The 57,671-nt window shown below is 58.8% G+C and carries 43 protein-coding genes and 4 pseudogenes (1 of these 47 running past the window's edge); 24 read left to right on the top strand and 23 right to left on the bottom strand.

Annotated features, from left to right (window positions below):
• The first annotated feature begins 100 nt into the window (after positions 1-100).
• From Q1A85_RS13740 to Q1A85_RS13725, 4 genes are read left to right on the top strand one after another with little or no spacing between them, the layout of a single operon-like run.
• Positions 101-1,210 carry an alkene reductase gene (locus Q1A85_RS13740; RefSeq protein ID WP_299690140.1) on the top strand — a complete coding sequence of 370 codons (1,110 nt, stop codon included), beginning with the start codon at positions 101-103 and terminating at the stop codon, positions 1,208-1,210.
• A gap of 27 nt (positions 1,211-1,237) precedes the next feature.
• Positions 1,238-1,831: a TetR/AcrR family transcriptional regulator gene (locus tag Q1A85_RS13735; RefSeq protein WP_299690137.1), complete on the top strand. Its 594-nt coding sequence runs from the start codon at positions 1,238-1,240 to the stop codon at positions 1,829-1,831.
• Position 1,832: 1 nt separating this feature from the next.
• Positions 1,833-2,129, top strand: coding sequence for a YciI family protein (locus Q1A85_RS13730; protein WP_299690134.1), 297 nt, complete (start codon positions 1,833-1,835; stop codon positions 2,127-2,129).
• Positions 2,126-2,728 (top strand): DNA-3-methyladenine glycosylase I, encoded by a 603-nt coding sequence (locus Q1A85_RS13725; protein ID WP_299690131.1) that lies wholly within the window; start codon positions 2,126-2,128, stop codon positions 2,726-2,728. Before Q1A85_RS13730 ends, Q1A85_RS13725 begins: the two co-directional genes overlap by 4 nt.
• A gap of 121 nt (positions 2,729-2,849) precedes the next feature.
• On the opposite strand, the pseudogene Q1A85_RS13720 reads toward Q1A85_RS13725, so the two are convergent.
• The 4 genes and pseudogenes from Q1A85_RS13720 to Q1A85_RS13705 form a co-directional block, all read right to left on the bottom strand.
• A pseudogene (locus tag Q1A85_RS13720) lies at positions 2,850-2,987 on the bottom strand (IS3 family transposase); the annotation flags it as partial.
• Positions 2,988-3,209, bottom strand: a pseudogene (locus Q1A85_RS13715) (transposase); the annotation flags it as partial. It lies immediately after the preceding pseudogene.
• A 260-nt stretch (positions 3,210-3,469) separates the two neighbouring features.
• Positions 3,470-3,874, bottom strand: a complete 405-nt coding sequence (locus Q1A85_RS13710) for a VOC family protein (RefSeq protein ID WP_299690245.1) — start codon at positions 3,872-3,874, stop codon at positions 3,470-3,472.
• A gap of 57 nt (positions 3,875-3,931) precedes the next feature.
• Positions 3,932-4,354, bottom strand: a complete 423-nt coding sequence (locus Q1A85_RS13705) for a RidA family protein (protein WP_299690128.1) — start codon at positions 4,352-4,354, stop codon at positions 3,932-3,934.
• Between the two features lie 139 nt (positions 4,355-4,493).
• On the opposite strand from Q1A85_RS13705, the pseudogene Q1A85_RS13700 reads away from it, so the two are divergent.
• A pseudogene (locus Q1A85_RS13700) lies at positions 4,494-4,682 on the top strand (LysR family transcriptional regulator); the annotation flags it as partial.
• 1,353 nt (positions 4,683-6,035) lie between these two features.
• Here Q1A85_RS13700 and Q1A85_RS13695 read toward each other — a convergent pair.
• The gene (locus Q1A85_RS13695) at positions 6,036-6,695 is read right to left on the bottom strand and encodes a GntR family transcriptional regulator (protein ID WP_299690125.1); all 660 of its coding nucleotides are present in this window, start codon (positions 6,693-6,695) and stop codon (positions 6,036-6,038) included.
• A gap of 9 nt (positions 6,696-6,704) precedes the next feature.
• A complete protein-coding gene (locus tag Q1A85_RS13690) occupies positions 6,705-9,521 on the bottom strand; it encodes an FAD-binding and (Fe-S)-binding domain-containing protein (protein ID WP_299690122.1) in 2,817 nt (938 codons plus the stop codon).
• Positions 9,522-9,718: 197 nt separating this feature from the next.
• Between Q1A85_RS13690 and Q1A85_RS13685 the strand changes: the two genes are divergently transcribed.
• The 5 genes from Q1A85_RS13685 (at position 9,719) to Q1A85_RS13665 (ending at position 14,334) form a co-directional block, all read left to right on the top strand.
• A complete protein-coding gene (locus Q1A85_RS13685) occupies positions 9,719-10,906 on the top strand; it encodes an aminotransferase class V-fold PLP-dependent enzyme (protein ID WP_299690118.1) in 1,188 nt (395 codons plus the stop codon).
• Positions 10,907-10,939: 33 nt separating this feature from the next.
• Positions 10,940-11,920, top strand: a complete 981-nt coding sequence (locus Q1A85_RS13680) for a TRAP transporter substrate-binding protein (protein WP_299690116.1) — start codon at positions 10,940-10,942, stop codon at positions 11,918-11,920.
• A 108-nt stretch (positions 11,921-12,028) separates the two neighbouring features.
• Positions 12,029-12,571 carry a TRAP transporter small permease subunit gene (locus Q1A85_RS13675; protein WP_299690113.1) on the top strand — a complete coding sequence of 181 codons (543 nt, stop codon included), beginning with the start codon at positions 12,029-12,031 and terminating at the stop codon, positions 12,569-12,571.
• Positions 12,571-13,851 carry a TRAP transporter large permease gene (locus Q1A85_RS13670; protein ID WP_299690109.1) on the top strand — a complete coding sequence of 427 codons (1,281 nt, stop codon included), beginning with the start codon at positions 12,571-12,573 and terminating at the stop codon, positions 13,849-13,851. Before Q1A85_RS13675 ends, Q1A85_RS13670 begins: the two co-directional genes overlap by 1 nt.
• Positions 13,852-13,911: 60 nt before the next feature.
• Positions 13,912-14,334: a heme-binding protein gene (locus Q1A85_RS13665; protein WP_299690106.1), complete on the top strand. Its 423-nt coding sequence runs from the start codon at positions 13,912-13,914 to the stop codon at positions 14,332-14,334.
• Positions 14,335-14,444: 110 nt separating this feature from the next.
• On the opposite strand, the gene mnhG is transcribed toward Q1A85_RS13665, so the two are convergent.
• From mnhG to Q1A85_RS13635, 6 genes are read right to left on the bottom strand one after another with little or no spacing between them, the layout of a single operon-like run.
• Complete coding sequence (mnhG, locus tag Q1A85_RS13660) at positions 14,445-14,822, bottom strand: monovalent cation/H(+) antiporter subunit G (protein ID WP_299690103.1); 378 nt, start codon at positions 14,820-14,822, stop codon at positions 14,445-14,447.
• Positions 14,819-15,103 carry a K+/H+ antiporter subunit F gene (locus Q1A85_RS13655; protein ID WP_299690100.1) on the bottom strand — a complete coding sequence of 95 codons (285 nt, stop codon included), beginning with the start codon at positions 15,101-15,103 and terminating at the stop codon, positions 14,819-14,821. The genes mnhG and Q1A85_RS13655 overlap by 4 nt, the downstream gene beginning before the upstream one ends.
• The gene (locus tag Q1A85_RS13650) at positions 15,100-15,600 is read right to left on the bottom strand and encodes a Na+/H+ antiporter subunit E (RefSeq protein ID WP_299690097.1); all 501 of its coding nucleotides are present in this window, start codon (positions 15,598-15,600) and stop codon (positions 15,100-15,102) included. The genes Q1A85_RS13655 and Q1A85_RS13650 overlap by 4 nt, the downstream gene beginning before the upstream one ends.
• Before the next feature lies 1 nt (position 15,601).
• A complete protein-coding gene (locus Q1A85_RS13645) occupies positions 15,602-17,146 on the bottom strand; it encodes a monovalent cation/H+ antiporter subunit D (RefSeq protein ID WP_299690094.1) in 1,545 nt (514 codons plus the stop codon).
• Positions 17,143-17,493 carry a Na+/H+ antiporter subunit C gene (locus tag Q1A85_RS13640; protein ID WP_299690091.1) on the bottom strand — a complete coding sequence of 117 codons (351 nt, stop codon included), beginning with the start codon at positions 17,491-17,493 and terminating at the stop codon, positions 17,143-17,145. Before Q1A85_RS13640 ends, Q1A85_RS13645 begins: the two co-directional genes overlap by 4 nt.
• Position 17,494: 1 nt before the next feature.
• Positions 17,495-20,368, bottom strand: coding sequence for a monovalent cation/H+ antiporter subunit A (locus Q1A85_RS13635; protein ID WP_299690242.1), 2,874 nt, complete (start codon positions 20,366-20,368; stop codon positions 17,495-17,497).
• Between the two features lie 470 nt (positions 20,369-20,838).
• Here Q1A85_RS13635 and Q1A85_RS13630 point away from each other — a divergent pair, with 470 nt between their 5' ends.
• The 4 genes from Q1A85_RS13630 (at position 20,839) to Q1A85_RS13615 (ending at position 24,175) form a co-directional block, all read left to right on the top strand.
• The gene (locus Q1A85_RS13630; protein ID WP_299690088.1) at positions 20,839-21,519 is read left to right on the top strand and encodes a GntR family transcriptional regulator; all 681 of its coding nucleotides are present in this window, start codon (positions 20,839-20,841) and stop codon (positions 21,517-21,519) included.
• A 20-nt stretch (positions 21,520-21,539) separates the two neighbouring features.
• Complete coding sequence (locus Q1A85_RS13625) at positions 21,540-22,553, top strand: ABC transporter substrate-binding protein (protein WP_299690085.1); 1,014 nt, start codon at positions 21,540-21,542, stop codon at positions 22,551-22,553.
• A 61-nt stretch (positions 22,554-22,614) separates the two neighbouring features.
• Entirely contained in the window at positions 22,615-23,382 is a 768-nt protein-coding gene (locus Q1A85_RS13620; RefSeq protein ID WP_299690082.1) for an ABC transporter ATP-binding protein, read from the top strand.
• Entirely contained in the window at positions 23,375-24,175 is an 801-nt protein-coding gene (locus Q1A85_RS13615; protein ID WP_299690079.1) for an ABC transporter permease, read from the top strand. The genes Q1A85_RS13620 and Q1A85_RS13615 overlap by 8 nt, the downstream gene beginning before the upstream one ends.
• 235 nt (positions 24,176-24,410) lie before the next feature.
• On the opposite strand, the gene Q1A85_RS13610 is transcribed toward Q1A85_RS13615, so the two are convergent.
• The 7 genes from Q1A85_RS13610 to Q1A85_RS13580 form a co-directional block, all read right to left on the bottom strand.
• Complete coding sequence (locus Q1A85_RS13610; RefSeq protein ID WP_299690076.1) at positions 24,411-25,115, bottom strand: ABC transporter ATP-binding protein; 705 nt, start codon at positions 25,113-25,115, stop codon at positions 24,411-24,413.
• Positions 25,112-25,861 (bottom strand): ABC transporter ATP-binding protein, encoded by a 750-nt coding sequence (locus tag Q1A85_RS13605; RefSeq protein WP_299690073.1) that lies wholly within the window; start codon positions 25,859-25,861, stop codon positions 25,112-25,114. The genes Q1A85_RS13610 and Q1A85_RS13605 overlap by 4 nt, the downstream gene beginning before the upstream one ends.
• Entirely contained in the window at positions 25,854-26,837 is a 984-nt protein-coding gene (locus Q1A85_RS13600; protein ID WP_299690070.1) for a branched-chain amino acid ABC transporter permease, read from the bottom strand. Before Q1A85_RS13600 ends, Q1A85_RS13605 begins: the two co-directional genes overlap by 8 nt.
• Positions 26,834-27,754: a branched-chain amino acid ABC transporter permease gene (locus tag Q1A85_RS13595; RefSeq protein ID WP_299690067.1), complete on the bottom strand. Its 921-nt coding sequence runs from the start codon at positions 27,752-27,754 to the stop codon at positions 26,834-26,836. The genes Q1A85_RS13600 and Q1A85_RS13595 overlap by 4 nt, the downstream gene beginning before the upstream one ends.
• A 56-nt stretch (positions 27,755-27,810) precedes the next feature.
• Positions 27,811-28,941 carry an ABC transporter substrate-binding protein gene (locus Q1A85_RS13590; RefSeq protein ID WP_299690065.1) on the bottom strand — a complete coding sequence of 377 codons (1,131 nt, stop codon included), beginning with the start codon at positions 28,939-28,941 and terminating at the stop codon, positions 27,811-27,813.
• A gap of 23 nt (positions 28,942-28,964) precedes the next feature.
• Positions 28,965-29,201, bottom strand: coding sequence for an Lrp/AsnC ligand binding domain-containing protein (locus Q1A85_RS13585; RefSeq protein WP_299690240.1), 237 nt, complete (start codon positions 29,199-29,201; stop codon positions 28,965-28,967).
• A gap of 131 nt (positions 29,202-29,332) precedes the next feature.
• Positions 29,333-29,467 (bottom strand): hypothetical protein, encoded by a 135-nt coding sequence (locus Q1A85_RS13580; protein WP_299690062.1) that lies wholly within the window; start codon positions 29,465-29,467, stop codon positions 29,333-29,335.
• A gap of 145 nt (positions 29,468-29,612) precedes the next feature.
• Here Q1A85_RS13580 and Q1A85_RS13575 point away from each other — a divergent pair, with 145 nt between their 5' ends.
• The 10 genes and pseudogenes from Q1A85_RS13575 to Q1A85_RS13530 all read left to right on the top strand — a co-directional run bounded on the left by Q1A85_RS13575 (position 29,613) and on the right by Q1A85_RS13530 (position 54,285).
• Positions 29,613-32,555, top strand: coding sequence for a hypothetical protein (locus Q1A85_RS13575; protein WP_299690059.1), 2,943 nt, complete (start codon positions 29,613-29,615; stop codon positions 32,553-32,555).
• Positions 32,556-33,046: 491 nt separating this feature from the next.
• Positions 33,047-34,171, top strand: a complete 1,125-nt coding sequence (locus tag Q1A85_RS13570) for a hypothetical protein (RefSeq protein WP_299690056.1) — start codon at positions 33,047-33,049, stop codon at positions 34,169-34,171.
• Entirely contained in the window at positions 34,171-37,674 is a 3,504-nt protein-coding gene (locus Q1A85_RS13565; protein WP_299690053.1) for a DUF6603 domain-containing protein, read from the top strand. The genes Q1A85_RS13570 and Q1A85_RS13565 overlap by 1 nt, the downstream gene beginning before the upstream one ends.
• Positions 37,675-37,690: 16 nt before the next feature.
• Positions 37,691-40,462: a hypothetical protein gene (locus Q1A85_RS13560; RefSeq protein ID WP_299690050.1), complete on the top strand. Its 2,772-nt coding sequence runs from the start codon at positions 37,691-37,693 to the stop codon at positions 40,460-40,462.
• A 154-nt stretch (positions 40,463-40,616) separates the two neighbouring features.
• Positions 40,617-44,771, top strand: coding sequence for a hypothetical protein (locus Q1A85_RS13555; protein WP_299690047.1), 4,155 nt, complete (start codon positions 40,617-40,619; stop codon positions 44,769-44,771).
• Entirely contained in the window at positions 44,768-46,081 is a 1,314-nt protein-coding gene (locus Q1A85_RS13550) for a hypothetical protein (RefSeq protein WP_299690044.1), read from the top strand. Before Q1A85_RS13555 ends, Q1A85_RS13550 begins: the two co-directional genes overlap by 4 nt.
• A 402-nt stretch (positions 46,082-46,483) precedes the next feature.
• Complete coding sequence (locus Q1A85_RS13545) at positions 46,484-51,838, top strand: GAF domain-containing protein (RefSeq protein WP_299690041.1); 5,355 nt, start codon at positions 46,484-46,486, stop codon at positions 51,836-51,838.
• Positions 51,835-52,170, top strand: coding sequence for an Hpt domain-containing protein (locus Q1A85_RS13540; RefSeq protein WP_299690037.1), 336 nt, complete (start codon positions 51,835-51,837; stop codon positions 52,168-52,170). The genes Q1A85_RS13545 and Q1A85_RS13540 overlap by 4 nt, the downstream gene beginning before the upstream one ends.
• A complete protein-coding gene (locus tag Q1A85_RS13535) occupies positions 52,163-53,188 on the top strand; it encodes an adenylate/guanylate cyclase domain-containing protein (protein ID WP_299690034.1) in 1,026 nt (341 codons plus the stop codon). The genes Q1A85_RS13540 and Q1A85_RS13535 overlap by 8 nt, the downstream gene beginning before the upstream one ends.
• Positions 53,189-53,485: 297 nt before the next feature.
• Positions 53,486-54,285 (top strand): annotated as a pseudogene (locus tag Q1A85_RS13530) (IS5 family transposase).
• A gap of 130 nt (positions 54,286-54,415) precedes the next feature.
• Here Q1A85_RS13530 and Q1A85_RS13525 read toward each other — a convergent pair.
• The 4 genes from Q1A85_RS13525 to Q1A85_RS13510 form a co-directional block, all read right to left on the bottom strand.
• Positions 54,416-55,879 (bottom strand): cytochrome c peroxidase, encoded by a 1,464-nt coding sequence (locus Q1A85_RS13525; RefSeq protein WP_299690031.1) that lies wholly within the window; start codon positions 55,877-55,879, stop codon positions 54,416-54,418.
• Positions 55,876-56,523, bottom strand: coding sequence for a GNAT family N-acetyltransferase (locus Q1A85_RS13520; protein ID WP_299690028.1), 648 nt, complete (start codon positions 56,521-56,523; stop codon positions 55,876-55,878). The genes Q1A85_RS13525 and Q1A85_RS13520 overlap by 4 nt, the downstream gene beginning before the upstream one ends.
• A gap of 59 nt (positions 56,524-56,582) precedes the next feature.
• A complete protein-coding gene (locus Q1A85_RS13515) occupies positions 56,583-57,239 on the bottom strand; it encodes a hypothetical protein (RefSeq protein ID WP_299690025.1) in 657 nt (218 codons plus the stop codon).
• 104 nt (positions 57,240-57,343) lie between these two features.
• A protein-coding gene (locus Q1A85_RS13510; protein WP_299690022.1) for a homocysteine S-methyltransferase family protein crosses the window boundary here: on the bottom strand, positions 57,344-57,671 show its 3' portion. The gene runs 611 nt beyond the window's last position; only the last 328 of its 939 coding nucleotides appear in the window; its start codon lies off the right edge, out of view; the stop codon is at positions 57,344-57,346.

Here is a 57,671-nt window from a genome sequence, read left to right as displayed (position 1 = left end):
AGTCGTTGCTTGTTAAAAAACCCGAGTTGACATCTTAGGTCATTTGTCCCAAAAACTGAACTTAGGACAAATGACCTAGAATCGCAAATCGGACACTCACATGACAAATGACCTCTTCTCCCCGACTTCATTGGGAAGCCTTGTGCTTCCAAACCGAATGGTCATGGCGCCAATGTCTCGGAGCAGGGCCATGGAGGGTGGTATTCCTAGCCAGCTGATGGTTGAACATTACGGACACCGGTCAACTGCCGGGCTCATCATTTCTGAATCTGCGCCGGTGTCTCAACAAGCCGTCGGCTACCCAAATACGCCAGGTATCTTTACCCCGCAGCAGACCGCAGGTTGGTTGCGGGTCATGAATTCTGTTCGCTCCCGAGGTGGACGTATGTTTGTGCAGCTTCAGCACTGTGGCCGCATTTCACACCCCACACATCAGGACGGGGGAGCACTGCCCGTTGCCCCTTCCGCAGTTCATCCTGATGGGTTTGCATTCACAGCCAGTGGTTACAAGGAATTCGAAACGCCGCGGCAACTTGAAACGTCGGAGATTGCGGATGTGGTCGACCAGTTCCGCCACGCTGCAAAGAATGCACAAGACGCAGGTTTCGATGGTGTGGAAGTCCACGGGGCAAACGGATATCTAATCGACCAATTTCTTCGTGATGGAACGAACAGGCGCACGGACGGCTATGGTGGGAACGTCGAGAAGAGGGTGCGATTTCTTCAGGAAATCCTTGATGCCGTCCTCACGGTTTTTCCGGCAGAACGTGTCGGTTTGAAACTGTCGCCTGAGAACAGTTTTAACGACATGAGCGACTCTGACCCGCAAGTGAACTTTGAGAAGATTGTCGCAGCCATAGCCGACCGTGCCTTAGGGTATCTGCATGTCACCGAAGCCAGCATGGATACCGGTGGGCATATAGCAGGATCGCCAAGGTCTGTGGACTACCACAGGTTGCGAGCCCTTTTCCCAGGAACCTATATTGCGAACAATGGCTATAGCAAAGACCGCGCTGAGACTGCGATTCAAGTGGGCCATGCCGATCTCGTTGCGTTCGGCGCGCCGTTTCTTGCAAATCCTGACCTTGTCCGGCGGTTCCGCGATGGGTTGCCTTTGAACACCATCGATAAGTCAACGTTCTACCTTGGGGGTGAAGTCGGTTATAACGACTATCCCTTTGCGAGCGCTGATTTGTTGTCAGCGGCTTAGGATCGCCAACTTCAGAAGGACGAAAAAATGCCAGCATCCGCAACACGCGAGAAAATCGTCACTTCAGCTGACAGGCTGTTTTATGAGCGTGGTTTCGAAGCAACGTCGTTTGCGGATGTCGCCGAAGCGGTCGGCATTTCGCGTGGAAACTTTTATTACCATTTCAAAACAAAGGACCAGATCCTCGACGCGGTCATCGAACGTCGGATCAAAGATCGCCACGACATGCTCGACGTTTGGGTAGATGACGGCCAGACGCCCAAGCAATGTGTCGCAAACTTCATCGGAATCTTGTTGATGAACAACAACAAGATCAGATCGTTTGGATGTCCGATCGGCACTTTGTTCTCGGAACTGGCGAAACTGGACCATCCAAGTGGGTCCGGCGCACGGGAACTTTTTGATCTGTTTCGCGCTTGGCTACGCCGTCGTTTCGAGGACATAGGGCGGTCGCATGATGCTGACGCGCTCGCGATGCACATTCTGGCACGCAGTCAGGGGGCGGCCACATTGGCCAATGCCTACCCGGACGAGCCGTTCCTTGAGCGCGAGGTCGAGCAAATGTTGGCATGGCTCGACGCTGTGGCTGACCAGAATGCACAAGAAAACCAAAAGGCATGACATGTACATCATCACACTGACACTCACGGATCAGAAATCGAAAGCGCCCGACTTTATCGCCGCCCACAACGCTTGGATCGCGCAAGGCTTCGACGACGGGGTTTTCGTTCTTGTCGGTGGCCTCAAGCCTCAAGGCGGTGGGGCCATCTTGGCACATGCCAATGACATCACTTCGATTGAAAAACGCGTCGCCGCAGACCCGTTTGTGACCGAAGGGATTGCAACGCCTCATATCCAAGAGGTCGCGCCTGCCCGCGCCGATCCCCGACTGTCCTTTTTGTCGGATGCTACACCATGAACGGCTACATCGGGCCAGACGGACAAACCAGATGCAAATGGGCTGGGTCAGCACCAGAGTTTCTTGAATACCATGATCAAGAGTGGGGGTTCCCTGTCTCAAATGACGTCCGTCTGTTTGAAAAACTGTGCCTAGAAGCCTTCCAATCTGGGCTGAGTTGGCGAACCATCCTCAACAAACGCGACGGGTTTCGCGCAGCTTTCGATGGCTTCGATTTTCACAAAGCCGCTCGCTACGATGCAACGGACATGGACCGGCTGTTGAATGACGAAAACATCGTGCGCCATCGGGGAAAAATCGCCGCTGTCGTCAACAACGCGGCGCGCGCACTGGAAATGATTGATGAAGACGGATCGCTTGCAGCCTTTTTCTGGAGGTTCGAACCTAAGCTGGCTGAACTTGGTCCACCACAAACACAATCCACCAGCACGACTTCCATTGCATTGGCGCGCGAACTGAAGAGGAGGGGTTGGAAGTTTCTTGGACCGACGACAATTTTTGCGTTCATGCAGGCAATGGGATTGATCAACGACCATAGCGAAAACTGCACCATGCGCGCAGCGGTAGATGACGCACGCCGCAATTTTCAACGGCCCTGAACGATACCGGCGCCGAAGCGGATTTGGGTGCGGCAGCAACGATAGCCAACTTCATTCCGCACCGTGAGCTAGCAGACATCGAGTGTTTCCATCCGTGGCGATTTGAGGTGTCCGTAGTTTCCTAGACACCTGCCATGTTCAGATTGAGCTGTCTGATTTCGAAGGCAACGGGCGACTGCAAGCCGTTGTTGGTGTGTTTGCCTATTGGATTGTAGAACATCCCGATGCAGTCGAACACATCGCGCCTGGCATCGTCCCTTGCCTTGTTTCGAATATCGAACTCCTCGGTCACGCGCGCCAGCTCCCGCTTCAAGCGTCGGTTCTCGGCCTCGTGGTCAACGCTCGGATTCTTTGGCGCGGCATCCCCGAACAGCTTCATCCACTTGTACCAAGACTACGTGCTCACGCCCAAACGCTTTGAAACCTCCCGAACCGTGACCGCGTCCCGCTTCAACCCGTCGATGCAATTGCTTGTCCCCATGTCGGCGTCCTCGCCTCAAAGTTAAGGGCAAACGCATCTACAGATCTAGAGGCACCTCACTATGACCGCGCGGCGACCGAACGCAAAGACAGGACCGATCATGTCTTTGCTACATCCATCGGTAGAACTGAGCATCGACGCATGATGAAGCAGTTTGGATTTACAGGCGAAGAGGTCGATCGCATCCTTTAACTCTGCCTCTGATCAGACCCGTTTCTATTTGTGGAAATGAACGCACGGACTCTGCGACCAAAGACGCGTCAGTCGACCATTAAATGTGCTCCGGACGGTTCGGCCAGCGTCTCGCGCGGATGAATGTCGGCAAACACTTCGATGATGTTGTTTTCCGGATCCCGGAAGAACAACGTCCTGTGGGTCCAGTCTTGGTTTGTCGGCGGTTCGATAACCTCCTGACCAAGTTCGACAAGCCTGTCATAAGCCAAATCGACATCCGCAGGCGGCACGCGAAAGCTGATCTGTATCGATGCGGATGCCAAAGGCACATTTGGTCCGTCATAGGCGCGGCCGCGCCGTCGCAACCCCAGAAACAAAGTCCCAACTCGAAAGAAGGTCATCCGCTCTGGGAAGTCTTCCTCAATTTGAAACGAGAACAACCGCTCGTAAAATGCTTTCATGCCTGCGAGATCATCACAAAGCAGGATCACGTAGTCCAAGCTGCGGATGGCTTTGAAGCCCTCATGTTTGTTCATGTCGAACGATCCTCAGGACTTTGGTTCGTGAAAGCGATGGTCGGAGATCACAGCGATCGGCGCGACCTCCACCAGAAGGTCCGGTGTAATCAGGCCTGCGGCCTGAATTAGAATGCTGACTGGGCCATGTTCCAATTGCAAACGTTCCGCCCTGACCTTCTGGATTGCAGGCATGTCTGCCGGATCGAGGTAGAAGACGGTCAAGGAAACGATGTCCTCCAAGCGCCCGCCCACTGCGTTCAGGATACGCTCCACATTGTCAAAGCATTGGCGCGCTTGCGCTTCGCAATCGCCTTTGCCAATCACATTGGCGTTTTTATCCCAGGCAACTTGCCCTGTCATGTGCAGCACATGGCCTTTCGGTTCGACCACGCCATGGTGAAAGGGACGACCAAGTTGTGGCCATCCGCTTGGGGGATTGTATCGTATTGTCATATGGTCCTCGGCTTGTCGTTCGAGAGGATTTGGACCGACGCCTCAGCATCATGCAAACGAGAGAAATTGAGCGCGAGACTCAGAAAATCTCAGTCTCTTCCACGAGATGCCCATGCTAAGACATACGTCAGGAGGGCTGATGACTTATCGATTTCCGTCTCTGAATGGGCTCAAAGCGTTTGAGGCTGCGGCGCGGCATCTGAGTTTCAAAGCGGCTGCCGCAGAGCTTGGCGTGACAGCTGGGGCCGTCAGCCAACAGGTCAAGCGGTTGGAGATGTCGCTTGGCATCGCGCTGTTCCGACGCCTGCCTCAAGGGTTGTTGTTAACGCAGGAGGGCACCGCTTACCTCCCCGAGATTTCGCGCGCCTTCGATGTGCTTACGGATGCAACAGAAGCGATCGCACCCGCGCTCAACGGGCGTAAACTCAGCATCGGTCTCGACCCGGTCGTCGTCGACAAACTCCCGAAAGGATGGCCTCGGCATACGAACGAATTGAAGCCGTATGTTCGAGAGATACGGGCGACCCGTGATGTTGAACTCATTTGGAGTAACGAAGTTGATGCGTTGATTTTGGCTGAGGCAACCCGGCATGGGAACTTGGTAGAGCAAAAAGTTTGTCTAAGCGGCGACACCGCGCCAATCTATTTCGTCACGCGTCCGGGTCTTGCTGAGTGCCGGCAATCGCGGGCAATCCTTGAGGCTCTTACATCGTAGAATTCAGGTGTGTCGCGGCAAGGTGCCGAAACCGGTGCAATTGCGTCGTGCACGCAATCATTTTGGAATAGTCGCCAAGCGAAACCGACGGCCGTTTGTGGTCAGAAAAACGCCGATGAGAGGCCGCCGTCTCCGTATCGTATGTGACTGTCGTGCGGGAACTCATCCTGTCGTTTCTTGTGTGGACCGTACACAGCTTCCTCTTTGCTGCCCTTGCCGTGCATTAGGATCTGGCTGTCATCTGGGAAAAAATTCTGAACCCTTGAATTTATCACCGGCTAATACGCAAACTGGTCGCAGTCAGGACATCGAAGATCAGGATTGGGACGCGGTTTGCCGCAAACACAATTATGCCGTTTGCACCCCAACATGCACAGGCTGGGTTGGGCATGTCATCAGCCTACAGCACCGGTTTGAGCGTATCGTGATCATTGGGACGCGGCAGATGGCGTGCGATTTTTCAGTGAAAGGGACGCCCGCAAACGGGGAGGGCGGGGTGCTGTTCCGATCTGCGCGTCGGGCGAAGGAAGACTTGAGAGTGACAAGCCACCGCTCATTGGTTGCGTGCTTGGCTCCCAACGCATCGTGCAATCGGCGGCAGTGGCGACGATGTTTTTTTCGAAGACGGATCAATGATGTGAAGCGCTGTTGCGAACCGTCCGACAGTTCGTAGTTCCAGAGCGTGTGACGAACAAGGCTGTGTTCATGGGGTCGAGATTTAACTGGCTGGGTGTGGTCGAGATGGGGCGTTCGAAACACCTGATGTGGTGTTACCGCAGTTCTTTACCTGCAGCGCGTGATGCAACATTTGCCGCAAACGCCGCCATTACAATGGGATCCGGTATCGTTTTCGATTTTTGAATTATACACTCAAGACAGCCATCTTTTGCTGTCTGCTTTGCTACGGGGGCATTTGCGGTCTTCACATTTGAACCTTCCGCAATTTTTGGTTGCCTGCGGGATTTTCTACGTTTGCAGCGCTTTCATATGGGCGACAAACTTGTTCAGCATGTGGAGCTTCATCAGTTCGCCCAATCCTTTGGCATCCCGGCGACGCAATTTTTCCATCATCTGCTCGTGCTCATCAATTGCTTGCGCCCATCGTTTGTCGGACAGATTGACCATGAACCGCGCGCGTCTGACACGCACGGCGAGCATACGGTGATGCGATTCCAGAACTTCGTTTTGCGCTGCCGTGATCAGGGCATTGTGGATATCCTGGTTCGCTTGGAAATAGGCTTGCCGATCACGCGTTTTATAAGCCGCGATCATGTCTTTGTGCCGCTCTTCTATGTGAGCGATGCCTGCGTCATCCAGCCGCTCACACGCCAATTCACCCGCAAGCTGTTCCAGCGTGGCAATAACAGGAAACGTGTTTTCCAGTTCCTCTGGTGTGACTTCGGTCACGCGCGCGCCCCGGTTGGCTTGCAGCACCACAAGGCCCTCGGATGCAAGCACCTTAAGCGCTTCGCGCAAAGGTGTCCGTGACACGCCGAACGACGCGCACAGGTCTTTTTCCGGCACCTTTTCGCCCGGCTTCAGCGCGTCTTCCACGACGAGGTTGCGCAACCGTTCCACAAGCTCTTCGTGCAAGGTTGGGCGTTTGATGCTTTCTGTCAGGTTCATTTTACCATCCTACGCATCAAGTGCTTGATCCAGCAAGCGTGCTACGTGCACGGGCCGACGCGGTGTGCCGTCTGCGATCTGGTGACGGCAGGAGGTGCCATCGGCCACGATAACGGCGTCGTCGGGCGCTGCATCCAGCGCCGGGAACAGATCGAGCTTTGCCATTGCCAGCGAGACGTCAATTGTTTCCGGCGCATAGCCAAATGCGCCCGCCATGCCGCAGCAGCTTGTTTCGATCATATGCACCGACGTGTCGGGAATACGCCCCAGCACGTCGAGCATTGGGGTGACTGCGCCGTGGGCTTTCTGGTGGCAATGGCCATGCACGTAGATCGGGCGGCCCAAGGGCATGAGCGGGATCTCGGCGATGGTGGCCAAGACCTCTTCGAACGTCTTGGCCACCTCGGCCAACGCTTGGGCGTCTGGCCCGGGACACAAGGCAAGAAACTCGTCCCGGAAGGTCAGGATTGAAGACGGCTCCAGTCCGACGACGGGAATACCGCGCGCAACAGCGGTTCGCGTGGCGGCAATCACCCGTTGCGCTTCATTTCGGGCCTCGTCGACGCACCCGTTTGCCAGCAATGCACGACCGCAATCCAGCGCCGTGCCTGAGCCGTCCTGAGCGACGGCCACCCGAAGACCGGACGCACGCAGAACACGCACAGCAGCACGCAGGTTTTCGGGTTCAAAATAGCGGTTGAACACATCAGCAAACAGCAAGACTTGGGGATCATTGTCTTGGGCTTCGTCATCGCGAAAAGGGTTCGCCGACCAGATGGGCAGGTCGCGGCGGTGGGAAACGCCGGTCAGCCGTTCCGCCATCTTGCGCACCGGACCGATCTTGTTGCGCAGGTTCAACAGCCATGCAACCCTTGCGGCGCGCGGTGCGTAGCGGGGCAGATAGGCGACCAGTTTTTCTGCAAGGGAGAGGCCATTTTCGCGGCGGCGGGCGGCCAGCACCTCGATCTTCATACGGGCCATGTCGACGCCCGTGGGACACTCGTGACGGCACGCCTTGCAGGACACGCAGTATTTCATCGTGTCCGCCATTGCATCCGAGGTCAGCCCGCCGGGCATCTGTCCGCTGATGGCAAATCGCAAAGTGTTGGCGCGTCCGCGCGTGGCGTCGCGTTCATTGCGGGTTGCGCGGAACGAGGGGCACATCACGCCGCCCTTCAACTTGCGGCAGGCGCCATTGTTGTTGCACATCTCTACCGCGCCCTGAAACCCGCCTGCGGCACCGGGCCAAGCAGACCAGTCAAGAGCGGTTTCGAACGCGGGCACGTCGTAATTCGGGCCGTAGCGAAAAACGCGGCGGTCATCCATCGCGGGCGCATGAACGATCTTACCGGGGTTCATCAGCCCGTCGGGATCGAACCGTGCCTTGACCTCTTCAAAGGCGGAAACGATGCGCGGCCCGAACATCTTTTCGTGAAACTCCGAGCGCACGATCCCGTCGCCATGTTCGCCGGAATGCGATCCCTTATAGTGCTTGACGAGGTCAAAGCATTCCTCGGCAATCTTGCGCATGGTTTTGACATCCTTGTCCTGTCGCATGTTCAGGACCGGACGCACGTGCAGGCAGCCGACAGAGGCGTGGGCGTACCACGTGCCCTTGGTGCCGTGGCGGGCAAAGATGTCAGTCAGCCCTTGGGTGTATTCCGCGAGGTCGGGCAGGGCGACGGCGCAATCCTCGACAAAAGAAATCGGTTTGCCCGCCTGTTTCATCGACATCATGACGTTGAGGCCGGACTTGCGGTATTCGGCGATTGCGTTTTGAAGGCTGGGATCGCTGACCGGGATTACGCCACCCCAGCGCGGGCCAGTTTCGGAAAAAGCAAAGCCCAGATCGCCCATGAGCGCGGCCAGTTCTGCGAGTTTTGCTGCGTTTGCCGTTGCGTTACCTTCGGCGAATTCAACAAGCAGGAGGGCGGCAGGGTCGCCTTCAACAAAGGCGTTGATCGTTTCGGCAAAAAGGGGAATGTCGCGCCCCAGCGCAATCATTGTGTCGTCGATCAGTTCGACCGCTTGCGGGTCGAGCGTGACGAGGTGCTGTGCTGCATCCATCGCCGCATAGAAGGTGGGGAAGTGGCAGATGCCCAACACCTTGTCCCCCGGCAGGTGAGCGAGGCTGAGGTCCAGTTCAGTGAAATAGGCGAGCGTGCCCTCGGACCCCACAAGCAGGTGGGCCATGTTCACGTCATTGCCAGTGAGGGCGTCGATGTTGTAGCCGCCAACGCGGCGCTGCACCTTGGGAAAGCGGGCGTCGATTTCGTCCGCTTCGCGTTGGCCAAGGGCGCGCATATCGCTGACCAGATCGGCATATGGCCCCGGCGCAGGGTCCGCGCCGTTAAACCGCGCGCGCGTGCCGTCGGGCAGAATGGCCGCGATGGCGCGGACATTGTCGCGCATGATGCCGTAGCGCAGCGACTTACCACCAGAGGAATTGTTCGCGGCCATCCCGCCAAGCGTGCAGCGCGAGGCAGTGGAGGGGTCAACTGGGAACCACAGGCCATGCGGTTTCAGAGAGCGGTTTAACTCATCAAGCACGACGCCCGGCTGCACTTTGGCGGTGAGGTTTTCCGGGTCGATGTCGATGATCTTGTTCAGGTGCCGGGTGTTGTCGAGCACGACGGCACGGTTGATGGTTTGGCCACATTGCGAAGTGCCGCCGCCGCGTGGAAGAACTGGTGTTTCTTCCTCCCGCGCGATCTGCATGACGGCTTCGACATCGGCTTCTGAACGGGGCAAAACGACCGCTTCGGGCACCATTTGGTAGATGGAGGCGTCTGTGGCGTAGCGCGCCCGTGACGCCGGGTCAGTCATCACCTCACCTTGGGAGGTTGAGGTCAACCGTCTGAAAAGATGCGTATTTTCATGCATGTCGTATCTGAAACCTCCCGGTCTCGGCCCGTTTTAACAGGGTCTAAGATTTTGGTTGACTGAATAATGAATTCATAATTACATTTTTTGCAACGTCTAATCGCGCCCTTGGAATGGCGCACTTTGGGAGGATACCTTCGATGCGCCAGGCTGGCCGACATTTCTTGCAGATCCCGGGCCCAAGCGCGGTTCCAGACCGTATCCTGCGCGCGATCAGCGCGCAGACGATTGACCATCGCGGCCCGGATTTCGCCGAAGTCGGCAATACGGCCCTTGAGGGGATGAAGAGCATCTTCAAAACCGAAAGCCACGTGTTCATCTACCCGTCTTCCGGCACCGGCGCGTGGGAAGCGGCGCTGGTCAACACGCTGAACCCCGGTGACAAAGTGCTGATGTTCGAGACCGGACATTTCGCGACGCTGTGGAGCAAAATGGCGCGCAAAATCGGCATGGCACCCGAGTTTCTGGAAGGGGACTGGCGCGGCGGGGCCGAGCCCGACCGGATCGAGGCGCGGCTGCGAGAAGACACAGGGCACGAGATCAAGGCGGTCTGCGTCGTCCATAACGAGACGTCGACAGGGTCGGTTTCGAACGTGGCGGAGGTGCGCAAAGCAATTGATGCGGCCGGGCACCCTGCCTTGCTGATGGTCGACACGATTTCCGGTCTCGCCTCGATTGACTTCCGTTTTGACGAATGGGGCGTGGATGTGTGCGTCTCAGGCTCGCAAAAGGGTCTGATGCTGCCTCCGGGCCTGAGTTTCAACGCGGTCAGTGCGCGGGCGATGGAGTATTCCAAGTCTGTGCAGACGCCGCGCAGCTACTGGGACTGGCAGGATATGGTTGGCCCGAATGAGACGGGATATTTCCCGTACACGCCAGCCACCAACCTGCTTTACGGCCTGAACGAAGCCATCGCCATGCTGCACGAAGAGGGGCTGGACAATGTCTTTGCCCGGCACGCCCGGCACGGTGCGGCGACCCGAGCGGCTGTCCGGGCTTGGGGGCTGGAGGTGTTGTGCGCGCGCCAAGGCGAAGAATCGGGTGTTCTGACCGCCGTTTTGATGCCCGGCGGGCATTCGGCTGACGCATTCCGGGCAACCACACTCAAGCATTATGACATTTCGCTGGGCAATGGCCTGTCCAAGGTGGCGGACAAAGTGTTCCGCATCGGACATCTGGGCGATTTCAACGATCTGATGCTCATGGCGACCCTTTCGGGGGTCGAGATGGGTCTGGCCAAGGCTGGTGTCCCGCATCAGGCGGGCGGCGCGCAGGCCGCCATGGAGCATCTGAAAGAAACGACGGTCACGCGGGTCGCCGCGGAATAAAGCTCCGAAACGGGGCAATAAGGGAGGAAAACCATGAATTTCAAAGCAACCATACTGGCCAGTGTGGCAGCAATTGCCATGCCTTTGGCGGCAACGGCTGCGGATCTGACCTTGCGGTTTGGCCATGTCGGCAATCCCGGCTCACTGTTTGAGGCATCGGCGGACGCCTTTGCCGAATGCGCGAACGGCAAGCTGGGTGACCGTGCCGAGGTGCAAACCTTCGGCGCGAGCCAGCTGGGCAAGGACCGCGAACTGCTGCAAAAGCTGAAGCTGGGGCAGGTCGACTTTTCACTACCGTCGTCGGTGATGTCGTCAGTGGCACCCGAATTTGGCGTCTTCGAGATGCCATACATCGTGCAGGACCGCGACCATATGCGCCGCATTCAGGCCGAGTTGGGCGACGTCTTTCAAGAGGCGGCACAGGGCGAAGGCTACCGGATCATCGGCTATTTCGAAAACGGCTTCCGCCATATCACGAACAACACGCGCCCGATCAACACGCCCGAGGACCTGCAAGGGATCAAGCTGCGCACACCCAACGGTGAGTGGCGGGTAAAAATGTTCCAGCTGTATGGCGCGAACCCTACTCCGATGGCCTTTTCGGAGGTCTTCACGGCACTCCAGACCAAAGTGATTGACGGGCAGGAAAACCCGTATGCCCAGATTGCGTCAGCTAAGTTCCAGGAAGTGCAGGAATATCTGTCGATCACCGGGCACGTCTACACACCCGGCTACGTTTTGGTGTCCGAGCGTCGTTGGCAGCAACTGCCCGAAGATGTGCGCGCCGATCTTGAAGCCTGCGGGTCCGAAACTCAGAACTTTGTATATGAGCACGCGGCCAAGCTGGAGGTTGAGCTGCTGGAAGAGATCAAAGCGGCTGGCGTGGCGGTCAATGAGGCGGACAATCAAGCGTTCATCGACGCATCTGCGTCGATCTACGAAGAGTTCGCAACCACCGTGGACGGCGGCGCAGAGTTGATCGAGCGTATTCAGAACCTCGCCTCGGGGTCCTGACCTGAATGGGGGCAGGGGGTCAGGACGGACCCCCTGCCTGCTTTGGGATACAAACCAATGACACCGTCTTCCGACTTCTCTGGGCACGTCGCCCGGCAAGGACCTCCCATGCTCAAAGCTCTGCAAACCTTCTTTGAGGTTGTTCTCGAAAACTTTGTGATCCTGTTGATGGTGATCCTGACGACCATTGTGGTGGTCGCCGTGACATACCGTCTGATGGGGTCGAGCCTTGCCTGGTATGACGAGGTGGCGGCGATCATGCTGGCGTGGATCACCTATTACGGATCGGCGCTGGCTGTTCTGAGGCGGCGCCATATCGGGTTCGATAGCGTGCTGCTGTCTATTGCTATGCCGTGGCGCATGTGGGCCGTCGCCTTGGCCGAGCTGATCACGGCGGGGTTTTTCGTGCTGCTGGCATGGGCAGGGTACACGGTGATGACCATTCTGGGTGGCATGTCGCTGGTATCGCTCACGTGGGTGCCGGTTAGCTTTGCCCAATCCGTAATCCCGATCGGTGCTGTCCTGTTCTTGATCTGTCAGGCGCTGAGTGTGCCGGATTACTGGCGCAAGACCGCGTTGGGCGTCTCGCTGGAACATGCTGAGATAGAAGAAGAGGTCGAGACCGAGATGAAGAAAGCGGGGAACACCTGATGTTGATGCTGGGGATCTTCATCGCGATGGTGGCGATGATTTGTTTGAACGTGCCCATCGGCGTGGCGCTGGCGGTGTCGGCCATTGGCGGGCTGCTGGTGCTGGAAGGCAGTGGGTCACTGGTGAATGTCGCCTTGGACATGTATGGCGGCGCGACAAAGTTTTCGCTGATCGCAATCCCCATGTTCGTGCTCGCCGGTGCGATAATGAATGCGGGCGGTATCACGGACCGGCTGATCAACTTTGTGGCCGCGCTCATCGGGTTCATTCGCGGTGGGCTGGCCCATGTAAACATCGGTGTGTCACTGTTTTTTGCCGAGATTTCGGGATCTGCCGTGGCGGATGTCGCGGCGATGGGGTCCGTGATGATCCCACAGATGAAAAAGCGCGGCTATTCCGGGGCCCTGTCGGCGGCAGTTACATCGTCGTCGGCGTCGCTTGCCATCATCATTCCACCCTCCATTCCGATGATCCTGTACGCGACCTCCGCCAACGTATCGGTCGAGCAATTGTTTGTTGCCGGTGTTATTCCCGGCCTGATGGGGGCCGCAGGGTTGATGGGTGTCGCGTATTACTTTGCGCGCCGCTACGACCTGCCGCGCGAAGAGGCGTTTTCCGGTCGCAAGCTGTGGGTCACCTTTGTCGATGCGCTGCCCACCTTTGCACTGCCTGTGATCATTCTGGGCGGTATCTTTGGCGGTTACGTGACGGCCACAGAAGCGGCGGGTCTTGCTGTGCTGGCCGCCATTGCGATCAGCCTGTGGTATCGTCAGGTGGATTTGCGCCACCTGAAACGGTCGATGCTGGACGGCGGGATGCAGACGGCGGTGGTTATGCTGCTGGTTGCGGCGTCGGTGGTGATGGGCGGTTTCCTGACCCGCGCGCAATATCCGCAGGAATTGGCAGGCGCGATCCTGAGCATTACCGAAAACAAGTGGGTTGTGCTGCTTATCCTGAACTTCTTCTTCCTCGTGATCGGGTTCTTTTTACATTCGGCGGCTGCAATCATTCTGGTGGTGCCGATTGTCATCCCATTGATCGAAGCTGTTGGGATCAACCCGATCCATTTTGGTCTGGTTGTGACGCTGAACCTTGCGATCGGGCAACAGACACCGCCTGTGGCGTCGGTGCTGATTACCGCCTGCGCGGTGGCCCGGGCAAATATCTGGGACGTCACCAAGGTGAACATCTACTTCATCGCGGTTTTGCTGACGGTGCTGCTGATGTGTACCTACATACCGGCAATACCGCTGTTTCTGGTCGACTACTTTTACAACTGACCTCCCATGGGCTGCCCGGTTTCAAACCGGGCGGCCGGTCGATTTCCAAAAGGACTGCATATGAACCTCGAACTGGCCAACGCGCTGATCGCGGCGGCGCTGGAGTACCGGCGCGCGCGCAACATGAAACCTCTGACCATTGCGGTCATTGATGCGGGCGGGCACCTTGTGGCATTGCAGCGCGAGGATGGCACCAGCAACCTGCGCGCCGAGATTGCACAGGGCAAGGCCAAGGGCGCGGTTGCGATGGGTCTTGGATCGCGTGCATTGTTTAACCGCGCACAAGAACAACCCTATTTCATCGACGCAATGAACGCCTTGAACGGCGGAAGCCTTGTGCCCGTGCCGGGGGGCGTCTTGCTCTGGCGGGATGGGGTGCTGCTCGGCGCCATTGGCATCACCGGAGACAGTTCTGACAATGATGAAGCCTGCGCAGTGGCCGCCATCAAAGCGCAGAGTTTGACGGCTGATACCGGGGGGTAAGTTGGCACCGCGCCAAACTATTCATGCGCGCGGAGACATCCACATTCATTGGTGAAATCGATGGTTGGGTTCTGTTAACCATGTTGCAAGCGGGGTGGCGAACGGCTGGTTTAGACCGCGCTCTGCTGATTTTTCTGCGGCGTTGTCAACGTGGACCACGTGTCATCCTGTGTTGGTGACGGCGGGGTGTCGCAGGCGCGCAGGTGGATGCCGACCTTGGCGATGAAATGCGCTGAAATGGGCGTGGTCACGAACAGGAATGACATGATCAGCAACTCGTGGATGGACGCATCTCCCGCCGCCATCGACTTGAGCATGGATGCCAAAAGCAACATGCCGATGCCAAGCGTGCCAACCTTGGTAGGTGCGTGCAGCCGGGTCATGGGATCGTTGAATTTCATCAGACCCAACACGCCGACGATGACAAAGGCAGAACCGATCATCAGGGCAAGGGTCGCGCCGTAAAGGAGGAGTGTTTCGGAGGTCATTCGATAATGTCCCCTCGCAGAATGAATCGCGCCAGCGCGACGGTCGAAACAAAGCCGAGCATGGCGACCAAAAGGGCAACTTCGAAGTAAATTTTGACGCCTTGGTACATGCCAAGGACAATGACCAGCCCAAGCGCATTGATCACCATTGTATCCAGCGCAAGGATACGATCACCCGTTGTCGGCCCGATCATAAGGCGCACCATCGACAGGACCTGTCCCACCGCAAGCGAGATGAGAGCCGTGACCAGAGCTATGTTCAGAATGTCGTGGGGGCTCATTCAAAAATCTCCAAAAGGCGGCGCTCATACCGGTTCTTGATTTCATCCCGAACGGCATCGGCGTCGTCAGTATGCAAGACATGGACCAAAAGACAGTGCCCCTTGTCCGACAGGTCGGCAGACACGGTGCCGGGTGTCAGCGTGATTGTGCCGGCCAGCAGGCTGATGGCCTCAGGCTGTTTCAACTCAAGTGGGACAACGATCCAGCCGGGCTTCAACTTGGCGTTTGGCACGGTCAGAACGATCCAAGCGACCTCGATATTGGCGACAATGATATCTCGAACAACGACCAAACTGTAGAGGGCCATTTTGCCCATCCGGAACCCCTTGGGCGTGTCGGGCCACCAGACGGAAGTGCCCCACGGGATGATGATCCCGAGGATCAGGCCAAAGACCGCCATCCCGGCGGTGATCTCGTTCTGCAGTAGGATCCAGACAATCGCGAGTGTCAGTGTCAGCAGCGGACGGGGCACCAACCAGTCAAAGGCACGGGCCATGTCAGTTCTCCTCCTTTGGTTCGCTGAGTTTGCCGGGGCTGTCGAGTACGGCCGAGATATATGCCTGTGGCGCAAAAAGCTGCGCCGCCATCTTGGTTGTATAGGCGTGTACCGATCCGGCAAAAACAGTGTGGGCGACCAACAGGGCAAAGAGCCCCCCAACCGCCGAATAGGCCAACGCCGACGGTTGCCTGACTTCGGCAGAGCGGGGTTCGGATGGCTCGATGCTGTGCGAAATCCAAAAGACCACACTGCCCGCCCGCGCAAAACCGACAATGCTGATCAGGCTTGAGATCAGGACCACTGCCCAAACCCACGTCATCAAGGTGTTGTCGTATGCGGCATCCAGAACCAACAGCTTGCCGAGAAAGCCCGACAGTGGCGGCAGACCCGTCATCGCAATGGCACCGACAAAGAACATACCGGCGGTCAGATGGGTGCCAGCCATCGGGGGCTGCGGGGTCAGGTCAACGTTTCCGCGTCCTGTGCGCACCAGATCGGACACCATGAAAAGGACGGCAGCCGCCAAGGTTGAATGCACGATGTAATACAGCGCTGCGGCGATGCCGATCGGGCTGAACAGCGCAATGGCCGTCACGACCATTCCCATGGACCCAACAACCGAAAACGCAACCAATCTGTCCAATTTGCGCGCCGCGAGAACGCCGACCATACCAACAACCACCGAAACCAGAGCGAAGGGCAGGAGCCACGTGTCATGCAAGCCAGACGTCACGTCGACCTCGGGCGGGAAGACCATCGTGTAGACGCGAATGATGGAATAGGCACCGACCTTGGTCATGATCGCAAAGAGTGCAGCCACAGGCGCAGGTGCCTCGGCGTAGCTCGAAGGCAGCCAGAAATGCAGCGGGACAAGAGCGGCCTTGATGGCAAAGACCAGCAACAGCAGAACTGCGGCAAGCCTGATACCGACGGTTTCGCTCGGGTCGATGAGCGCCACGCGCTCACTCAGATCGGCCATGTTCAGTGTGCCGGTCTCCGCATAGATTGCACCAAGCGCAAAAAGGAAAAGGGTCGAACCGATCAGGTTGAACAAAACGTACTGTACGCCAGCCCGCAAGCGCGCATTGCCGCCCGCATGGATCATCAGCCCGTAAGATGCGATCAGCAACACTTCGAAGAAGACGAAGAGGTTGAAAAGGTCGCCGGTCAGGAATGCACCGAGGATGCCCATAAGCTGGAACTGAAACAGCGCGTGGAAATGCCGCCCGCGATCATCCCATCCCGAGCCGATGGCATAAAGCAGCACAAAAAGCGCCAGTACAGACGTCAACAATACCATCAGTGTCGAAAGACGGTCGCCCACAATGACAATTCCGAAAGGTCCGGCCCAATCGCCAAGGCGGTAGGAAATGACGGACCCGTCCGACACCTGCCAGGCCAGGCCGCCCGCGATGGCGATCAGCGCAACAATCCCGGCAATCGAGAACACCCGTTGAATGCCCAAGTGATAGCGTGCCGCCAGCACGATGAACGGCGCGAGCAACGCAGGCAAAATGACCGGGGCGATGATCCAGTGGTTCATGGCTGGCCCGCCGATGAGGATGCTTCTGCCTGGTCATCGATATGATCGTCGTCCGACCCCAGAAACGCGCCCAGACCAATCATCACCGCAACCGCCGTCATCCCAAACGAAATAACGATAGCGGTCAGCACCAGCGCCTGTGGCAACGGATCTGCATAGTTGCTCACATCATCCCGCAGGACCGGCGGTGCGCCAATCACAAGACGGCCCGAGGTAAAGAGAAAGACGTTTACCGCATATGTCAGCAATGAGATGCCCAGAATGACCGGGAACGTGCGCAGACGCAGCACCAGATAGATTCCGGCGGCGGTCATCAGACCGATGGCGGAGGCCACGAGAAATTCCATGTTACGCTTTCTCCGTGGGGGCTGATTGCGGAGCTGCATCATCGCGCAAGGGGTTGATGTCCATGGGGTGCTCACTGTCTGCGGTATCTGCGCGACGCGCGAGCCGTGAAAAACTTTCAAGCGACAGCATCACCGCACCCACAACAGCAAGGAACACGCCCAAGTCAAAAAGGGCAGCGGTGGCCAGTTCAAACTCGTTGAACGGCGGAATGCGCACATATGTGAAATCCGACGTCAGAAACGGCTTGGACACGAACCACGATCCGATCCCGGTCAGTCCGGCAACCAGAACGCCCGCACCGATCACGCCATGATAGGGATAGCGCAGACGGCTCGACGTCCAGCTAAACCCGCTGGCCATGTACTGCATTACCACCCCGATCGACACGACCAAACCCGAGATGAAACCGCCGCCCGGTTCGTTATGCCCGCGCAGGAAGATGTAGAAGCCAACCAGAAGCACGACCGGCATAATGACCCGGGTCAGCACGACCATCATCATCGGGTGCATGTCGCCTGCAATGGGCTGGTCCGGGATACGGTTCAGCAGACGCCGACGCACCGGCCCGCGCAACAGGGTTTCCGTCAGTGCGTAGATCAGCAATGCCGCGATGCTCAGAACGATGATTTCGCCATAGGTATCGAAACCGCGGAAATCCACCAGGATGACATTTACGACATTCGTGCCGCCGCCCCCCTTGTAGGAATTGGCGAGGTGGAATTCCGAGATCGGCGTCGAGACCGCATCGCGCAGCATGTAGTGATAGGCCATTACAAATGCGGCCAGTCCGCCGACGATGGCCACGCTTGCGTCGCGGACACGGCGCAACGGCGTGCTTTCGACCGGGGTGCTGTTGGGTAGAAAATTCAGCGCCAGCAGCAGCAGGATGATTGTGACAACCTCGACGGTGAACTGCGTCATCGCGAGGTCGGGCGCGCTGAGATAGACAAATCCAATGGATACCATCAGGCCAACGATGCCGATCAGGATCAACGCCAGAAAACGGTTCCGGTGCAGGGCCACAATGCCACAGGTCGCGCCGATGAGCATGGCCCATCCGGCAATAGGCACCGGGCCTGCGGCCTGTAGCGGGCGGGTTGCTTCGCCCACCGTTCCGGTAGTCCAGGCGTAGTAACCCGCGACAATAATCGCGACGAAGCCGATCAGTGCATAGCGGGTGAATGCGCCGTTGTGTACCGAATGGGTCATGCCACGTGCGGCTGCGGCGATGCTTTCGATCAAGGTCTCGAAGATTACCTTGGCCTCGGGCCGGGGCATCGCGTCCCAGGTTCTGAGCAGTGGCTTGAAGATCATCAGCAGAACAAAACCACCAATGACTGCGACGATCGACATGTACAGGGCAGGGATCAGCCCATGCCAAATCTTGATGTGCTTGTCCGGCACCTCAGCGGCGATACCGAGGACCGAGGCCGTGACAAGTTTGACAAAGGGTTCGGCAAGCGCCGGGGCAACACCGATCACAACCACCAACACGACAAGGATCGCGGGAGGCAACCACATTCCTGAGCTGGGATCATGCGGCTTTGCGGGATAGTCTTCGCGCACAGGTCCCAGGAAGGTGTGGCTGACAAAACGGAAGCTATAGGCCGCAGAGACAAGCGCACCAAAAGTCGCCAGCGCGGGAACGAGCCACCACGTGTCGAAAAGGACCGTTTTTGTCGCTTGTTCCAGCATCATTTCCTTGGACAAAAACCCATTCAAAAGCGGAATGCCAGCCATCGAGAGAGCCGCAACTGTCGCGATCACAAAGGTGATCGGCATCAAGTGGCGCAATCCACCGAGGCGTCGGATATCGCGGGTTTTTGCCTCATGATCGACAATGCCCGCTGACATGAAAAGCGCGGCCTTGAACGTCGCATGGTTCAGGATGTGGAAGACGGCAGCAAATGCACCGAACGCGGTGCCGGTGCCCAAAAGCATGGTGATCAAGCCAAGGTGGCTGACAGTCGAGAACGCAAGCAACGCCTTGAGATCATGCTTGAACAGCGCGATGACGGCACCCAGAACCATCGTCAACAAGCCGGCGGTGGTCACGATGACGAACCATTCGGGTGTGCCAGACAAGACGGGCCACATCCGCGCCATCAAGAAGATGCCAGCCTTTACCATCGTGGCGGAGTGCAGGTAGGCCGACACGGGTGTTGGCGCGGCCATGGCGTGTGGCAACCAGAAATGAAACGGGAACTGTGCCGACTTGGTAAAGCAGCCCAGCAGGATCAGGATCAAGGCCGGCAGATACAGTGGGCTGGCCTGAATCGCGTCGCGGTTCTCCAGAATAACGCTCAGCTCGAAACTGCCAGCAATGTTCCCGAGAATGAGCATTCCGCCAATCATCGCCAAGCCGCCCATGCCGGTGACGGTGAGCGCCATGCGCGCGCCTTGGCGCCCCTCCGGCAGATGTTTCCAAAACCCGATGAGCAGGAAAGAAGACAGCGATGTCAGTTCCCAAAATACCAACAAAAGCAGGATGTTATCGGATAGGACGATCCCCACCATCGCGCCCTGGAACAGCAGCAGATAGGTAAAGAATTCACCCATGTTGTCATCACGGCTCAGATAATGTCGACCATAGGTGATGATCAGCAATCCGATGCCAAGGATCAAAAAGGCAAAGAAAAAGCCCAGACCATCCAGCATCAGCGAAAAGTTCAGCCCGAGCGCGGGCAGCCAATCAACGCGCGCCGTCACAACTTCGCCCGCCAAGACGGCAGGCAGGTTCGTCAAAAGCCCGATGAACGCAGCAAGGCTCACGATGAACGTAGTACCGGCGCACGCAGAACGTCCGGCAGAATTCATAAGCCCGGGCAACAGAGCCCCAAGGAAGGGGAGTGAAACGATGAAGAAAAGTGACAAAGTGTACGCCAGTTGTTTTTCAGAAGCCTGCCAGACCGAGAGCATAATGCGCCGCAGCAATTTGACAATCGCGAACCATCAATGCCGTGCATATTCTGTGCATCGTTTTGACCCGTGGTCGCGATAATGCGTGCTGACCTGCAGAAAGTCTTCGCAACAATTTGCGGAATTTGCCCGTCCGTTTAATGGCTACAAGTCTCGTGGGTAAGTTGAGCCGCTATGCTCCCCGCTCGTACGCGTCAAAGAAAGTTCGGGTTTCTTGCCTCCCACTATCACGGAGATGGCAAAGGGCCCTGACACGTCAGTGCGGTGTTGCGTAACCATCGCAGCCTGTCTCATTTTGAGTTTCGCGTGCGCATTGGCAGATCATCCCGACGTGGGGGGCGGATGCGCGGCGCTCCGGGAACGTATGACTTACAGGCTTGACGCAGCGGGATCGGACCTTCTAAAAATGTCCAACATTTTTGGATATGACGAACACTGTGATTTTTCTCAATAAATCTGCGGATGATAAAACAATCGTCGACCTTTTGGCCGCTGCGCTGCGCAAGGACATCGCATTTGGCAATCTGTTGCCGGACCAAAAGCTGAAACTGAACGACCTGCGCAGTCGCTACGGCGGATCAAATCACTCGATGCGCGAAACGCTCCGAATGCTCACCGTCGAAGGGTTGGTCGAAGCCACGGCGCAGCGCGGGTTCCGGGTCACGTCGGCGACGCAAGAGGACTTGTGTGATATCCAGCTTGTCCGAACCGAGATCGAAGCTCTGGCGCTGTCCCGCGCAATTGAACTGGGAGATATCGCGTGGGAGGGGCGTGTGATCGCCGCGCACCACGCGCTGCAAAAAGCAGAGGACAAGGTGATGCAAGTGCACGACGACGTGACGGCCTTGGAGTGGGACGAAGCATGTCGGGCTTTTGCCTCCGCGCTATTGGACGCGTGCGGCAGCCGACGCCTAATTGATCTGCATCGCAAGTATTTCGACCAAAGCCGACGGTTCCGGCTGGCCCAATTGCGCGAAGGCCGCTTGAACTGGTGTGCGCGAAAAAAACGCCAGAAAGCGCTCCTTGATGCCGTGCTGGCGCGCGATGCGTCGCACGCCGACGCGCTGCTGAGACAGGACATAAAGGCGGAGCTTCAATCCGCATAGCGGTCATAAGGGAGGATACCATGACCACATTCAATCGCCGCACGGCGCTGGCCCTGATGGGCGGAACGGCTGCAACTGTGGGCCTCGCGGCTCCTGCTATTGCCGCAGGCAAGAAGATTAAGGTCGGGGCGCTCCGCTTTACCTCGCATTCCGGCAGCTTCATTGCGCTCGAGCGTGGATACTTCAAGGACGCCGGGCTGGACGTTGAGTTCGAGTTCTTTCAGGCGGCGCAACCGATGGCGGTGGCGATTGCATCTGGCGATGTGGATTACGCCGTGACAGCCATGTCTGGTGGTTTGATCAGCCTTGCGGACAAAGGTGCAATTAAGGTTATCGGCGGTGCGCTGAGCGAAGAACCCGGCATTGACGGTCAAAAGTATCTTGTGTCTGACGCGGCCTTTCAGGCCGGGGTGAAGACGCCCAAGGATCTGGCAGGCAAGACGTTTGCGGTGACCCAAGCCGGTTCATCTTTCCACTATATGGGGTCCAAAATGGCGCAGGCAGAGGGCATCAACATTTCCTTTACGCCGCTGCAAAAAGTCGGAGCGATCATTGGCGCGATGAAATCTGGGCAGGTCGACGGCTGGTCGATCGTGCCCCACATCGCCAAACCCCTGGCAGGGTCCGGCGCGGTTCACATCATCGGAGACGTCGCGGACTACATTCCCGATTATCAGGTCACGACGGTGTTCACGTCGGTCAAAAACGCAGCCGATGAGCGTGGTATGACCGAAAGTTTCCTTGCCGGGTATGCCAAAGGCGTTGACGATTACGCCGCAGCCATGATCGACGAGACCGCCGATCAGGACGCGATGGTCGATCTGATACACAAATACGTTTACACAGACCGCGAGCGGGCCAAAGCCGCGCCTTCGATCATCAACGGAACGATGCGCCTGAATACGGGCGCTGCGCTGAACATTGCGTCCTTGCAGGATCAGCTGTCGTGGTTCCAGTCCGAAAAACTGGTCGATGCCGACATCTCGATCGATCAGATCGTGGATCAGTCTTATGTGAAAATTCTGGGCGCGTAGGCGATGTACCGCATGGGGGCGGGCCATGCGCTGGCCCCCAAAATTCTTGACGGGGTAGTGCATGGACATCCGGCTTGACGGCATCAACCATTCCTACGATGGATTTGAGGTGCTGCGAAATATCACGCTGGACATTCCCAGCGGGCAGATCGTGTGCATTGTCGGGCCATCCGGCTGTGGCAAGTCCACGTTGCTCCGCTTTATCGGCGGGCTGGAGCGGCCTGCCGCCGGTCGGGTTCTGCAACTGGGAGAGCCGCCCATCGGGTGCTTGAACCCGCTCACTTACATCTTTCAGGACTTTGCTTTGCTGCCGTGGCGAAGCGTGTCGGGCAATATCTCACTTGTGCTAGAAGATCATGGGATCAAAGGGGCGGCGGCCCGCGCGATCATCGACGACGTTCTGGCGCGCACAAAATTGACCGACTTTGCCAATGCACTGCCCAAACAGCTTTCGGGTGGGATGAAACAACGCGTGGCCATTGCGCGTGCGCTGGCGGTTCAGCCCGCTGTCATGCTGATGGACGAACCCTTGTCCGCTTTGGACAGTCAAACGCGGGAATTGCTGATGGACGATCTGGTCGACCTGTGGACGCGCCAACCCTTTACGGCAGTTTATGTCACCCACAACCTTGCCGAAGCGGTCAGGCTAGGGCACCGCGTCGTTGTGTTGTCGCGCCGTCCCGGTGAAGTCCGGGAAATCGTGGAGATCGACAAGCCTCTGGATCAGCGCGCATTTGGCGATACCGACCTTGATACGGCGCAGCGACATTTGTGGCACCTGATGCGGGACGAAGCGCGCGCAGCAGATGCGGAGTTGATCAATGTCTGACCCCGTGCCCGGAAAATCCGTAGCATTTCGCGGTGGCGGTTTTGCCCCAAAGTCCCGCCGTTGGGTTGGTTTTGTGGTTTTTGTCGGTCTTGTCCTAATTGCTGAATGGGGCACGCGCGCGGGCTGGATATCAGCTTTGACGATGCCGAAACCTTCGGATGTGCTGGACACGTTTCGCGATCTCTACAACAGCGGTCTGTTGTTCAAACATCTCGGCCCGTCCCTGTCGCGTCTGGTTGTCGGCGCTGCCATCGGGATCAGCATCGGCATTAGCGTTGGCGTATTGATCGGTCTGTTCTCTTATGTGCGTTCCGGCATGGTTCCGTTGGTCGCCGCGATTTTCCCGATCCCGAAAATCGCACTCTTGCCGCTGTTTGTCATCTGGTTCGGGATCGGTGAAGGATCGAAATACGCACTGATTGCATTTGGGACGTTTACCCCAACGGTTGTCGCGACCTATGGCGCGGTGGACAATGTGGACCGCACTCTGATCCGAATGGGCCAGAGTTTTGGTCTATCGTGGTGGTCCATCGTGCGAAAAATCGTCCTGCCCGGCGCGATGCCGGGTATTCTGTCGGGGCTGCGTATCAGCCTTGCCATCGCCATTATCCTGCTGGTGGCAGCCGAAATGCTGGGCGCAGAGTTCGGCATCGGGGCTTACATTCTAGAGGCGGGTTCGCTCTACGATTTGGAACGACTCTTTGCAGGCGTGGTGATCCTGTCGTTGCTGGGCGTGATCGTAAGCGCGCTCATCGGCGTCGTGGAGAAGCGTTTGTTGAATTGGCGCACATAAGCAGAGCATCGTCTCTGCGCCGCCAGCACCTGTCCTATTCTACAGGATCGTCAACGCTCCGGGTTTATTGCCGGTTGAGAAAGAGGCGCGCGCTGAGGCCTCACTTTTTTGTAGGGTCATTGATCTCCCAAAATGCGGCGGGTTGTAATCTGGCACCGCTGGCAGAATTGATTGGCATGGAATGTGCTAAGCCAGCCGGAGCAATTTGTTTGGGCGATAGAAGGGGCGGAGATACTCAACCGTTCTGATCTTGGTGTACGCCGACATGGGCGTGTGTGATATCCGGGGTCAGATCGGCCATGTCGCCGCTCCACACGGTTTGTCCGCGCGCAAGGATGACCGCACGGTCCGCGACCTTTGCCAGTTCCCGAAGTGTCTTGTCGATCAGCAGGATCGCCATGCCAGTTTCGTCTCTGATCTGGCTGATCGCGGACCAAATCTCCTGACGCACAATCGGGGCCAGTCCTTCGGTTGCCTCGTCGAGTATCAAGAGGCGCGGGTTTGTCACAAGCGCGCGTCCAATCGCCAGCATCTGCTGTTCGCCACCAGACAGGGACGCGGCCACTTGTCCTTTGCGTTCTGCGAGGCGCGGAAAGAGGTTGGCGACGCGGGCGATGTCCCACGGGCCACGCCGCGTCGATGCCATCAGGTTTTCGGTCACTGTCAGGTCGCGGAAACAACGCCTCCCTTCGGGTACAAGACCGATGCCAAGGCGGGCAACCTTGTGGCTTGGCAATTGGTGCAGGTCGTGCTGATCCATGGTCAATGTCCCTGTCGATCCGATCATCCGGCAGATTGCTTTGACGGTGGTGGACTTACCCATGCCATTGCGCCCCATCAGGGCCACCACCTCGCCCTCGTTCAAGGACAGGTCGACGCCAAAGAGCGCGGGCGTGGTGCCGTAAGACGCCATCAGACCCCGGACGACCAGCAGGCTCATGCGTCCTCTCCCAGATAAGCGCGCCGTACCTCGGCTGAGCGGCGGATGTCATCCACCGTCCCGCTTGCGATGACCTGCCCATAGACCAAAACACTGATGCGATCGGCAAGGGCGAACACTGCGTCCATGTCGTGTTCGATTAACAGGATCGGCGCCTCCTGCCGTAACCCATCCAGAAACCCGGTCATCACCTTGGACCCCTCGGCACCCAGACCGGCCATGGGTTCGTCCATGACAAAGGCGCGCGGGTTCAGGGTCAACGCAACCGCAACCTCCAACTGTCTGCGCAACCCATGGCTTAGCGCGGATGTACGCGTATGTGTCGCGTCCGCCAATTGGACCCGTTCCAGCGCGGCCATGGCGCGCGCGCGCAATTCAGCATCAGCGTGCACCTTGCGGAATAACCGCCACGGCTTACCGCTATGGCCCAAAGCGCCGAGCAAAACATTTTCGAGAACCGTATCTTCCATCGCGAGGGCGGAAATCTGGAAGGTTCTGCCAAGGCCCAAGCGTGCGCGGGCGCTTGTGTCGAGTCGCGTGACATCCCGATCCCCCATCCAGACAGAGCCCGCGTCCGGGCGCAATGCGCCAGCAATCTGAGCAATCAAGGTCGATTTGCCCGCTCCGTTGGGGCCGATGATCGCGTGAATTTCGCCCGGTCGCAGATCGACCGACACATCATCAATTGCCTTGAGCGCGCCAAAGGTTTTTACGAGGTTCTTGGTGCTCAGGACCGCGTCAGACATGTGGCCCCTCCTTTCCCGTCAGCAACCCCAGCAAACCGCCGCGCGCAAACAGAACGATTAACAGCAGAATGACCCCAAGCCAGACGTGCCAGAAATCGGTGACCGCACCCAGCCAATGCTCCAGCACAACAAACAGGATTGCGCCAAGCACCGGGCCAAACAGCCGCCCGACACCGCCAATGATGATCAAAACGATCAATTCGCCCGACAGTTGCCAACTGAACATGGTCGGGCTGACAAACCGGTTGAGATCGGCAAAAAGCGCGCCCGCCAGACCGGTGACTGCGCCCGAAATCACAAAGGCCACAAGCCGCAGCCGCATAGGATTCAACCCAACGGTTTCGACCCTTTGCGGCGCTTGTCGTGCGGCATTCAGCGCCAGCCCAAAGGGCGACAGCAAAAGCCGCCAGTGCAGGATCAGGGCAAGGCAAAGCAACGCAAGACAAAGCCCAAAGAACGGCATGGGCTGCAACGTGTTCAGCCCTGGAAAATCATTGCGCAGATAGATCGAAAGCCCGTCTTCACCGCCATACGCGCTCCAGGAAATGGCGAAGTAGTAGAACATCTGCCCGAAGGCCAGCGTGATCATGATGAAATACACACCGGACGTGCGCAAACTCAGCAGACCAATGGCCAGCGCGGCCAAAGCCGACACAACAATCGCGACAAGCCAGATGATCGGCATGGATTTGGTGCCGCCAATTTCGAATATCCCCAGCGACAAAGGCGCGTAGGTCTGGGCATGGAACGCAAGAATGCCCATCGCATAGCCCCCCAACCCAAAGAACACCGCATGGCCGAGGCTGACAAGGCCGCCGGTGCCAAGCGCGATGTTCAACCCGACCGCAGCCAATGCCAGCACAACTGCCCGCGTCGCCAACGTGATGGTAAAGGGTTCATCGACCATCAACGCATAGCTGGGCACCACCAGCAGGCCAAGCAGCACCACCGCATTGATGTACCGTTCCGCAATCATGCGCGCGCTCCGAAGAGGCCGGTGGGTCGCCAGATCAGCACAAGGCTCATCAGGATGTAGACCGCCATTGAGGCAAGCGCCGACCCGGTCTGGGTGGCGGCATCTGTCTCCATGAACAGTTTGAACAGTTCCGGCAGAAAAATTCCGCCCAAAGTGTCCGTCAAACCGACCAGCAGCGCGCCGACAAAAGCCCCTTTGATAGAGCCGATCCCACCTATGACGATCACGACAAAGGCGAGGATCAACACAGGTTCGCCCATGCCGATCTGCACCGATTGGATTGCGCCCACCAATGCGCCCGCCAATCCGGCAAGTGCTGCACCAAGCGCGAACACGATGGTGTAAAGCCGGGAAATGTCGACGCCGAGCGCGGCAATCATCTCGCGGTCGTTTTCACCGGCCCGGATTTGAATTCCCAGCCGTGTCCGCGCCGTCAACCACCAGAGGCCAAGAGCGACCAGAATGCCGATGCCAATCAGGGCGAGACGGTATAGGGGGTATTTGATCCCACCGGGCAAGCTGACCGGTCCAGACAGTGCATCGGGAATATCCAGAAACAGTGGGAATGAGCCAAATACCCATCGGGTGCCTTCGGAAAAGATCAGGATCAGCGCAAAGGTGGCCAGCACCTGATCCAGATGGGTCGCCCGGTATAGCCTTCGGATCACGACAATCTCGACCAAGGCACCCGCCGTCGCCGCCGCAGCCAATGCGGTGATCAGCGCCAACAGAAACGATCCCGTGGCCCCGGCCACAGCGGCGGCAGCAAACGCCCCCACCATATAAAGCGATCCATGTGCCAGATTGATCAGCCCCATCACACCAAAGATCAGCGTCAGGCCCGCCGACATCAAAAACAGCATGACGCCGAATTGCAGTCCGTTCAGGATCTGCTCAATCAGAAGAAGGGTGCTCATGGGGGATGTTCAATTGGCCCCGGCCCGCGTTTGCACACAGGCCGGGGTGCATTTTCTTACATCTTGCAATCGGCGGCGTAGACGTCGCTGTGGTTTTCAAGTGCGACGCCGATGATCTTGTTGGTCAGTACATCGCCTTCCCGGACGACCTCGCGGGCGTAGATCGTTTGAATGGGATGCTGATTGGGACCAAAGGCGAAATCGCCGCGGGTGCTGTCAAATTCCGCTGCGCGCAAGGCGTCGCGGAACGCATCCGCATCGCTTGGCGCGGCCTTGTCCAACGCAGATAGCAGCAGGTTGGCCGTATCGAATCCCTGACTGGCATAAAGCGACGGCAGACGGCCATATTTGGCACCAAAGCTTTCGACAAAGGCCGCGTTGGTCGGATTGTCGATGTCTTTGTTCCACTGCGATGTATTCACAACGCCCAATGCGGCGTCGCCGACGGCTTGCAGAATCCCTTGATCAAAGCTGAACGCGGGCCCGACGACGGGCAAGTCCACGCCGCTGTCCGCGTATTGCTTGAGAAAGGAAATTCCCATGCCCCCCGGCAGGAAGAAAAACACGCTGTCGGCCCCGGACGCGCGGATTTGCGCGATTTCGGCGGCGTAGTCGGTCTGGCCCAACTGGGTAAAGATTTCTCCGGCGATATCGCCTTCGAACATGCGTTTGTAACCGGTCAGTGCGTCCTTGCCCGCCGGATAGTTCGGCGCGAGGATAAAGCTGTTGCCATATCCGGCAGTGTTGGCAAAGGCACCTGCACCTTCGTGCAAATTGTCGTTTTGCCATGCCACATTAAAGTAGTTCGGGTGACAGCCCTTACCGGCAAGGGCGCTTGGGCCCGCATTTGGCGACAGGTAAAACACGTTCTGGTTGACCGCCGCAGGCACCACCGCCATAGCGAGGTTGGACCAGATGATGCCGGTCATCACATCGACCTTTTCAGACTGGATCATCTTGTCGGCCAACTGAACGGCAATGTCCGGTTTGCGCTGATCGTCTTCGATGACGACCTCGATGTCGGACCGGCCCGATTGCTCGATCGCCAGCATAAAGCCGTCGCGGACATCAATGCCCAGCCCCGCACCCCCGCCAGAAAGCGTAGTGATCATCCCGATCTTTGTATCTGCCATGACAGACGCCGCGGACAACGCCCCGACGGCAGCCGCCAACATGAGTTGCTTCATTCTTTCTCTCCCCATCGTTAAATTCAGAATGCCGAAAACGTTATGGTCGTCAATGTCCGCTCGATCCCTGGAATGCTGCCAAACAGATCGTTGACGAAACGGCCCGTGTCGGCGCCGTCCGGAATGTAGATTTTGACAAGCAGGTCATAATCCCCACTGGTCGAGTACATTTCGGAGTGTTTTTCTTCGAGCAGGATGGCTTCTGCCACCGCATAAGTCTTTCCCGGCTTGCACCGGACCTGAACGAAAACACAAGTCATGCGATTGCCCTCCCGGCTGTTTATGCGTGAACCGTCGTAACGCGCCGGTCGCACTGTTGCGCAAGCGACCGCAAAAGGAAACCGGCCCCGGACAATTGGCCGAAAGGCCTGCCACATATTCGAGCCATAGGTCACAGCGCTTGGACGTAGGTGCGCAAGGCGATGTTCCATACAGGCCGTGAGAAAGGCGCATGGGATTGATCCACAAGGGCTGTACGCTCGTGCCCGCTCCACGCCCCGGTTGCACTGGTGTGTATGGCGTTCATCGGCTCGGGCCACGGGCGAAGGCGGCCAAAAAATCCTTGACGGTGCGCGCTCTGCTATGACTAGGATCAAGGTTATTAGTACGTCAATTTTGAAAAATACCGCGTTTTCAACCATTTGACGTCGCGCATTTTAATGGGGTTGGTTATGCAACGCGCGACAGCAGGTCTGTTTTCGGATCCGCAACTGTTGACAGATGTCGCAGGGGTCAAACCCGACTGGGCTGCAGGCACACCTGCAGCGCACTACACGCTCCACGGGTTGGAATTGCTGTCTGAGGCGATTGCCCCTGCGATCCGCGCCCTTCGGCTTATGGGTTTTCAGATATTGGAATGCGAATTCACCGACCTTGCCGGGCTTGGTGCGGATGATCCTTCCGATACAGCGATCCAAAGCTGTTCCATCCTGTGTGATGGCAGCCAAGCCTATCACGAATTGCCTGCTGACGTTCAGCTCTTGTCGGACCATCTGGCGTCTGATTATGTAGTGCGCCTGTTCGCTCGACCTTACGCGCCAAAGGCCACGACGGCTCCAGCGTATTCCTTGGGGTTGAACAATCCGACGGGTACGGAATGGAGCCTTGCTGGCGGACGACCGGGGGACGGGCAAGGCAGTGTGGCACTGACCCTTTGGGTCGATCCCGTCGAACATCCCGCAGGTCAGGTGCCCACACCGGCCACCGCGATTGGCCTGCGCGCCGTTCCGGGATTTGTCGATGCGGTCATCCCCGTTCTGGCGTCGCTGTTTCCCGCAGCCCAGCCTGCCGACACATCACCCGAGGCTGCGCCAGCGATCGGTCAGACCGGCCTTTTGTGGTTGCTCGATCCGCGCAGCTGGTACGCCGACACCGTCTTCGACGCAGTGTCCCACGCGCGTGCCATCCGCAAGGCGGCTTTGCGCGCCTTGCCTGCGCAGTCAACCGCGAACGCGGACATCCAACTCTATCTCCGGGCGTTGATTTACGGGACTGAGAATCTGCGGAAGTCACTGAAATCAGTGACCGGTGCGCCGATCCAGAGCTTCTTCAAAGCTGGCGACTTTCGCCGTGCGATCATGCGGTGGAACGGTGCTGAAGTGCCGTCTTTTGAACCGTTGGCCAAGGGACAGATCAGCGCGACACGCAATATGGCGTGGCTCGACCTGATCTTTTGGCTGGTCGAGACCAAGATTTCGACGTGCCCGTATCTTGACAGTGGCACACCGTTCCAAGCCCCCGAGGTTGTGCCCGATCTTGAGCCATTGATTGCGCGCACCAACCCATACGATGCAATGACCGTGGATTTACTGCACACGTGTATGGGGGTGTATGATGATGAAGCTGAATACGGACTGATCTGCCGTATCCAAGCCATTCCAATGCCGCTCATCGAAACCGAAGACGTCTATACCAACCCGCCGGCTTCGTCGGGGCAATGGCCCCAGCGCCCGCTGGAGACAATGTTCACTTGGGAATATGTCCCGCTGGCCCCGCCGGATGCCACGCCTCCAGATGTCGCCACGTCAGAACCGCTCCCCGCCGCAGAACGCCCCGTCGAGCAGCAAAAACCAAAGCTGCTGATCGTCGCAGGTCCCGGCGTATCCATTGTACAGGTGGCGCAGGACACCGTCGATATCGTGATCATGCGCAAGTCCGATTACGGGTTCCCGCCGTGGGGCGAGCCGATCAAACCACAAGAGCTGTATCGGCCATACTTTCTGCCATTTGCACCCGCGCCGATGGATCCGGAAGACGAGGCTTGGGCCGAAAACAGTCCAGCCAATCCCGAAGGCACGGACCCAGACCAAGACACCGACAGTGACGTTGACACAGACACGGATGACGATGTCAGCGATCTGATCCTGACGACCGATGTTTGGCCGGACGACTATTACCTCACCGAAGGTGTGCATGTCTCGGAACGGCCCGACGGCGTAACGTATTCCGCGTTTCTCGATGTTTATGTGCACAAGGAAACGGGCCAGCCGCGCGATCTGTCCGGCGGGCCATGGGCACGCTTCGACATTCGTTATGCCGACTTGACAGACGGGACGGCAGGCTACCGGGCTGATTTTGACTACGTCACCTACCACACGGATGAGCCGGGCTTTTTTGACGGTCAGCGACGGCCAATGCTGCGGATCATGGCAACACCGCCCCCAACTGACAGCGCGGGGCGGACGCTGCCGAGGAGGATCAACTTTGCAGCTGGGCAAAGCTGGTACGAGGCATTCGATGTTGACCTGAGAGAGCATGACGACATCGCAACGATCCACCGCAACTGGCCACACATGGTTCCGATACCTGAACGTGAGATCCGTTTTGTAGATCCATTGTTTGAGCCAAGCGAGGTGCCCGATGAAGACGAGCTGGCATACCACCGTGCGGTTCCTGTCGCGGCGGTCACGTCTTTTGATGCCACCCGTTTGCCAATGGTGTCTGAGGCGGAGTTGTCGGCGGCTGATTTTCGGCATTCGCTGGCTGACCAAACGACCATCCCGACCGAATATATCGCCAGTTGGATTGATTTCTGGCTGATTATCCCCGACCTGATCCTCGGGCTTCATCCTGCATCCATCGCCATTGATATTGCTGAATTTGCCTATGCCTACAACACTGGGCTTGACCGGTACGGCAGGCCGATCACCAATCAGGATCTGTTCCTGATGGGCGTTGGCATCGGTTTGCCGCTGTCAGGCAACGCGCTGACGACAATCCGTAAAAGTCTTGTTGCCTCCAAGGCTGTGTGGAACCCCGCATCCGACATTGCCCGGCGCGCAAACGATCTGCCTGTGGACCAGGCGATAGATACCGCGCGGGGCATGATGGATGATCTGTCCGAAGCGGGCAATACACTGGCCGCTGACCGCGCCGCGCAAGAGGCGTTTGAGCGGAGCGTTGGTCGCGTCACAACAGCCGCCAATATTTTGCTGAATGTCGGCGGTGCCTTTGTTCAGCCGGGTTCGGTCCCGCAAAACTACGAAATCGCCAACCTGCTGAGCGCAAGCGGCCACGAGGTGATCGACCCGGGTACGTCATATCACTACCGGCGCTGGCTGCTGGATACGCTTATCACGCAGAGCATCCGGCTCAATCCTCTGGGAGGATCGTAGCGATGCGCATTGACCTTTTGCCGGCACGGTTCATCCGACAATGCAATCGCGGCCAAATCCCGAACGAATTGCTGCGCTTGCCATATGCGGTTCGGATGCAACTGGGCCAGTTGGGCCTCGACTATGACGAATTGGCGGACCGGGTGGTGCACCTACAGCGTGGCGCACGGTTCCCAGAAATGGTCAGGATCTTATTTCAAGACGCAGGGCCCGCAGCCACGTGGGATGCGACTGCCAGACTGTTTCGTGAAAACCTAGGCGGCACGGACGCCGCGGCGCGCGCATGGCTCAGGCGCGAGTTTTTGCCGGATTCCGAGGGGTTCACCGATATCGACCGCGACAACTTTATTGCGGTTCTCAAAAACCTCGTCGCGCCTGACCGAACGCTTGCGGATTTGCAGCGGAGCGACATGGCCGCACTCTATGGCAGACGCCGCCGCACACCAACGCACGCATTGAACGCCCCAAGATGGATTTCGCAACGGGATGTTGTGCGCGGCTGCGCGCGGGTTGCGGCCATCGTGGACGAAGAATGCACTGAGATCGCCGTTAATAACAGCGCAGATGTGCTCAAGCGCAACCTCTACAACGTGCGCGGTTTCAGCAGCGCGACGGGCACCTACATGATGCGCTCTGGCTTTGGTTGGGGCACGCTTAACGAAATCCGGGTGGTCGCGGTTCTTCTTGAATTGGGCCATGCCGCAAACCGCCTGCGGCTGTCCATGCCGATGCCCGACGGCGCGCTTGGGCCGGACATAATGGTCTATCGCGGATTGAAGAGCCTTGGTCACGGGATCAGCAAGCGGCTGTTCTCTGTCGTTCAATGCAAGGCGTTAAAGGATTTCGGGACAATGGTGTCACCCGGCAGCAGTTCCGAAAGCCTCCGCCAGCTGTGCGGAGATACGCGCCGCATGGGGGCCGAGGTGCCGTTGCAGGGGGATGATGTGCGCCCGCCCTGGCATGGACCGACGCGGAATGAAGGTGGTGATGGGGTCGGCGCGCTGTTTGACGGTGGCTACAGCTTTGCGTTCGACTTCTGGCATTTTATCCGCCACGGGGACAGCCCATTTGTGACAATCGGAAATCAGGCGCGCAACCTGCCGGGTCGCGCTGATGAGGTGTTTCCCGGGGCGTTAACGGGGCTTCAGCTGATAAACCGCGCCAAAGAGCTGATGCGGGAGGTTCTGAACCACCGCGCGACAGTGTTGCAGGACACGATCAACATCCTGCGCACGCATCCGGCGCCCGACGAGGTCGTCGAGTACTCCAATGAGATCGGCGAGCAGTTGATGCATGCCATAAACAATCAGGTTTTGCGAAAACACGAAGGTGACAAAACCGTCCGGCGTCTGCCGATGGCAGATCTGACCCCCGATACTTTGAAAGATTTAAACATTATTAGTCAGGCGCAGCGTGATGTGCTCGAAACATTGCTGCCGCCGACCTCTGCCGCGTACCGGATCGCGGCGGCTCGCATGGCACTGGAACTCAGCGATCAAGCGCTGGAGACGATGCCCAAGTTTAGCGTTTCCATGGGCATCGTCGAAGAAGGCGGGAGTTGGATCAATCAAGGTATCGCCTTTTTGGCAAGCCTTCGTCCGGGAGGGGGCAGCTGATGGCGAATACGTTTGAGATCATGGCCCAGTTCTTTGCCCCACTGCTTGAGGCGTTGGAGGATGTGGACTCGCTGCAAAGCCTGATGAGCGATCTGGGTGTCGATCTTCCGTTGACGGCGGCGCACCACACGGTCGTGCAGGACATTCTGCCAGTCGCACAGGACCTGCGTGCAATCCTCGCCGAGGCACAGGACGACGCCGCAGGTAACGGTATAACGGAACAAGAGCTGTTTGATCTCGTGACTGTTGTCCTTGATGCGCTGGCCAGTCTTGCCACGGTGGACACCAGTCAGATTCAGTCATTGTCCGGGACGCTGACACAAGCGGCTACATGGCGCCGCCTGGGGCGAGAGCTGCCGGGGTATTTGCTGCTGATCTGGCTTGATGATTTCTTGCCTGTGGCCAAGGCATTTCTCGCCTTAGGCGGTGCGGTCGAACGGATCCCCCGCGGCGCAGGCCAGCTACCGCGCGAACGTTTGGATTGGGAGGCGACCGGACTTTTGCTGCGCAACCCACCTGCCCAGATTGCGGACACTTGGTCCTTTGGGGGCGACGCGTTCAATGCGAACGGGTTCATCAGCGCGCTGGCTGTTCTGTTACATGCGTTCGGCTTTCGTGCCCGCGTTGTTCAGACACCCGGTATTGTTACGCAGGCGCTGGGCAACCGGGCACCCAATGCACAGACACAGGCCCTTGACGGGAGGTTGCTGGCGGGCAGCACGTCTTTGCCGGGTGCGGGGGGTGCCACAGTTCAGGCGTTGTTGTCACTGGTCATGACGGGGGCGACCCGGCCCAATGTGGACACACCTTCGGGGCTCGCCGTGCTGCCGGTTCTGAGCGGCGGGTTCAATCTGCCGCCGCAGGTTTTCGCTGATGATATCAGTTTCGAACTGACGGCCTCGGGGGAGGCTGCGGGTGGGGCGGGGTTTGCTTATTACCCGTCCGGGCCAGAATTGCTGACCGGGCAGGGCGCGGTTGACGCAAACGTCGTCGCGCGCCTCTCCGGTGCGCCAGTCAACGCGGCGGGCGAAACGGGTTGGGTCATTGCCGGAGCACGCGACGCCAGCCACCTGCGTCTGGACAGGTTCGCGGCGACCGTGCTTGTGGAAACCAATCCGCCCGAGATGCGCGTGACACTCGATCTGGCCGACGCCCTTGCATTGCGGATTGCCGCCGCAGAGGGCGGCGATGGTTTGGTGAATTTTATTCTCGGTGACACAGAGGTCGAAGTGTTTGGCGGCTTCAGTGCCACATGGTCCAGCCGCGACGGCTGGTCTTTTGACGGGGGCGTGGGCCTTGAGGTGACGGTGCCCATCGAAGCGGAGCTGCGTCCCTTTTACCTCGACAGCATCACGATAGCCGGATGGGCGGGCACAACCGGGTTCGGCAGCTTTGCCGCGCTAACCGGATCATTTAGCCTCGGCCCGATTTTTCTGTACTTTGAGGAGATGGGTGTACAGGTCGATCTCGTACCCACGCCCGAAGATGCACCGGGAAATTTTGGTGCTCTGGACGCGCGCCCGTCTTTCAAAGCGCCGACAGGGTATGGTGCATCGCTGGATTTCACTCCGATCACGGGTGGTGGTCTTGTCATCAAGGACGCACCGCTGCCACATCTTGAAGATGTGGGCAGCAGCTATCGCGGTGCGCTGGCGCTCAGCTTCAAATTGTCAAAGATCAATTACGGCCTGTCCGCATTCGCGTTGCTCAGCACCGAACTCCCGGATGGGCGCGACGGATTTTCATTTGCGGCGTCCGTGTTCCTTGATTTCAGTGTGCCCTTGGCGGCAGGTTTCTTCCTGACCGGATGCGGTGGCGTTCTGGGGATCAACCGAACGCTCGACACGGATGCAATGCGGGATGTGCTGTTTGATGGGCGGCTTGACGATCTGCTGTTCCCGGCCAATCCAATCGAGGATGCGCCGCAAATCCTTGACGATATGGCGGCAATCATGCCGGTGGCTCCGGGACAACACTTTGCCGGACCCGTAGCCCGGATCAGCTATGGTGTGCCGACGATTTTCCACATCACACTTGGCGTGGTGATCGAAGTCGGAAACCAGCCGCGTCTTGTGATCCTTGGTTCGGTCAAGCTGGTGCTTCCCGACGAAGAACACGCCCTCGTCATGCTCCAGCTCAGCTTTTTTGGTGTCATCGACTTTGCCGCGGGCCGGATCGACTTTGACGCCACGCTCGAAGGATCGCGGGTGCTGTTCTTTACCATCACCGGTGACGTGGCGATCCGCACCGGCTGGGGTCCCGGTATCTTCCAGATTGCGTCATTTGGCGGCTTGCACCCGCTATATCCGCGGCCTGATAATCTATCTGAACTGCGCCGCCTGTCCGCAGGCTTTGGCCAACCGGGCGACGACGTGCGTTTGACCATTTCATCGTATTTCGCTCAGACGCAAAACGCTCTGATGTTCGGTGCCCGGGCCGAGCTTTTTGCGCAAGGTCCAAAGTTCCCGATCTTGGGGCGGGTCTCTGCCGAAGGGCATATCGGCTTCGATGCGCTTATCTATTTTAATCCGTTTTCGTTCATCGTTGATGTTGATGGCGGCATTTCCCTTATGGTCAATGGCAAGGTGAAGGCGGCGCTTTACTTTGCCCTGTCCATGCGCGGACCCAACCCTTTCTTCATCTCGGGCGAGGTGTGGGTCAAAGTGTGCAAGGTCAAGGTCCGGTTCGGCGTGACCTGTACGTTTGGGCGCGAACAGGCCGCCCCCGCGAACGTCACATCGGCAGTAGAAAAACTGCGTGAAGCGCTTGGCGCGGTGTCTGCGCTGAGTGCCGGGGCAGGGCAGGGCGATGCGGCGGGCCGCATCACCTTCCGGCAGACTGATGAGGTGCTGATCGAACCACTGGGCACCCTCCAACTGACCCAGACAGCGCTGCCACTCGACATCTCTTTGGAAAAGCTGGGCGAAGCACAGATTTCGGGGGCAAAACGGCTGGATATCGTCCTTTTGCAGGATGGCAACGCATTGCCCCAGTCGGACGTCACCGACGATTTCGTGCGTGCCCACTATTTTGAGGCATCTCGGTCCGAACGCCTGCGTGCGCCCAGCATGGAAGTACATAAGGCTGGGGTAGAGATCACCGACAGCGGTGCTGCCATCAAAGGGGCCAGCATCGGCGAAAGTTACGAATACGAGGTGATAATGGTCGGCGAACGCGACAGCAGCAAATTCAAACCGCTCGATGCGTTTTCCAAGGTCGAATTTGGAAAGCTGGCGGATCAGTTCGCCTATGGCCGCACCGCTCAAAGTGGCGCAGCCGCCACGCTCCCGTCTGTGCGTGACGGGGTCAAGATGCGTGCAGAAGCATTTGTGCCCGGCAGCGTTACCGACAATCTCGCAGGTAAGGCGCCGGATGACCGGCTCGATATTCTCGACGCACAAGCAAAGCGCGGCACGCAAACCCTGTCCCGCATAACCAAAGAACAGCGTGCCGCCGAACCCGGCATTAACGCCGCCGTCGCCGATTACCTGAGTGCGGCCTGAGCAGAGGACACCGGACATGCCAAGCAGCTTTCGTTTCTTCCCCAATCTTCAGTTGGGCGCCGTCGCCGGAGCCCAAGTCGAAGAGGATGGACGTCTGCGTGCGGAATACGGCGTCCAGATCACCTCGCCCGATGGTGACGAGGGCAGTGCCGTTCCCGTGTCCGCCCGCTTCCGGGGTCCCGGTGATGTGATCGGCATCAATGATACCGAGATTGCCCGTTTTGAACCTGTTGCAGGGATTACCGATTTCGAACCGGACTATTTTCCGTTTGTCGAGTTTCGCAGTCCGGATTTGCCATGGCGCTTTTCGCTGGGCAACGGATGGCAATCGGATACTTCACAGCCAATCGAGAACATTGCCCCATGGATCGTTTTGATTGCGCTCACGGATGACGAATTCGAACGATTGGGGCGTGGCACGGCACCTTGCAACAAGGTGCTGGTTTACAATCCGGCTACATCATTGCCCGACCCGGAGGGGCGCTGGGCGGACGCGCATGTCCAGATGAATTCCGCTGCAAGTGAGACAGCGGCGGCTGCCGCGCTGCGATCCAATCCAGACAGCGGGTTTTCCAGATTGATTTGCCCACGCAGGCTGAAACCGTTAACCCGTTATTCTTTGTTTATCGTGCCGGCATACGAAAGCGGGCGCAAGGCGGGCTTGGGTCTAGACCCGCTGCAACAGCCGAGCGACCCGACCGATCCGGCATGGTCTGTGGCCGCAGACAGCCCGCCAGTGACATTGCCTTACTATGCCTCCAGCAGTTTTCGAACGGATGAAGGGCTGAACCTCGAAGCGCTGCTGGAACAACTTCGCTCACTCGATGACCGGGAAGCGGACGCTTTGGCTGCGGGGGACACCTTCCGCATCGATGTGCCCGGATACTTCCAGACAGTGTTTCCTGCCACTTCACCTGCGGCCAAACAGACCGCACTGAAACCGACAGGGGCAGAAGTAGGCGAAAATCCGGCCACGGACCGGCTCAAGGCCGCAACCGCCTTTGCGCTCAATCAGGTGATCGCAGGCGAAACGCAAAAATCCGAAAGCCCAGAGGCAGCGACAGGTGGCACCCTTGAACCTGCCGAGGCGGCGGTGAAAGAAGCGGAAGACTACCCTCTTGTGGGGTTGCCGCCTTACGGCTTTCGCTATTTGAAGCGCCCGGAGATTACGCCTGCTGCCGACCGCTGGGCCGAAGAGATCAACCTTGATCCGCGTTTTCGTCTCGCCGCTCAGCTTGGAGCCGCCTGTGTGCGCGACAATCAGGAAGAATTAATGGCCTCCGCTTGGGATCAATACGCGGAAATGGTGGAAGCCAACCGCGCCCTGCAACGTCTCCAAACCGCAGAGGCATTGGTCGAGCGGACAGTCTCGCGCCGGTTCGACGCCGTGGCAGCGGACGTGGCGGTCAGTCTTTCAGAGCCGTTTTTTCCCTACGCGCGAATGGGCGAAGAGTCCCAAACGGACGCCCTGCCGGGATTTGAAATTGGCCAGAGTGTTGGCGCGTATCTTGAGGCGCGTGGTGCGCCGCAATCCTATACTAGTCGCGACTTGCGGCGCATCGGTGCGCGTGTGCAAACGCGCACGCCTGAAACTGGCCGTGCCTTGCGCGCCCCGCAGATACCGGGAGATCAGACGCCCTCTGCCGCGGGCACAAGACGTCCCGGATCGGCGCTGGATGTCGCCGAATTGCGCCTGCAAAAACGCAATCGCCGCCTCGCCATTGACCGGCTTGGTGCGGCGGGCCTGTTGCGCAATGCCGCCGAGGTCCGCCCCGTCGCACGCAAAACGACCAAGATTGGCGTGAAACCCTTTGCTTCTGAACCGCTAAAGCAAATTTTGTCCGATCGTTTGCGGGCCTTGCCACGGCTCAAGGCCGATTTCCGTATCACTGGTCGTAGCGAACGAGAGGTGCGCGCGGGTGGTGCGATTTTCCGTGACCCGCGTCTGCCTGTTCCGCTGGTGGATTACTTGTTGAAGCGCGAACCGGGCGCTTTCATGGCAGGTCTCCGGGACATGCCAGACGACACCATCGCCTTTTTTGAGGAAAATCGCGCATTCGTCGAAGCGGTGTTGCTGGGTGCCAACCACGAAGTGAACCAAGAATTGCGCTGGCGCGGCTTTCCCACCGATATGCGCGGCACTGTTTTGCCGCGCTTTTGGAACCGGGGCGCGCCAAGACACGATCCCGCCCAGGACGACATCGGCGCCATAACGCACTGGGCCGCGCCATTGGGACGTCAGCACAGTCCTATCAATGACAACGGAAACCCGTCCTTGGTTGTGCTCATCAAAGGGGCGGTTGTCCGGAAACTGGATGAACCCGTGCTGCGCATCGACATCTCAACGAAAGCGGACACTTGGGAAGCCGGGCGCGTGCAGCGCAAATTCCTGCCAGCCTTTTCCGGCAAGCTGGGCACCGGGCTGGCCTATTACGGGTTTGACGTTTCGCTTGATTGGTTGCTGCACGACAGCCGTCTGAACAGGGCATTCTTCGTCATTCTCGAACCTCCGGGCCGGTTGCGCTTTGGCCTCGACGTGGGAAGCCGTTCGACGCGCCAGCGTGCGCAGAGACGGTCGTCCCTGACAAACTGGGACGAACTGAGTTTTTCCCATCTGGAACGGGACGGCGCGGGGTACATTCAGTCCGGGCAGGAGCTTGCGAAACCACAGGGTGCCACGCTGGACCTTTGGGGGTCTGCGCGAAGTTCGGCCAGTATCGCAAGGTCTTATTGGCAAAAACCGATTGCTGCGGTTGTGCCGATCAAGGGGGTGTTCGATGGCCGCTAAACGAACGAGGCGCGGAGGCACAAAGCGGGTTGAGGATACCAAACCGGGCCAGATGCGACAATCGCAGGACAGGTCCAAAGGGGATAGCCTGCGGGGGCCTTTGGTCTTGCTTCCAATGCGGCTGGAATTGCGTCGGTTTGAGCCGGGACAAAGGGTGCAACTACTTAAACGTGATGCCAAAGGCGGCCAAGAGCGGTACGACTACAAGGCCCCGGAACATGGCGCATTGTGGCTGCGTTGGTACCCTGACAGCAATTTTGCCGAACGTGGCATCGCCCCGATTACACCGGAAGAGGGCACGGCGCTTGCCAGTTTTGTTGCAACGCCGACGTTCAGGGACTTTCCCGCGCTAACCCTGCCTGACACACAGAATGCGTGGGCCACCTTTGTTTCAGTATGTGGCGATCCTGCACGGGCGTTGCATCTGCTGCGCACCGAGGGCAAGGATCTCCCCAAAGAGATGTCGGTCGACCTGCGCAATGGGCGGATCGCGGGTGCGCCTGCGCGCGTCGCCGTATTTACACTTGCTGAAGATGATCTGACCCTCATCAAGACATGTGAGGTGCCCGATCCCGACGCGGTGAATTACAGCGCCGCAGTGGCCGACGGGACCGGATGGATCACCGATTTTGATGCTGCTTTGGATTTGGGCATGGGAACCCGGATCGAAGAGGGCGAAGCCCTTGAAATCTTTGATAAGGCGGACTGGATACTCGCCGTCGGCCTAAGCGTGCATGACAGTGTGGCAGAAATCGATGCGTTCCTGACCGATGCGATTGCCAATGGCGATTTCCGCTTTATGCGTCCGAATGATGCGACAAACAACGCAGGCGAACAGACCACCGGGCATTCGACATCCGTGACGCAGCGGTCGGACATGGCCGATCGCATGTTCGAACACGAGTTGCAGATCGCCCAAAAAAGCGGAACCGCGGGGGAGCGGCTGGCCCGGACCCTCGGTCTGCCCACAGCGACCCTTTCCAAAGCGCCGAATTCGGGACAGCTTTATCAGTCCGCCGCGCGGGCCATGATCACCCTTATCGGACCGGTGCTGCTGGATGACAAACTCAACGGGGCGAGCCAGCTTCAGGGGATCGACGAGACCGCCTTTATCCGCGCCATTGCCGACCATTATTTCCCGCAGGGCCAGCATCCCGGGATACAGGTCGGAACCGCCGCGTATGGCGTGCTGCCTGTCGCCGTCACCAACACGCTTGATACTGCGGCGCTGAACACGGCTGACCAGCGGACCATCGGGGCAACAACGGTACTTTATGACCAAATCCTTGGTGGTCTGATGGAGAAAGAGGCCCGCGCCGTGGTTCCGCGTCTGCACGCCGAAGATCCGGATGCGGCGGAAAAGCTCGACGTGATCCTTCAATCCTATCCTCGGGGTCGCCGCGTCGACGTTTATCAGGACGGAGAAGAGATTCCGATGATCCTCGACTGCCCCTATGTCGAAGGGCGGGGCCAAGACCCAAAGAAATACCTTGGCGATTTGCAAGACGCACAACTGGCGCGGCTGGATGACGTGTTGGCGAGCGATCCGACCATGCCCTTGCTGTGCCGCCTGATCCTGCGGACAATTGACCGGCATTTGCGCTTCCAGATTGTGCGAGGCGCAGGCAATTCGGGCATACCGATGGATCGGTTGTCGCATCTCGAAAACATCGGCAACCGCCCGTTGGCCCAAAATGCAGTTGGCGCAATCAATTGGTATCGCGACCAAAGCTTGCGCCAGATTGCAACCAGCATACGGCCGTTTCCGTCGCTGCCGCAACTTGCTCTTCGGGGGGCGCTCAAACGGAATGCGGCGGATTTGTCCGACGCGTTGCGCGTCTTGCGCGATTTGGCCGACGAGGATGATGGCACCGCCCGGCTCGAAACGCTGATGATCGAAACCATCGACCTGTTTCAGTACCGGATCGACGCATGGCTTACCGGATTGGCACAGATGAGCCTCGACGCACAGATGGTCGCCGCGGAAGAAAAAGACCAGCCGCTCGCGCGGCAAATGGGCTATTTCGCGTTGCTGTCGCTGGAGGATTTCAAACGGCAGCGCGCGCAGCAGGGCAACGCCAAGTACCTGCAAGCTCCGACACCGGCGCAAGCCACCACGGCCGCTGTTTTGCATTCCGCTGGCACGCGACACGGGTCCGGACACGCATTCGACATCGACCTGAGTGCGCCGCGCGTGCGGTTGGGCCTTGATCTGCTCGAAAGGGTTGCAGCGGGCCTGTCCATTGGCGTGGCGCTCGGTTTGTTGGGCGAGCGGTGGTTGCGGCGCGTGCAGCAGGCGCAGCTCGTCTTGCCCTTGCGCACAGGCTTTCCGATCCAGAATGCCAACACGCCTGGCGCGGACACGGATCGGGCGAAGATTGCGCAGGTTTTTGACGGTTTGGCCTTTGCCAGATCAAAGGCCCCCAAATCCCCGTCCACCGAGGCCGATCTGCACGCTACGTTGACCGACGCCCTGGATGCGTTCAGTGACCTTGTGCTTGCCGAAGCCGCGTACCAAAGGGCCAAAGGTGCGGCGGAGCGGGCCAATGCGTGGCTTTCGGTTCTGTCTGGTGGCGCAGTCCCGGAACGGCCTGCCTTCATCTCGTCCATGCGTGCAGGCCACGCGTCAGATCACCAGATCGGCATGGCCTTGGTGCCCGCTACGCGCAAACAGGCCGGCAGTGCGCTGTTGGCCTTGGCTGATCCAAACCTCGCGGCGTACTGTGCCACCCTCACGCCGTTGAAAAAAGACCTCGCAATGCGGGTCGAGGTGCGGCGTGTAGACGATGGGAGCCGGATCTTTCGCGAACAGATGGGAGGGCGCAAGTCACCGTTGCCGTCGCCGGTCGAATTGGTGTTCATGTCCGTTGATGCGATCCGCCGCCGTCTCGTCCACAGGGCACTCTCGACGTACCGGTCTCGGATTGCGGCGGTGGAGGACGACCCGCTGGCCGGGCTGGACGCCGACGCTCTGCTGTCTTCGGCGATGTACCGTGTGCACTGCGTCGTTGACGGGGAAACCTTGTCTGACCTTGCGGATTGGCACGCGCCGCTGGCACGTATTGCAGGTGTCTTTCGGCGTGCCCGCGCGTTGGAGCCGACGGATTTGACGCGCATCAACAATTTTGCCGGTCAGGTGGACGATGCGGCCCTCCTGACCAGCAGTCAAGCGGCCTTCAAGAACATCAAGGCACGTCGCGGCCAACTCAAGAAGCGCATCGCCAAAATTGGCACCCAGATCGACACGGCGCGCATTGCACTTTTTGACGACATGATCTTTGACGTAGACCCCTACGCGCCAAGTGTGCGTCGCAGCATTGCGACGCTTAATACGCGGCTGGCCGAAGCAGCCCCACTGTTTGCGGGCGGCAAGGTGCCAATGGTTACAGGTGCTGATATTGTGGCCGACCGCACGGCAGTCGAGGACCGCATCAGCGACATCATCCATCAGATGACCACCCGGGTCGCACAGGCGCGGCCCAGCTACCCTGCGCCCAAGTCGCTGGACGATACAAACCGCGCCATCGCAGCAGAACGCGAGTTGATCCGAACACTGCTGGGACGGCCGGAGTTTCCGGTATTGCCCCAATATGCACATGTGCAGATGACACAGCCTATGATCTCCAGCGTCTCCCGCGTGGAAAGTGGCCTTGGCGAATGGCCAAAAGTTCGCGCCAAGGTGCAGCCACTGCTGACCTGCGCCACCTATGATCCGGAGTTGCGCCTTCACACCGGCATTGACCACGGCGTGTCCCGTTCCAACAGTGATGACCCAAGACCAGAGACGGAGTCACCGCGCAAACACCATTTTGCCCGTTTTCTCAGCCGCAGTGCAAATCTGGGAGCGGAGCCGCATTTCTGCGGTGTCATTGTCGACGAATGGGTCGAAACACGCCCCGCGACAGAACAGCCTGCCACGCTGGCGATTTCCTATGACGCACCACAGGCCGAAGCGCCCAACACGATCCTTTTGGGGGTGCCGGCCAAACTCGACAGTCCTGCTTGGTCAGAAAACAGCGCGGCCGAGATCGTGCGTGAAATGATCCGAATTCTGCAAATCCGTGCGCTTGGATCTCACGACACCTTGTTCGAGGCAACGATCCTGCCCGGTTCAAATACGATTGCCAACGCCTTCCGGAATGGGCGGTGGGTCGACCGGATTCCGGTGACCGATGGCAAGCGGGTTGTGCGGCCAGCATCCGAAATATCCCGACGATTTGTCGAGGTCGAAGAAACCGAGATTGCCGGTATCCGCGGCAGTGGCTTGCGCGAAACCTTGGGCTATGGCGGCAAGAGAGGCGGCACATGACTGAAAATGCACAAAGACTGGCCAGCGCCAGTACGTCCCCCGATATCGCCGAAGCCTTGGCCGCCCGCGTCGCTGACCCGTTGTGGATCGTCGCGCGCCAGTGGCAGATGGGTGAGTTCGAGGCCGAAAACGGCGGTAGCCCTGCTCTTGTTATTGTGACGCATCAATCCCTTCCTCTGTCCCGGATGCGCATTGGCGGCGATTGGGTCAACACACCGCCCGAGCGTCCGCTCGAAAGCCTGATCGAAGCCGAACGGGGCGGCGAGAAAGGAGGGCGGCCACGAGGCTGGAACACCGATACGTTGAGTTACGATGCACATTTAACGGCGGGCGATCTTAGCTTTGATATTCAAGGCTATGACGGACGCAGCCTCGACTGGTATGATTTTCGTCCTGACAAGCTGGACGACAAGGCGTGGTCCGACGTCAAGATGGCAGAGACAGACAGTGTTCCCGGCATGTTGGGCTTTCCGGGCGCGCCGGAGCCCCGCTGGTGGACGATTGAAGATGGCGCTGCCTATTTCGACAGTGCCGTTGATCCGGAACCCAATGTGCTGTCCATGCTTTTGCCTGAGTTTTTCTATGCCGATGTGCGCAATTGGTCACTTGCGCCGGCGCCGGTGCAGGCTGGCCATGTGCGCCGGATCGACAAGGTCGAAGTTGTCGACAGCTTTGGTGTCATCACACGGGCCGATCCGGTTCCGGCGGAGGAAACGCGGCTATTCTCGCTTGGTGGTGAGACGGCGGGGGCAGAGTTGTTCCTCAGCCCGCAGATTGCAGCACAAGTGGTAGATTGCGACACGCTCGAAGAGGTGAATTGGTACCGAGACGAGGCGGCCAATATGGTCTGGGCACATGAACGCACCATCACCGACGACACCGGCACGCATGACACTGGCACCGAGATGGCGCCGGATACACTCAGCACATCCGAAGCAGGGCGGTACTTTACCTTCAAAAACGACCAGCCCCGGGCCTACATCCCATATGTACCGCGCCAGCGGGACGAGGACGCGGCTTCTGGCGTAGCTCTTCGGCGGGGCAGGACCCAGATCGACGCGACGGTCGCGGCCCCGCAGCACCGGTCAAACACTGTGGCCGAAGCCACTTGGGTGAACCAAGAAGACATCGCACCCAATGGTCTGCGCACCCGGCGGCTGCATCGCTATGCCCGTGGTGCGGATGGCAAAGCGTATTTCTGGATTGGTCGCGACCGGCAGGTCGCTATTGCCGAGGATCGCGTGCGTCTCGCTTTTGATTATCTGCGCGACGAGACGGCGCAAAGGCGCGGGCAAAAGCCCAAGAAGTAAGGGGCGCGCCCCGCCTCACAGCGATGCGTTTGTCTGGCCATGACTGTAACCAGATCGCACACCGCGTTTTGGGCTGTCAGATGTCGCGACAAGGAGCGTTGCCTGTTTGTCCGTTTCTGCGTCATCCCAAACGTGCAAGTCGCGCCGAATTTGGACCGCGTTGGCGGGGTTACGTTCGGAGAACGACCGAGGTGTGAATGTTGTGCGGTCACGCAGCACGTTGATCGACCAGAGGCGGCGAATGTGCAAGAGTATCGAAATGGTCTGCAATATGATAAAAGGTGCCAACCGGCGTCTGGCCCGCTGATTTGAATGGCCGCATTTAAGCAAACGATTAGTGAAGCAAACGATTTGAAACCCCCGGCGAACGTTTCCTCAGCCACAGTGGATGACTCGCAGCGAATGGCTGCACAGACCGATATCGACAGAGCTGCGCATCTCGCGGCGGTGGCCGAGATCATGCAATTGATCGATGGATCCGGTCAGGATGACGTCCCGGTGTTTCAGGCTATTCTGGCCAAGGCGAAAACCCTGTGCAACGCACAGATGGCGGGTTTGATCCTCGCCACATCGGACGACCCTGTTCAAACACTCGCGGCTCATGATGGCGTCGAACCGACGGTTGTTGATCTGTTTCGAACCGGGCGGATGAAAATGGACGCAAGCCTGTCCTATGCGGCCAGGTGCATCGTCACCGGAGAGCTGATCGTGCACGACGACATGCGCGACAGCGATCTTTACCGGGCTGGCAGCCCTGTGGTCCGATCTATGGTCGACGACAGCAACATTCGCAGCGTTCTATTTGTCCCGCTGATCTCAGATGCGCGTGCGATTGGACTGATCACGCTCTTCCGCACCCGGGTCGCGGCGTTCACAGCGGATGAAGTAACCTTGGTCGAGGCATTCGCCACGCAGGCGGTAATCGCGATCAAGACGGTGCAGCAGTTCCGCAATGTGCAAACCCAACTTGGTCGGGAAAAGGCGTCCGCCGAGGTACTGGAGGTTATCAGTGGGTCGCGTGACGATGAAGCCCCGGTTTTCGAGGTGATCCTGCGCAATGTCGCAACGTTGTGTGACACTGATCTCGCCACTCTGTCGCGCGTGACTGCCGACGGCACGTTTCTCGAATGCGTCGCCCATTGCGGGATTGATCTGTCCACCGATCCACTGAACGAAGATATCTGGCCCATTGATGGACCTTTGCAAATTGCGCAGTCAGTCCGTGAGGCACGCGTCGTGCATTCGCCGGATCTGCGCCTGACTGACTATTACAGGGCGGGGCAGAAGTATTATCGCAAGCTGGTCGATGACGATGGGATCCGCACGCTGTTGACCGTTCCGCTGAGGCTGGCGGACGGCACGTCGGTCGGCTGCGTCGGGCTATACCGCAAAGAGGTGCGGCCATTTGCACCGGACGAGATTGCATTGGTCGAGACATTTGCCGCGCAGGCCGTGGTTGCCATCGAAAACGTTCACCAATTCACCGCGGTGCAAGAGGCAAACACCGCTCTGGCAAACAGGCTCGAACGTGAAAGCGCGACACGCGAAATCCTAAGCGTGATCAGCGCGTGCCGCGATGATGAGCAACCCGTATTCGAAGTGGTTTTGCGGAACGCGGCCCGATTGTGTGATGCGCCCATCGCCCGGTTGCATCTGGTATGCGAGGACGGCGCGCGTTTCCGCATGGCCGCTGCATGGGGCGGGGAAGTCCGTGCTTTTGCCATTGGTCAGTCATGGGTGATCAAACCGCAGCACGCGGTGGGGCGTTCGTTGCGGGAGGGGCTGGTTGTCCACGTTCCCGACATGCGGGACGATAATCTTTACCGGGATGGCGATCCCGAGCGGGTCAAACTGGTCGATGAGGAAGGCATTCTATCTATGCTGACCGTCCCTTTACGCGGAGCCGACGGCATCATCGGGTGTTTGGTCCTGAGCCGCAGATATCAGGAGCCGTTTAGCAACGACAACATCCGGCTGGTGGAAACCTTTGCTGCGCAGGCCGTAATTGCGATTGAGAATGTGCGTCAGAACCGTCAGTTGCAGATGCGTGTCGAACGTGAAACCGCCTCGCGCGAAACCTTGGAAGTCATCAGCAAGGCCCGGTCGGACTATCAGCCCGTGTTTGACGCAATTCTGCGCAATGCCAGCCGTTTGTGCCATGCGCCGTTGGCTTTTCTGAGCCTTGCGGATCACCAGAGCGGCCTTGTTACGATCCCTGCCAATGTGGGCGCACGCAGTGAATTCAGCGACGTTCTGAACGGGTTTGTAGAACCACTGAGCCGAACCGAACTTGTGGCCGTGCGTCCGATCCTTGATGGTCAGATCATCCGAGAGGACGATATCGCTGACGATCCAGTCTACACCCGTGACAGATCACCCCGCCGTGTTCAGATGGTCGAAGTCGAGGGCGCGCGTTCTGTTCTGGCGGTGCCACTGATCAAGGACGGACAGGGCATGGGTGTCATTGTGCTTTATCGGCGCGAGGTTGCCCCCTTTTCCGATGACGATGTGGATCTGGTGGCGACATTCGCCGCGCAGGCTGTCATCGCCATCGAAAACGTGCGCCAATTCCGCGAGGTACAGACGCGCACGACCGAGGTCGAAGAGGCGCTCGTACGTGAACAGGCCAGTGCCGAGATATTGCGGGTCATCAGCGAAACGCAATCCGATCTAGAGCCGGTGTTTGACACGATCCTGAGCCGCGCGGCGGAATTGTGCGACGCACCAATGGCCAGCCTCAATCTCGTGAACGAAGAACGAACCCATGCCAACCTTGTGGCCCATCACGGCGACACGCTGCAGGCGTTGGAAGTCGGGAAAACGCAGTGGCCACTAGACAACCAGCTGTCCAACGCGATTGCGATCACACAAAAGCAGGCGGTCATGATCCCCGACCTCAAGGACTCGGATCTTTACCGCGAGGGCAATGAAATTCGACGAAATGCGGTGGACGCGGAGGGCGTGCGCACCTTTCTTGCCGTGCCGTTGGTGCACAAGGGCGAGGGTATCGGCAGCCTTGCCCTGTACAAGCGTGAGGTCAGACCGTTCTCGCAAGAGGACATCGCGCTGCTGGAAAGTTTTGCGGATCAGGCCGTTATCGCCATCCAGAACGCGCGCCTTTTTAACGACACCCAGACCTCATTGGCACGCCAGACGGCCAGTGCTGACATCCTGCGCGTCATCTCGCAGTCACCCGACAGCCTGCAACCGGTGTTCGACCGGATCACGCGCAGTGCCACCGATGTCTGCGACGCGCGGTTCTGTATCCTCTGGCAGTATATCGACGACCAAATTCACTACTGTTCCAGCAGCGGCTTCTCGGCAGAGTTCATGGACGCCTATCTCGAAGATTACCCCATGAAACCCAAAGAGACGTCGATCGCCGGACACACGCTTGCCTGCGGCGGGCGGTATCATCTGGATGACGCGCAAGATCCCGAAAAATACTTTGATTTCGGAACCGCGCGGGAAAACAATTTCAAGCATATGGTCGGCCTGCCGGTCGTCACCCAAGGCCAGACCTGGGGACTGCTTATCGTGGCATGGCCACAGAACACCGTGCCCGATGCCGGACATTTCGAACAGCTCGAGGCGTTCACAGATCAGGCAGCCATCGCCATCCAGAACGTCGCGCTCTTTAACGAAACGCAAACTGCACTGGCACGTCAGACCGCCAGCGCCGACATCCTGCGGGTCATCAGCCAGTCGCCCACCGATGTCACGCCGGTCTTCGAGGCGATCGTGACCACGGCGGTCGCGCTTCTGGAATGCGACGGATCCGGCGTCTTGCTGCGGGTCGCAAACAGCTTCACGCTCGCCGCAGGCGTGGCGTCCGACGGACAGTTGCGGGTGCCCAGCGGACGGCAGATGCCGATCGAGCCCGAAAAGAACTACCCCTCGCAGGTTTTTGCGACGGGCGAAATGGTCTACATCTCGGATGCCTCGCAGGTCGATCTGCCCGAGCACGAGGTCGAAGCGTTCCGAAATTTCGACATGCAGACAGCCCTGTTCATGCCGCTCATGCGCAAGTCCGAATGCGTCGGCGTGCTGTGCTTTGACCGGCGAAAGGCCCGCCCGTTTTCCGCCGCCCAGATCGACCTTGCGAAATCCTTTGCCGATCAGGCGGTCATCGCCATCGAAAACGTGCGTCTCTTTCGCGCCGCACAAGAGGCCCGCGACGAGGCGGAACAAGCCAACGAGGCCAAGAGCGCATTTCTGGCCACCATGTCCCATGAAATCCGCACGCCCATGAACGCCGTCATCGGGATGAGCGGCCTGCTCATGGACACCCAACTCACCCCCGAACAGGACGACTACGCCCGCACTATTCGCGACAGCGGCGATGCGCTGCTGGGGATCATCAACGAAATCCTCGACTTTTCGAAGATTGAGGCAGGCCAGATGGACATTGAGGATCATCCGTTCGACCTGCGCAACTGTATCGAATCCGCGCTGGACCTTGTCAGTGGGCGGGCCGCCGAAAAGCAGTTGGAGCTGGCCTATGTTTACGACGACAGCGTTCCAGCCGGGATTAGTACGGACCTGACGCGGATGCGGCAGATATTGCTCAACCTGCTGTCCAACGCGGTTAAGTTTACGGACAAGGGGGAGGTTGTGTTGTCGGTCACGGCCAATCCGGCCCCGAACGGTCGAATGCAACTGGAGTTTGCGGTCAGGGACACCGGCATCGGACTCACGCCGGACGGGATGAGCCGTCTGTTCCAATCGTTCAGTCAGGCCGACAGTTCAACCACACGCAAATATGGCGGCACGGGACTGGGTCTGGCGATTTCCAAGCGTCTGGCTGAGTTGATGGGCGGTACGATGTGGGCCACCAGCGACGGTGCAGGTCAGGGGTCCACCTTTCGTTTCCGTATTCTGGCCAAACCCGCAAAGCTGCCCAAAACGGACACCCGCAGTCTTGTTGGCGAGCAGTCGGAACTGAGCGGTAAGCGGCTTTTGGTGGTGGACGACAACGCTACCAACCTCAAGATTTTGTCCCTGCAAACGCAGAAATGGGGGATGCAGACTCGAGCCTTTTTGACCCCGGCCGATGCGCTGGAGGCCTTGGATGCAGGCGCACAGTTTGACGTGGCGATCCTTGATATGCACATGCCCGAAATGGATGGCGTCGGTCTTGCCCGTGCGCTCGCCAAGCGCAGGCCGGACTTGCCCAAGGTCCTGTTCAGCTCTTTGGGCCTGCGTGACGCAACGGTGGAGGACGATCTGTTTGCCGCCGCGCTTGCCAAACCGCTGCGCCAGTCGCAACTTTTTGACACACTGATCACCCTGTTTGCCCCTGCGGCGCCGCGCAAACCGGCATCCGTTCCCACAGACAAACCCAAGACTGATCCGGACATGGCGGCGCGGCACCCGCTGCGCATTCTGCTGGCCGAGGATAACCTTGTGAACCAAAAGCTCGCCACACGGTTGTTGCAGCAAATGGGCTACCGCACAGACCTTGCCAGCAACGGGATCGAGGCCTGCGAAAGTGTTGCCCGCCAAACCTATGACGTGGTTCTCATGGACGTGCAGATGCCGGAGATGGACGGCCTCGAAGCGTCCCGCCGCATAAATCGCGATCATGCCGACAGTGCGCGCCCGCGAATTATTGCCATGACCGCCAACGCCATGCAGGGCGACCGAGAGATGTGTCTGGCTGCGGGTATGGACGATTACATCGCCAAGCCGATCCGCGTGGATCGACTGATCGAAGCGCTGCTCGCGGTGCCAGCCCATCAAAGGGACGCAACATGACGCAGGACCTCATCGACACGGCGACCTATACCGAGCTCTGTGATGCCATGGGTGCCGATTTTGTGGCCGAACTGGTCAACACCTTTCTCGAGGACGCGCCCAATATGATCGCGGCCCTGAAACTGGGGGCATCAAATGGCGACGTGGATGCCTACCGTCGTGCTGCACACTCCATCAAATCCAACGCTGAGGTTTTTGGGGCTGCGCCGCTTGCCAAGCAGGCGCGTGAGATGGAATTGACTGGCCTGCCCGTAGCCAATCCGCCCATTCCGACGCTCGAAGCGATCTATGCCGACACTGTACGCTGTCTGAGGGCTTTGCGAGATGCGTGACATGCCGGGGCGCCTGCTGATCGTCGACGACAACAAGGTCAATCGCCTGCTCATGTCGCGCAGCGTCGAACAATTGGGTCACACCGCCGCAGTCGCTGAAAATGGGCGCATTGCCATGGAGATGCTGCGGGCCAGATCTTACGACATCCTGCTTCTCGATATCGAGATGCCCGAAATGGATGGTTTTGAGGTGCTGGAAGCGCTCAAGGTCGATCCCAAACTGCGCGATCTGCCGGTTATCGTGACGTCGTCGGTCGAAGGGCTCGACAATATCGTACGCTGCATCGAATTGGGTGCTGACGACTACATTCCCAAGCCGGTCAACAAGGTACTGCTCAATGCCCGTGTCAGCGCCAGCCTTGAACGCAAACGGCTTTATGACGAACAGAAAAAGCTGTTGGATCGGTTCGCCACGGTCGAAGTGGCACAGCACCTGAGCGAAGGCGGGTTTACCATCGGCGGGCAACGATTGGACGCCACAATCCTGTTTTGCGACATCCGGGATTTCACCTCGATGTCCGAAGCCATGACACCCGAGGCCACGATTGACCTCATCAACACGTTTTACACCCTGATGTTCGATGCCGTCTCTAGCCAGGGTGGAATCGTCAGTCTGATGGTGGGGGATGGTCTCATGGCTCTTTTTGGCGCGCCAAGGCCCATCGAGAACTCTGCGCAATGTGCGTTGGCTGCGGCACAGGACATGCTTTTGATGACCGCGGCCCTGAACGAAGAGCGGGTAATAGTCGGAGAGGCGGAACTCAGGATTGGTTTTGGGATTGCGACGGGTGAAGTGGTTGCGGGTTACACCGGCACTGACGATCGTGCGACATATACCTGCATCGGCAAGACGGTAAACCTTGCTGCACGGTTGGAAGCGCACACCAAGATCGTGGACCGGAGCGTCCTTTTTGACGAAGCGACATTTGCGGGTTTGACCGACCAATCCAGTTGCACGTCCATGCCAGAGGTGCGGTTCAAAGGGTTTTCCGACGCAATGCGGGTGTTTGCGTTGTAAAAGTGCCAGCAATCTGTGGCTTTTGGTGCTGGACGATGTGGGAAACACGCCTTCGCATCTGGCACCGAGGCCAGCGGACAAAAGCCACCCTTGCGCCGGTGACAAGATCGAAACCGCTCATTCGCAGTCTCGGAAAGCGTAGTGAATCTGCGCAATGTCCCCCCGAAATTCATTGCGCTGTTTTTACATTTGATGGCCGTTGCGCGATATCGACCGGGTGTCATTCCAGCCCTAGGTTCAGGACCCATTGATTTCCGTTGAACGGCATGATTCACGGCTCAAAAACGAGCGGTGAGCATGTCCGATCTTTTCTGGTTGAGCGATGCGCAGATGGCGCGTCTCGAGCCCTTCTTCCCTAAATTTCACGGCAAGCCCCGTGTTGATGACCGGCGCGTTCTGAGCGGGATTATCTTTTTCAATCGCAATGGCTTACGGTGGCGTGACGCGCCCAAAGGATATGGCCCGCACAAGACGCTGTACAATCGTTGGAAACGGTGGAGCGACAAGGGTATCTTTGCTCAGATGATGGTCGGTCTGGCGGTCGATCATGGCGAGACAAAGACCGTGATGATCGATGCGACCTACCCAAAAGCACATCGGACAGCGACCAGCATGGGCGTCAAAAAAGGGGGCGTGGGCGCCTGATCTTTGCCCGGCAGGGTATTTCCGCAGGAAATGCCCCGAGAGGGAGGCGGACCAAAGGCGGTATGAACACCCAGTTACATGCCATCTGCGACAGCCAGGGCCGTCCGTTGAACCTGTTCGTCACCGCCGGGCAGGTCAGCGACTACATCGGCGCGCGCGCGCTGCTGAGCAGCTTGCCAGAGGTCGACTGGCTACTCGGCGGCCGAGGCTATGATGCTGACTGGTTCCGAGAAGCGTTACAAGACAAGGCGATACGCCCCTGCATCCCAGGCCGAAAGCAACGCAAGACGCGTGTGAAATACGATAAGCGCCGATACAAACGGAGCAATCGCATCGAGATCATGTTCGGCAGGCTCAAGGACTGGCGGCGGGTGGCCACCCGGTACGACCGTTGCCCAAAGGTATTCCTGTCAGCAATCGTACTTGCTGCCCTCGTCATCTACTGGCTTTGAAACTCAATGAGGCCAGACCCTAATTGATCGAGCCGTCAGGACGCGTCCAACACGCGGCGATCGGGGCGTCGCGGTTGCCCCTCAGATCGCGGTCAGCGATGTGCCAGGCAGCCGATTTCCACTCCTGCGTCTATAGGGGCGGCTCGACGGCGAGGCCGGATGGCACTGACTTCGGGCGTTGATCGGGAAGGCGGGCTGCCGCAGGATCGGTAAGCGTATGCAAAAAGGCTACAAGCCGTTCAATCTCATTGTCCGATAAGGTCCGTGGGACCAACTGATTGGCCTTGAGGATGCGAGCGCGCAGTTGGTGCGTCGTCATCACACGGGTGTCGCGCAGGTCGAAATCCTGCCGCCGTGACGGCGCAAGCACCTCAAATCCAAGATCAGTACCACGGCCCGTAAGGCGCAGGACCTGACCCAATTCAGGCAACACGACAGTATCGGGATCAAAACCCATCAGGCTGCCTGCGGGATCAAGGTGATGACGTATTGCAGCCTCCAGCGATTCGTAGGCGCCGCTATGCCCCCACGGTCCTGTGAGTGCGACATTGCGTAATGACGGTGTGCGAAAGGCAAACAGATCGGCGTCATCCAACGTCACCCGGTATCGGCCTTCATCTTCCTGCCGTGCAGGCAGGCCCGTGTCGTGAAAATAGCTCAGATCAGCGCCGTGCCCTTTGCCAGGGCCGATCTGTGGCATCCCGATGGCGTGAAATCCGTGATCTGTAAAAAGCGGGCCACTGTGACAGTTCGCACAACCCGCCTTGCCATAAAACAACGATAACCCCTGCACCGCATCCCGCGACAGAAGCGATACATCCCCGGTCCGGAGCACGTCATCGAACGGCGCGGTGTCAGATCGGAATGCAACAGTCTGAAAGGCCGCGAGCGCCTCGGCGATGTGCACAAAGCTGATCTCGTCGCGGGCGCGCAACATTGGAAACGCGTCGAACATCATGTCCACGTATCCGGGCGTATGTGCGACTCTCTCCGCCAGCAGTTCCCACACCCGCAAGCGATCTTCGGTGGCAGCGGCGTCGGCGACCGGGTTTTCGCCATATTGCCCGGCCATTTCGATGGGCGAGGTGACGGGAAAGAAAGCCTGCGCCGCAAGCAGGTTTGACACCCCACCTGGCAAGTCGTCCCCAGCGGGTGTGTCAAACCCATGGCCATCCGCGCTACGTTCGACGCGACCATCATGAAACATACTGACATACGCTCGCGCCCCAATGTTCCAGAGCGCTTGCGCATTGCGGGGCACGCGCCCGGTGACCGGATCACGCGTTGTGCGCCGTGAGCCTGCGCCCGTCCCACCTTCGCCAATCCCAAGTGCCAACCCGTCGCCGGAGGCGAGGGCCGGGTCATGGCAGGTGCCGCACGAGATGTTGCGATTGCCGGACAGGATCGGGTCAAAAAACAGGGTGCGCCCCAGATCGACCAGCGCGCCTGTCGGACGCCCGTCGTAGAGGAAGTCCGCATCCGTCAGTGGCGCGGGCAAACGCGTATCCGCCCGCGCCACATCCAACGCGGTGGTGGCGCAGGACAGGACCAACACGACCCCAATGAACGACCAATTGGGCAGCAGACGGGTCATGCCGGGCTCCGACGGGTTGCGATTTGAGGTGGGGCCGACGCGGTGGTCTCAGGCAACTGCTTTTCAAGCAGTAGCACGTCGCCGGTGTAATAGGGCGGGCACGGATGCAAAAGGACGGGTGACCGGGCAGACAGGCTATAGCCCAACCGCTGATACAACCGCAGCGCGCCATGGTTTTGCGCGTAGACCTGAATGCTGAGGCGATCAAACCCTTGGCGTCGCGCGATGCGTTCAACCTCACCCATCAACGCGGTGCCCACCCCGAAACCGCGTGCCGCGGGCGTAACGGCAAGCGCATTCACATACCACGTGCCGACGCTCAGCCGCTCCAACGCGACGAAGGGTATGACCGGCAAAGGCAGGTCATCCAGCGTGCCTTCGGGCGCGCTCTGGATCGGGTAGGACAGGGCCATCCCGACAGCTTCGCCAAACCGTTCGGCCAAGATCGCATTTTTGTAGGAAAAACCGCCTGTGTCCCGCTTGGCTCGGGAGATGCCGTAATCAAGCGGGCATTGCTCGGGCTTGGCGGACTGAGCCCAAAGCCAACGGGGAATGCCTTCGCCCGCAGTGTCAATGAACTTGGCCAGATTGACGGCGTCGCCGGTATGGGCCGGGCGCAGGTTGAGGTCGCTAAAGTCTTTCATCGGGGGTCTCGAATTTTGAAAGGGCGTCCCCGACACAAACGGTCAGGGACTGCCGTGTGTCAGAAGAAAGAGGAGGGCAGGTCATCAATGGGACCGACGCGAGCGCCTGAATCCCACTCAAGGTGGTTGTCCTCCAACCCGGCGGCGTCCGGCTGCATGTTCCAAAGCTGGGCATGGTCGTCCTGTGCCGCTTCGAACACAAAGGTTGCGCTGATCGCCATGAAATCATTGAAGCCGAGCGTGGTCTGGACAAGGCCGCCATCGATATCGGCGTATTCACCCGTCGCGCCGGTGATCGGGCGCAGGTTTTCTTTGCCGATATCGGCGATTTCTGTGCCTTGGGTGATGATCTGGTCACCACTGTCAAAGGCAAAAACCTGCCGCGATATCACCCAGACACCGGTGGTTGCGTTGCCCGCGTCGCCGACAAAATAGCCATCGCAGGTCCATGTCCCCAGCACAGTGTCCGGAAAAGCCGGACTGCCATCCTTGAGCACACCGGACACACCGTCCGACAGCGTGCCGGCGGGGTAGATGTAACCTTGGCTCAGAAACGCGTTGCCGTGGGCAGGCATTCCATTGTCGTGCAGAGGCGTTGCGGCCATAAAGATACGCGTGTGGTCTTCGGCCACGTCAAAGGCCATGTGTTTGCCGTCGGCCGCGACAAGGCCAGCGCTGGCAATCAGCGCGAGGGCGGAGAGAGATGTTTTCAACATTTTGGATTCCTTTGGGTTGAGTAAGTTGACGTGCAGGTCACAGGCCCGTGCCCGGTGAAAGGCGCGCGCAACTGTTGAGGTGAGGGCCGCGGTGGCGGCCCGGATCAGGTGGCGGCGGTGGCCGAGCAGATTGCCGCGATGTGCCGGTGGTCGGTGCCGCAGCAGCCGCCCATCACCGTCAGGTGAGGCAACAGCGCTGTAAGCCTCGCATAAAGCGTGCCCAGTTCGGCCGGGTCGCCGTCATCAAGCGTGTCCGCGGCGTCCAGTTCGGCATGGCTTTGGCGCGACGCATTGGCCCGCAGCCCCAAGATGCGCTGCGTCCACGAACCGGTAAGGACGTCGGAAAAATGGTCCGGGTGCGCGCAATTGATCATGTAATAGGCGGGATATGCGCCCGTTGCCTGATCAACAGCCTCAATGGCCGCGCCCAGC

The sequence above is a fragment of the uncultured Tateyamaria sp. genome (assembly GCF_947503385.1).
GTDB lineage: Bacteria > Pseudomonadota > Alphaproteobacteria > Rhodobacterales > Rhodobacteraceae > Tateyamaria.
This window is presented reverse-complemented; position numbering and strand designations above follow the sequence as displayed.

Coding starts and splice junctions, on each gene's coding strand:
- Q1A85_RS13740 (WP_299690140.1), top strand. CDS start 101: ATGACAAATGACCTCTTCTCCCCGACTTCATTGGGAAGCCTTGTGCTT.
- Q1A85_RS13735 (WP_299690137.1), top strand. CDS start 1,238: ATGCCAGCATCCGCAACACGCGAGAAAATCGTCACTTCAGCTGACAGG.
- Q1A85_RS13730 (WP_299690134.1), top strand. CDS start 1,833: ATGTACATCATCACACTGACACTCACGGATCAGAAATCGAAAGCGCCC.
- Q1A85_RS13725 (WP_299690131.1), top strand. CDS start 2,126: ATGAACGGCTACATCGGGCCAGACGGACAAACCAGATGCAAATGGGCT.
- Q1A85_RS13705 (WP_299690128.1), bottom strand. CDS start 4,354: ATGACAATACGATACAATCCCCCAAGCGGATGGCCACAACTTGGTCGT.
- Q1A85_RS13695 (WP_299690125.1), bottom strand. CDS start 6,695: ATGAACCTGACAGAAAGCATCAAACGCCCAACCTTGCACGAAGAGCTT.
- Q1A85_RS13690 (WP_299690122.1), bottom strand. CDS start 9,521: ATGACTGACCCGGCGTCACGGGCGCGCTACGCCACAGACGCCTCCATC.
- Q1A85_RS13685 (WP_299690118.1), top strand. CDS start 9,719: ATGCGCCAGGCTGGCCGACATTTCTTGCAGATCCCGGGCCCAAGCGCG.
- Q1A85_RS13680 (WP_299690116.1), top strand. CDS start 10,940: ATGAATTTCAAAGCAACCATACTGGCCAGTGTGGCAGCAATTGCCATG.
- Q1A85_RS13675 (WP_299690113.1), top strand. CDS start 12,029: ATGCTCAAAGCTCTGCAAACCTTCTTTGAGGTTGTTCTCGAAAACTTT.
- Q1A85_RS13670 (WP_299690109.1), top strand. CDS start 12,571: ATGTTGATGCTGGGGATCTTCATCGCGATGGTGGCGATGATTTGTTTG.
- Q1A85_RS13665 (WP_299690106.1), top strand. CDS start 13,912: ATGAACCTCGAACTGGCCAACGCGCTGATCGCGGCGGCGCTGGAGTAC.
- mnhG (WP_299690103.1), bottom strand. CDS start 14,822: ATGACCTCCGAAACACTCCTCCTTTACGGCGCGACCCTTGCCCTGATG.
- Q1A85_RS13655 (WP_299690100.1), bottom strand. CDS start 15,103: ATGAGCCCCCACGACATTCTGAACATAGCTCTGGTCACGGCTCTCATC.
- Q1A85_RS13650 (WP_299690097.1), bottom strand. CDS start 15,600: ATGGCCCGTGCCTTTGACTGGTTGGTGCCCCGTCCGCTGCTGACACTG.
- Q1A85_RS13645 (WP_299690094.1), bottom strand. CDS start 17,146: ATGAACCACTGGATCATCGCCCCGGTCATTTTGCCTGCGTTGCTCGCG.
- Q1A85_RS13640 (WP_299690091.1), bottom strand. CDS start 17,493: ATGGAATTTCTCGTGGCCTCCGCCATCGGTCTGATGACCGCCGCCGGA.
- Q1A85_RS13630 (WP_299690088.1), top strand. CDS start 20,839: ATGACGAACACTGTGATTTTTCTCAATAAATCTGCGGATGATAAAACA.
- Q1A85_RS13625 (WP_299690085.1), top strand. CDS start 21,540: ATGACCACATTCAATCGCCGCACGGCGCTGGCCCTGATGGGCGGAACG.
- Q1A85_RS13620 (WP_299690082.1), top strand. CDS start 22,615: ATGGACATCCGGCTTGACGGCATCAACCATTCCTACGATGGATTTGAG.
- Q1A85_RS13615 (WP_299690079.1), top strand. CDS start 23,375: ATGTCTGACCCCGTGCCCGGAAAATCCGTAGCATTTCGCGGTGGCGGT.
- Q1A85_RS13610 (WP_299690076.1), bottom strand. CDS start 25,115: ATGAGCCTGCTGGTCGTCCGGGGTCTGATGGCGTCTTACGGCACCACG.
- Q1A85_RS13605 (WP_299690073.1), bottom strand. CDS start 25,861: ATGTCTGACGCGGTCCTGAGCACCAAGAACCTCGTAAAAACCTTTGGC.
- Q1A85_RS13600 (WP_299690070.1), bottom strand. CDS start 26,837: ATGATTGCGGAACGGTACATCAATGCGGTGGTGCTGCTTGGCCTGCTG.
- Q1A85_RS13595 (WP_299690067.1), bottom strand. CDS start 27,754: ATGAGCACCCTTCTTCTGATTGAGCAGATCCTGAACGGACTGCAATTC.
- Q1A85_RS13590 (WP_299690065.1), bottom strand. CDS start 28,941: ATGAAGCAACTCATGTTGGCGGCTGCCGTCGGGGCGTTGTCCGCGGCG.
- Q1A85_RS13585 (WP_299690240.1), bottom strand. CDS start 29,201: ATGACTTGTGTTTTCGTTCAGGTCCGGTGCAAGCCGGGAAAGACTTAT.
- Q1A85_RS13580 (WP_299690062.1), bottom strand. CDS start 29,467: ATGAACGCCATACACACCAGTGCAACCGGGGCGTGGAGCGGGCACGAG.
- Q1A85_RS13575 (WP_299690059.1), top strand. CDS start 29,613: ATGCAACGCGCGACAGCAGGTCTGTTTTCGGATCCGCAACTGTTGACA.
- Q1A85_RS13565 (WP_299690053.1), top strand. CDS start 34,171: ATGGCGAATACGTTTGAGATCATGGCCCAGTTCTTTGCCCCACTGCTT.
- Q1A85_RS13560 (WP_299690050.1), top strand. CDS start 37,691: ATGCCAAGCAGCTTTCGTTTCTTCCCCAATCTTCAGTTGGGCGCCGTC.
- Q1A85_RS13550 (WP_299690044.1), top strand. CDS start 44,768: ATGACTGAAAATGCACAAAGACTGGCCAGCGCCAGTACGTCCCCCGAT.
- Q1A85_RS13545 (WP_299690041.1), top strand. CDS start 46,484: ATGGCTGCACAGACCGATATCGACAGAGCTGCGCATCTCGCGGCGGTG.
- Q1A85_RS13540 (WP_299690037.1), top strand. CDS start 51,835: ATGACGCAGGACCTCATCGACACGGCGACCTATACCGAGCTCTGTGAT.
- Q1A85_RS13535 (WP_299690034.1), top strand. CDS start 52,163: ATGCGTGACATGCCGGGGCGCCTGCTGATCGTCGACGACAACAAGGTC.
- Q1A85_RS13525 (WP_299690031.1), bottom strand. CDS start 55,879: ATGACCCGTCTGCTGCCCAATTGGTCGTTCATTGGGGTCGTGTTGGTC.
- Q1A85_RS13520 (WP_299690028.1), bottom strand. CDS start 56,523: ATGAAAGACTTTAGCGACCTCAACCTGCGCCCGGCCCATACCGGCGAC.
- Q1A85_RS13515 (WP_299690025.1), bottom strand. CDS start 57,239: ATGTTGAAAACATCTCTCTCCGCCCTCGCGCTGATTGCCAGCGCTGGC.